General features: G+C 59.3%; 56 protein-coding genes (1 of these 56 cut by a window edge). 12 read left to right on the top strand and 44 right to left on the bottom strand.

Annotation, left to right across the window (positions count from 1 at the left end; genetic code table 11):
• Positions 1–615 precede the first annotated feature (615 nt).
• Both ACYVB2_RS05725 and ACYVB2_RS05720 read left to right on the top strand, forming a co-directional pair.
• Positions 616–3882, top strand: coding sequence for an AAA domain-containing protein (locus ACYVB2_RS05725; protein WP_382430622.1), 3267 nt, complete (start codon positions 616–618; stop codon positions 3880–3882).
• Between the two features lie 17 nt (positions 3883–3899).
• Positions 3900–4277, top strand: coding sequence for a hypothetical protein (locus ACYVB2_RS05720; RefSeq protein ID WP_382430624.1), 378 nt, complete (start codon positions 3900–3902; stop codon positions 4275–4277).
• A 206-nt stretch (positions 4278–4483) separates the two neighbouring features.
• Here ACYVB2_RS05720 and ACYVB2_RS05715 read toward each other — a convergent pair whose 3' ends face one another.
• The 3 genes from ACYVB2_RS05715 to ACYVB2_RS05705 form a co-directional block, all read right to left on the bottom strand.
• On the bottom strand, positions 4484–4687 hold the full coding sequence (locus ACYVB2_RS05715; protein ID WP_382430626.1) for a hypothetical protein: 204 nt from the start codon (positions 4685–4687) through the stop codon (positions 4484–4486).
• A gap of 63 nt (positions 4688–4750) precedes the next feature.
• Positions 4751–6811, bottom strand: coding sequence for a ParB N-terminal domain-containing protein (locus tag ACYVB2_RS05710; RefSeq protein ID WP_382430628.1), 2061 nt, complete (start codon positions 6809–6811; stop codon positions 4751–4753).
• 65 nt (positions 6812–6876) lie between these two features.
• The gene (locus ACYVB2_RS05705; protein ID WP_382430630.1) at positions 6877–7704 is read right to left on the bottom strand and encodes a DUF932 domain-containing protein; all 828 of its coding nucleotides are present in this window, start codon (positions 7702–7704) and stop codon (positions 6877–6879) included.
• A 522-nt stretch (positions 7705–8226) separates the two neighbouring features.
• Between ACYVB2_RS05705 and ACYVB2_RS05700 the strand changes: the two genes are divergently transcribed.
• Entirely contained in the window at positions 8227–8595 is a 369-nt protein-coding gene (locus tag ACYVB2_RS05700; protein WP_382430632.1) for a DUF3892 domain-containing protein, read from the top strand.
• Between the two features lie 60 nt (positions 8596–8655).
• Here the strand turns inward: ACYVB2_RS05700 and ACYVB2_RS05695 are convergent, their stop codons facing one another.
• The 5 genes from ACYVB2_RS05695 to ACYVB2_RS05675 all read right to left on the bottom strand — a co-directional run bounded on the left by ACYVB2_RS05695 (position 8656) and on the right by ACYVB2_RS05675 (position 14722).
• Entirely contained in the window at positions 8656–9006 is a 351-nt protein-coding gene (locus ACYVB2_RS05695; protein ID WP_382430634.1) for a DUF2958 domain-containing protein, read from the bottom strand.
• Between the two features lie 276 nt (positions 9007–9282).
• A complete protein-coding gene (radC, locus tag ACYVB2_RS05690; protein ID WP_382430636.1) occupies positions 9283–9789 on the bottom strand; it encodes a RadC family protein in 507 nt (168 codons plus the stop codon).
• A 371-nt stretch (positions 9790–10160) separates the two neighbouring features.
• On the bottom strand, positions 10161–11231 hold the full coding sequence (locus ACYVB2_RS05685; protein WP_382430638.1) for a ComEC/Rec2 family competence protein: 1071 nt from the start codon (positions 11229–11231) through the stop codon (positions 10161–10163).
• Between the two features lie 45 nt (positions 11232–11276).
• Positions 11277–13532 (bottom strand): ThiF family adenylyltransferase, encoded by a 2256-nt coding sequence (locus tag ACYVB2_RS05680; protein ID WP_382430640.1) that lies wholly within the window; start codon positions 13530–13532, stop codon positions 11277–11279.
• Positions 13529–14722 (bottom strand): ComEC/Rec2 family competence protein, encoded by a 1194-nt coding sequence (locus ACYVB2_RS05675; RefSeq protein WP_382430642.1) that lies wholly within the window; start codon positions 14720–14722, stop codon positions 13529–13531. The genes ACYVB2_RS05680 and ACYVB2_RS05675 overlap by 4 nt, the downstream gene beginning before the upstream one ends.
• Before the next feature lie 89 nt (positions 14723–14811).
• Between ACYVB2_RS05675 and ACYVB2_RS05670 the strand changes: the two genes are divergently transcribed.
• Complete coding sequence (locus ACYVB2_RS05670; RefSeq protein ID WP_382430643.1) at positions 14812–15714, top strand: WYL domain-containing protein; 903 nt, start codon at positions 14812–14814, stop codon at positions 15712–15714.
• A gap of 6 nt (positions 15715–15720) precedes the next feature.
• A complete protein-coding gene (locus ACYVB2_RS05665; protein WP_382430645.1) occupies positions 15721–16509 on the top strand; it encodes a hypothetical protein in 789 nt (262 codons plus the stop codon).
• Between the two features lie 83 nt (positions 16510–16592).
• Here ACYVB2_RS05665 and ACYVB2_RS05660 read toward each other — a convergent pair whose 3' ends face one another.
• The 4 genes from ACYVB2_RS05660 to ACYVB2_RS05645 are packed head-to-tail and all read right to left on the bottom strand — an operon-like array spanning position 16593 to position 20155.
• The gene (locus tag ACYVB2_RS05660) at positions 16593–17876 is read right to left on the bottom strand and encodes a hypothetical protein (RefSeq protein ID WP_382430647.1); all 1284 of its coding nucleotides are present in this window, start codon (positions 17874–17876) and stop codon (positions 16593–16595) included.
• 13 nt (positions 17877–17889) lie between these two features.
• Positions 17890–18705, bottom strand: a complete 816-nt coding sequence (locus tag ACYVB2_RS05655) for a TIGR02391 family protein (RefSeq protein WP_382430649.1) — start codon at positions 18703–18705, stop codon at positions 17890–17892.
• Positions 18706–18724: 19 nt separating this feature from the next.
• Positions 18725–19204 (bottom strand): hypothetical protein, encoded by a 480-nt coding sequence (locus ACYVB2_RS05650; protein ID WP_382430651.1) that lies wholly within the window; start codon positions 19202–19204, stop codon positions 18725–18727.
• 12 nt (positions 19205–19216) lie between these two features.
• On the bottom strand, positions 19217–20155 hold the full coding sequence (locus ACYVB2_RS05645) for a hypothetical protein (RefSeq protein WP_382430653.1): 939 nt from the start codon (positions 20153–20155) through the stop codon (positions 19217–19219).
• 184 nt (positions 20156–20339) lie between these two features.
• On the opposite strand from ACYVB2_RS05645, the gene ACYVB2_RS05640 reads away from it, so the two are divergent.
• Positions 20340–20675, top strand: a complete 336-nt coding sequence (locus tag ACYVB2_RS05640; RefSeq protein ID WP_382431252.1) for a helix-turn-helix transcriptional regulator — start codon at positions 20340–20342, stop codon at positions 20673–20675.
• Between the two features lie 14 nt (positions 20676–20689).
• Here the strand turns inward: ACYVB2_RS05640 and ACYVB2_RS05635 are convergent, their stop codons facing one another.
• The 4 genes from ACYVB2_RS05635 to ACYVB2_RS05620 all read right to left on the bottom strand — a co-directional run bounded on the left by ACYVB2_RS05635 (position 20690) and on the right by ACYVB2_RS05620 (position 26360).
• On the bottom strand, positions 20690–21214 hold the full coding sequence (locus tag ACYVB2_RS05635) for a helix-turn-helix transcriptional regulator (protein ID WP_382430655.1): 525 nt from the start codon (positions 21212–21214) through the stop codon (positions 20690–20692).
• 4 nt (positions 21215–21218) lie between these two features.
• Complete coding sequence (locus tag ACYVB2_RS05630; protein ID WP_083881241.1) at positions 21219–21494, bottom strand: hypothetical protein; 276 nt, start codon at positions 21492–21494, stop codon at positions 21219–21221.
• A 60-nt stretch (positions 21495–21554) separates the two neighbouring features.
• Entirely contained in the window at positions 21555–22811 is a 1257-nt protein-coding gene (locus tag ACYVB2_RS05625) for a tyrosine-type recombinase/integrase (RefSeq protein ID WP_382430657.1), read from the bottom strand.
• A gap of 393 nt (positions 22812–23204) precedes the next feature.
• A complete protein-coding gene (locus tag ACYVB2_RS05620; RefSeq protein ID WP_382430659.1) occupies positions 23205–26360 on the bottom strand; it encodes a hypothetical protein in 3156 nt (1051 codons plus the stop codon).
• A gap of 57 nt (positions 26361–26417) precedes the next feature.
• Between ACYVB2_RS05620 and ACYVB2_RS05615 the strand changes: the two genes are divergently transcribed.
• Positions 26418–26624 carry a hypothetical protein gene (locus tag ACYVB2_RS05615; RefSeq protein ID WP_382430661.1) on the top strand — a complete coding sequence of 69 codons (207 nt, stop codon included), beginning with the start codon at positions 26418–26420 and terminating at the stop codon, positions 26622–26624.
• Positions 26625–26912: 288 nt separating this feature from the next.
• Here the strand turns inward: ACYVB2_RS05615 and ACYVB2_RS05610 are convergent, their stop codons facing one another.
• The 3 genes from ACYVB2_RS05610 to ACYVB2_RS05600 all read right to left on the bottom strand — a co-directional run bounded on the left by ACYVB2_RS05610 (position 26913) and on the right by ACYVB2_RS05600 (position 33216).
• Positions 26913–31883 (bottom strand): glucosaminidase domain-containing protein, encoded by a 4971-nt coding sequence (locus ACYVB2_RS05610; protein ID WP_382430663.1) that lies wholly within the window; start codon positions 31881–31883, stop codon positions 26913–26915.
• A gap of 105 nt (positions 31884–31988) precedes the next feature.
• Complete coding sequence (locus ACYVB2_RS05605; RefSeq protein ID WP_382430665.1) at positions 31989–32966, bottom strand: Rha family transcriptional regulator; 978 nt, start codon at positions 32964–32966, stop codon at positions 31989–31991.
• 76 nt (positions 32967–33042) lie between these two features.
• Positions 33043–33216, bottom strand: a complete 174-nt coding sequence (locus ACYVB2_RS05600; protein ID WP_382430667.1) for an Arc family DNA-binding protein — start codon at positions 33214–33216, stop codon at positions 33043–33045.
• An 84-nt stretch (positions 33217–33300) separates the two neighbouring features.
• On the opposite strand from ACYVB2_RS05600, the gene ACYVB2_RS05595 reads away from it, so the two are divergent.
• From ACYVB2_RS05595 to ACYVB2_RS05585, 3 genes are all read left to right on the top strand, one after another.
• Positions 33301–33969 carry a hypothetical protein gene (locus tag ACYVB2_RS05595; RefSeq protein WP_460535651.1) on the top strand — a complete coding sequence of 223 codons (669 nt, stop codon included), beginning with the start codon at positions 33301–33303 and terminating at the stop codon, positions 33967–33969.
• Between the two features lie 169 nt (positions 33970–34138).
• On the top strand, positions 34139–34789 hold the full coding sequence (locus tag ACYVB2_RS05590; protein WP_382430671.1) for a DUF1902 domain-containing protein: 651 nt from the start codon (positions 34139–34141) through the stop codon (positions 34787–34789).
• Between the two features lie 3 nt (positions 34790–34792).
• Positions 34793–34990 carry a type II toxin-antitoxin system HicA family toxin gene (locus ACYVB2_RS05585; RefSeq protein ID WP_091451312.1) on the top strand — a complete coding sequence of 66 codons (198 nt, stop codon included), beginning with the start codon at positions 34793–34795 and terminating at the stop codon, positions 34988–34990.
• Between the two features lie 10 nt (positions 34991–35000).
• Here the strand turns inward: ACYVB2_RS05585 and ACYVB2_RS05580 are convergent, their stop codons facing one another.
• The 22 genes from ACYVB2_RS05580 to ACYVB2_RS05475 all read right to left on the bottom strand — a co-directional run bounded on the left by ACYVB2_RS05580 (position 35001) and on the right by ACYVB2_RS05475 (position 52685).
• Positions 35001–36545, bottom strand: a complete 1545-nt coding sequence (locus ACYVB2_RS05580) for a hypothetical protein (protein ID WP_382430673.1) — start codon at positions 36543–36545, stop codon at positions 35001–35003.
• 20 nt (positions 36546–36565) lie between these two features.
• Positions 36566–37492 (bottom strand): hypothetical protein, encoded by a 927-nt coding sequence (locus ACYVB2_RS05575; RefSeq protein ID WP_460535645.1) that lies wholly within the window; start codon positions 37490–37492, stop codon positions 36566–36568.
• 17 nt (positions 37493–37509) lie between these two features.
• The gene (locus ACYVB2_RS05570; RefSeq protein ID WP_382430676.1) at positions 37510–38763 is read right to left on the bottom strand and encodes a hypothetical protein; all 1254 of its coding nucleotides are present in this window, start codon (positions 38761–38763) and stop codon (positions 37510–37512) included.
• 4 nt (positions 38764–38767) lie between these two features.
• Positions 38768–39097: a hypothetical protein gene (locus ACYVB2_RS05565; RefSeq protein WP_382430678.1), complete on the bottom strand. Its 330-nt coding sequence runs from the start codon at positions 39095–39097 to the stop codon at positions 38768–38770.
• Positions 39098–39106: 9 nt separating this feature from the next.
• The gene (locus ACYVB2_RS05560; RefSeq protein WP_382430680.1) at positions 39107–41017 is read right to left on the bottom strand and encodes an autotransporter outer membrane beta-barrel domain-containing protein; all 1911 of its coding nucleotides are present in this window, start codon (positions 41015–41017) and stop codon (positions 39107–39109) included.
• The gene (locus ACYVB2_RS05555) at positions 41014–44028 is read right to left on the bottom strand and encodes a hypothetical protein (RefSeq protein WP_382430682.1); all 3015 of its coding nucleotides are present in this window, start codon (positions 44026–44028) and stop codon (positions 41014–41016) included. Before ACYVB2_RS05555 ends, ACYVB2_RS05560 begins: the two co-directional genes overlap by 4 nt.
• A complete protein-coding gene (locus tag ACYVB2_RS05550; protein WP_382430684.1) occupies positions 44028–44513 on the bottom strand; it encodes a DUF2514 family protein in 486 nt (161 codons plus the stop codon). The genes ACYVB2_RS05555 and ACYVB2_RS05550 overlap by 1 nt, the downstream gene beginning before the upstream one ends.
• 55 nt (positions 44514–44568) lie before the next feature.
• Positions 44569–45135, bottom strand: coding sequence for a glycoside hydrolase family protein (locus ACYVB2_RS05545; protein ID WP_382430686.1), 567 nt, complete (start codon positions 45133–45135; stop codon positions 44569–44571).
• A complete protein-coding gene (locus tag ACYVB2_RS05540; RefSeq protein WP_382430688.1) occupies positions 45135–45488 on the bottom strand; it encodes a hypothetical protein in 354 nt (117 codons plus the stop codon). The genes ACYVB2_RS05545 and ACYVB2_RS05540 overlap by 1 nt, the downstream gene beginning before the upstream one ends.
• Before the next feature lie 28 nt (positions 45489–45516).
• Positions 45517–45837, bottom strand: coding sequence for a hypothetical protein (locus ACYVB2_RS05535; RefSeq protein ID WP_382430690.1), 321 nt, complete (start codon positions 45835–45837; stop codon positions 45517–45519).
• 134 nt (positions 45838–45971) lie between these two features.
• Positions 45972–46916 (bottom strand): hypothetical protein, encoded by a 945-nt coding sequence (locus tag ACYVB2_RS05530; RefSeq protein WP_382430692.1) that lies wholly within the window; start codon positions 46914–46916, stop codon positions 45972–45974.
• Between the two features lie 97 nt (positions 46917–47013).
• Entirely contained in the window at positions 47014–47202 is a 189-nt protein-coding gene (locus ACYVB2_RS05525) for a hypothetical protein (RefSeq protein WP_382430694.1), read from the bottom strand.
• Positions 47199–47543: a hypothetical protein gene (locus ACYVB2_RS05520; RefSeq protein WP_460535636.1), complete on the bottom strand. Its 345-nt coding sequence runs from the start codon at positions 47541–47543 to the stop codon at positions 47199–47201. The genes ACYVB2_RS05525 and ACYVB2_RS05520 overlap by 4 nt, the downstream gene beginning before the upstream one ends.
• 1 nt (position 47544) lies before the next feature.
• Positions 47545–47913, bottom strand: coding sequence for a hypothetical protein (locus ACYVB2_RS05515; protein ID WP_460535633.1), 369 nt, complete (start codon positions 47911–47913; stop codon positions 47545–47547).
• 12 nt (positions 47914–47925) lie between these two features.
• Positions 47926–48621, bottom strand: a complete 696-nt coding sequence (locus tag ACYVB2_RS05510) for a phage adaptor protein (RefSeq protein ID WP_382430698.1) — start codon at positions 48619–48621, stop codon at positions 47926–47928.
• A 9-nt stretch (positions 48622–48630) separates the two neighbouring features.
• Positions 48631–49242, bottom strand: coding sequence for a hypothetical protein (locus ACYVB2_RS05505; protein WP_382430700.1), 612 nt, complete (start codon positions 49240–49242; stop codon positions 48631–48633).
• A gap of 12 nt (positions 49243–49254) precedes the next feature.
• Positions 49255–49581 (bottom strand): hypothetical protein, encoded by a 327-nt coding sequence (locus ACYVB2_RS05500; RefSeq protein ID WP_382430702.1) that lies wholly within the window; start codon positions 49579–49581, stop codon positions 49255–49257.
• A 71-nt stretch (positions 49582–49652) separates the two neighbouring features.
• Positions 49653–50099, bottom strand: coding sequence for a hypothetical protein (locus ACYVB2_RS05495; protein ID WP_460535628.1), 447 nt, complete (start codon positions 50097–50099; stop codon positions 49653–49655).
• A gap of 15 nt (positions 50100–50114) precedes the next feature.
• Complete coding sequence (locus ACYVB2_RS05490) at positions 50115–51230, bottom strand: N4-gp56 family major capsid protein (protein ID WP_382430706.1); 1116 nt, start codon at positions 51228–51230, stop codon at positions 50115–50117.
• A gap of 65 nt (positions 51231–51295) precedes the next feature.
• Complete coding sequence (locus ACYVB2_RS05485; protein ID WP_382430708.1) at positions 51296–51508, bottom strand: hypothetical protein; 213 nt, start codon at positions 51506–51508, stop codon at positions 51296–51298.
• Positions 51508–52467 (bottom strand): hypothetical protein, encoded by a 960-nt coding sequence (locus ACYVB2_RS05480; RefSeq protein WP_382430710.1) that lies wholly within the window; start codon positions 52465–52467, stop codon positions 51508–51510. The genes ACYVB2_RS05485 and ACYVB2_RS05480 overlap by 1 nt, the downstream gene beginning before the upstream one ends.
• Positions 52468–52487: 20 nt before the next feature.
• Complete coding sequence (locus ACYVB2_RS05475) at positions 52488–52685, bottom strand: hypothetical protein (RefSeq protein ID WP_382430712.1); 198 nt, start codon at positions 52683–52685, stop codon at positions 52488–52490.
• A 246-nt stretch (positions 52686–52931) separates the two neighbouring features.
• Here ACYVB2_RS05475 and ACYVB2_RS05470 point away from each other — a divergent pair, with 246 nt between their 5' ends.
• A complete protein-coding gene (locus ACYVB2_RS05470; RefSeq protein WP_460535621.1) occupies positions 52932–53243 on the top strand; it encodes a hypothetical protein in 312 nt (103 codons plus the stop codon).
• Positions 53244–53305: 62 nt separating this feature from the next.
• On the opposite strand, the gene ACYVB2_RS05465 is transcribed toward ACYVB2_RS05470, so the two are convergent.
• Positions 53306–54229, bottom strand: a complete 924-nt coding sequence (locus tag ACYVB2_RS05465; RefSeq protein WP_382430716.1) for a KilA-N domain-containing protein — start codon at positions 54227–54229, stop codon at positions 53306–53308.
• Between the two features lie 76 nt (positions 54230–54305).
• Complete coding sequence (locus ACYVB2_RS05460) at positions 54306–54473, bottom strand: hypothetical protein (protein ID WP_382430718.1); 168 nt, start codon at positions 54471–54473, stop codon at positions 54306–54308.
• A gap of 106 nt (positions 54474–54579) precedes the next feature.
• Here ACYVB2_RS05460 and ACYVB2_RS05455 point away from each other — a divergent pair, with 106 nt between their 5' ends.
• Entirely contained in the window at positions 54580–54903 is a 324-nt protein-coding gene (locus ACYVB2_RS05455) for an Arc family DNA-binding protein (RefSeq protein WP_382430720.1), read from the top strand.
• A 26-nt stretch (positions 54904–54929) separates the two neighbouring features.
• On the opposite strand, the gene ACYVB2_RS05450 is transcribed toward ACYVB2_RS05455, so the two are convergent.
• Positions 54930–55752: the end of a portal protein gene (locus ACYVB2_RS05450; protein ID WP_382430722.1), read on the bottom strand. 1481 nt of this gene lie beyond the right edge of the window; the window shows 823 of its 2304 coding nt (coding positions 1482–2304); its start codon lies beyond the right edge, outside the window — the gene reads right to left on this strand; the stop codon is at positions 54930–54932.

Here is a 55752-nt window from a genome sequence, read left to right as displayed (position 1 = left end):
TCTGCGGCGCCAGTCTTGAGGCGTGGTGTGGAATCTCCATGGCGAGGCTGAGCGGTATGTCCGTGAACCGTCCTTCGTGACGTGATGGGCAAGAACCGGCAGCGTTGAGGAAGACACGCATGCGCGCAACCTGTCTCAGCAAGCCACGGCGTATCCACCCCCGCCCCGCCCTGCCCTTCGCCGGCGGGACGCTGGCCTGGCCGATCCGGCGAAAACCGGTTCGGCGGTATTCAGGGGCGCCAAGCCGCGCGCGGCTGGGATGGGCCTTGCGCCGATCCCCTGGAGGTAAGCGAAGCGCGCAGCGCCACCGGGCGCGAAGGCGTGGGGGATTGAAGCCGGATGGCCGTGACAGCGAAGTCGGCACGGGGCGCAGCCCGAAAGCCCGGCGGTGCGGCGCACCGACACGCTACACGGCTCCCGTTTACCACTTTGTCAGCCACCACGACAGCGAAGTACGGCGTCCGTGGGAAAGCCAGGGCATAGCAATATGGAAAATCAAAGCATCACTGAGGTGTCCCGCATGCGAACTGCATCCATGGTAATTCAAGCCAATGGACGGCAAATGCCCGCAGCGTGGACTCTGAAGCAAACCAAGAACATGAAAGGGAAGGCATCTTGAAAGAGTCCGAGAACATCGTTCGGTACTGGCATGCAGTCGAGTTGCTGCAGCCGCAATCGGCCCCCAAGATCAAAAAGCGCAACAGTCCCCATGGGGCATTCATTCACGACACGCCGTGCACACGCCCCATCCCTCCTTGGGCACCCGAGAGCATCGTCAGCAAGCAGGCGCTTCCCGACACGCGCGCATGGAGCCACACGCTCTATGCCCACCTGTACGACAGTCGGCTCGTCGCCGCCGCACTCCAAGAACTGTACGGTGCCGACCAGGGCTACCGCGAACCACAGAACCGAGAGTCAGCCCTGTTCGCCGCGAAGTTCACCATGAGCGGGCAACTGGTGGAGGACAGTTTCGTGCTCTCCAGCGAAGCCTGGCTCCTCGGACGGGCGTTGGCGAAAAAGGACTGGACGCGCGGGTTCGAGGACGATCAACGAGTCGCCGCCGAGCAGGCGCTAACGCAGCTGCCGGGCCAGGTGTCCGGCGACGCGCTGCGGGACTTCACCCGGTGGGTGCTGCAGTTCCTCGGCGTGGCGGACTTCTTTGCGACTGTTGAGCGCCCACCACTGCGATTCCGTTCCCAACCCGTCAAACCCGACAAGCCCACATCGGAGGACGATCCGCTCAACAGCTTCCTGCTCGACGATCTGGCCACCGTTGCTGACAGTCTCAGCAAGGGCGTGGCGAGCGAAGCGTTGAACCAATACCTTCGCCGCCACAATCCGCAACCGCGGCTGCACATCGACAGCGACGACGCATCCCGGTCGCTGATCGAGCGGCTGATGCCGCAGGCCCATGCCGATAGCTGCTGGCCTTCCGAACGGCACCTGGGGCTTGTGCATTCCCAGCAACTGGCCGTAAACACGGTACTGTCCAAGCTCGCTGACGGACAAGGACTTCTGGGAGTCAATGGCCCGCCGGGCACGGGCAAGACGACCCTGCTGCGCGACTTGATCGCCGCCATCATCACCAGCCGGGCCGACGTGCTTGCTACGCTGCGCCGCGCATCCGACGGTTTCGCCAGCAACGCGCGCGAAGCCTGCAACGATGGCGGCAAGGGACAGGTCGCCTTCAAGCTCAATCCTGCGCTGTACGGCTTCGAGATTGTAGTCGCTTCGTCCAACAACGGCGCCGTGGAGAACGTCACCCTTGAACTGCCCCAGCGCGACAAGATCGACGAGAGCTGGCTGCCCGAGGCCGAGCACTTCGCCGACCTGGGCGAACTGATCACCGGCAAGCCGGCCTGGGGATTGATTTCTGGTGCGCTGGGCAGCAAGGCGCGGCGCAAGGCGTTCGTGGACCGCTACTTCTACGGGCAGAGTCCATCGGCCAGCCAAGGCAAGGTGGACAGCAACGAGGATGCCAACGACGAAACCGACGATGAGAATGTCGTCAAGACCTTGTTTGCCAGCCCGGCCACTGCTGCCGGGGCCGATGGCCTTCAAGCTCCTCCAGAACTACAGAAGAAGGCGCCGCAAGGCCTGATGGCATGGCTTGGCGGGCATAGTCAGCTCAACAAGGAGCGCAAGCCGGAAGAACGCCAAGCCCTGTGGCAGCAGGCGGTCGCCGAGTACGAGGCGGCCAAGGCGCAGGTTCGCTCGGCATGCGCCGATGCCTCCCGCATCCGTGCTCTGATCCAGACGCTGGAAACGACCAGGAAGAAGATCACCGAAACGACCGCCACCGTGCAAGCGCTAGAAAATCGCTTGGAGCACACGACGGAACAACAGGCACGTCTGGATGCCGAGGAACGCCGCCCCGCCAATGCGGCGTTCAAGCATGCGCTGGAGGCGCTTGCACAGCACCAAGCTAGCAAACCAGGGTTCTGGGCGAACCTATGCAGTCTGTGGGGAGCGTCACGCACCTGGAACACTGTGCTGAAACTGCTGCAAGACCGGCATGGTCTCGCCAAGGCCGAGTTCGACCGCATCGCACGACTCGCCAAGCAGTTCGAGGACTCCAGGCAGCAACTGGATCTGCAGATCGCCAATGCGCAGCAGGCGTTGAAAAAAATGCGGGCGGAAAATCAATCCCTGACGCAACAGGCCAGCGATCTGGCCAGCGCTTGCCGGGCCGACCATCTGCTGGCATGGCTGCGAGGCGGCGTCATCGGTCGTGGCGACACCATCGAACTGGCCGAACCCTGGAACATCGAGGGCTGGCGACAGGCCCGAGCGCGCGTCTTCGTCCAGGCACTGAAGCTGCATCGGACGTTCTTCGAGCTGGAGGCGGCACGGATGCGCTCCAACCTGTTCCTGATCAACGCGATGTTGACCGGCACCCACCTGCAAGGACTCTCGCACGAGGCAATTCGCTCGGCTTGGGCCTCGTTGTTCATGGTCGTGCCGGTGCTCAGCAGCACCTTTGCCTCGTTCGCGCGCTCTTTCCGCTCGTTGGGGCCGGGGGAGATCGGCTGGCTGCTGGTTGATGAAGCCGGACAGGCAACTCCGCAAGCAGCGGTGGGGGCGCTGTGGCGCTCCCGGCGCGCGCTGCTGGTGGGTGACCCTCTCCAGCTCAAGCCGATCGTCACCGTGTCCGACGCAGTGCTGGAACACATGCGCACGCGCTACCGCGTCGATGCGCATTGGCTCCCCAACAGACAGTCCGCGCAGACCTTGGCAGACCAGGCCACGACATGGGGCCGTCTGGCGGGACCGGCCGACAGCAAGACGTGGGTGGGGTTGCCCTTGGTCGTGCATCGGCGCTGCGACAAGCCGATGCACGGGCTGGCCAACCGCATCGCCTACGACGGTGCGATGGTGTACGGCACCATCGCACCGCGCGCCGACAAGGAGACGCGCGCGCGCCTGCCGACCGGATGGATTCACGCCAGCGGAGCATCTGACGGGAACTGGGTGCCGGCCGAAGGAGAGGCTTTGCGGGCACTGCTCGCCCTGTTGCGCATGGACGGCGTGGATGCGGCCGACATCTCGGTCATCACGCCCTTCAAGGCTGTCCAGGAAAACCTCAAACGCCTGCTCGGCGACACGATGGTTTCCGGAACCATCCACACCATGCAGGGTAAGGAGGCTCCCATCGTCATCATGGTGTTGGGCGGCAATACCGAAGGTTCCGGCGCACGGGAGTGGGCGGTCTCGGAACCCAACCTGTTGAACGTGGCGGCCACACGGGCAAAGCGGCGCTTCTACGTGATCGGCGACCGGAACGACTGGCAGAACCGGTCGTTGTTTTGCGATGTCATGGACCTCTTGCCGCTCCAGCGCCTCCCCGAGCGCGAAGCAGTATTGACGTCCCAACCTCAATAGAAGTGCAGGACTGGAACATGAGCCCATCCATTCGCTTCGTCCCGATCACCGTGCTGTGCCTGCTGCTCGCAGCCTGCTTCGAAACATTTCCGCCGGTCTCATCGGCCGTCGTGACCCATCATCAGGGCGTAAAACCACAAGGCGCAACGCAGCAACTCTCGCCGGAGCAAATCGCTTCGGTGTCTGCATGGCTACAGGATCACCGCTGGGGCTGGTATCCCGTGACCGCCACCTACGGTCCCGGAATTCTGATTTTGGCGACGCATGCCGATGGCACGCTTTTCCGCATCAACCTGATGCAGAAGGTGCTGATCGTGGGACAGCATCAGCGCAGCCTCTCCAAGGAAGAGAGTCGGGAGTTGCATTCAATGATCGGTACGAAAGATGATCGATAGAGCCCTTTAGACAGGCCCAGATGAACCCGATGGCGCGCGGATGCTTCGATTGCCGCCTGTCGCGAGTCTGCGGTATCCGACCACATCGGGCAGCAGGCACGATGCTGCTGTTGGCCTTCCACACCGGGCGCGGCCACTGCCGCGCCCGGATTTTTTGGTATCCACCGGCCCCAGGGCGGGACGACCTGGGGCCGGTGCTGGCTTGCCTATTCCTTCGTCTCGATAAGCCACCACACGGCACGCGGCAAGGTGCGGCCCGTGATGGGGTGAATGTCCGTGAGGTCAGCGCAGGCCGTCCAACCGCGAGGCGGACGGCGCCCGCGCACGTCGCCGTGCCAGCGGCGGACGCGCACCGCGCCTGGTGCGTAGGTCGCCACCATGCGCGGGCGGCTGATAGCGGTGCGGGTCATGGGCGGTTCTCCTTCCAAGCGAAGCGCCCCGATCGAGGCCGGGGCGCTTGCCTTTGGCGCGGGTCAAGCGGCCAGCGCCTCGGCGGGCTCATCCGCCACTGCTTCGGCATCCTCCGGGGCTTCCTGCTGCGGGCCATCTTCCGACGCGGCTTGCTGCGGGCCATCGGCCTTGAAGATCGCCGGCATCCAGCCCGTGCCATCGGCCAGCCGTTCGGCTTCGCTGGCAATGTCGGCCTTCTTGAGCTTCGCCAGCCGCGTGACGTGATCCGGCGCGTACTCGCCCACAGCTTGCAGAATCGCTGCCTTCGGAACGTGCCTGAAGTAGCCTTCGGCGGTCGGCTGCCACCATGCGGCCATGTCTAGGCCCACGGCCTGCGCCAGTTCCTTGCCGGGCTGGCGCGGCGCGGCGCGGGGCGTCACCACGTCTACCGTGGAGGCCACGCACACGGCCAGCAGCTTGACCAGCTCGCCTTGCTCCATCGCCAGCAGCGCACAGAACAGTTCGGCGCTGTCCTCGGGCAGCTTGCCGGCCCATGCCTGTTGCAGTTCGCGCAGCGCCTCGGCGGCGGACGATTCAAGCCAGTCCGGGGCCATGCTTTCCAGCCGGTCTTGCGGCGTGAGGCGCACGCCCAGTGGCAGAGAATCACGGTTGAGGCCGTAGCCGCTTTCCTGCAAAACGGTCTGCACCATGCCATGCACCAGCGCGGCCAGCGCCGCTTGCGGATGCCGGGCGACTTCGATTTGCAGCGCCGCCGTGCGGTGCGCACTCAAGCGTTGCGCCAGCCGGTCGGACATGGCGGCGGTCTTGGGTTGCTCGTCGTCCTCGCCTTCGGCGTCGTTCGCAGCATCGTCGCCGAAAACCTGACGCAGCCGCTCCAGCGTGCGCAGCGCCTTGGCCTCGGCCTCGCGCAGCAGGCCGCGATGAATCACGGCTTCGCCGTTGCGGTCGATGGTGACGATGGCACCGGCGGCGGCCTTCACGGTCGCGCCGTAGTCCTGCAACCCATCTTCCAGCGCCTGCAACTGTTCGCCCATGGCTTCGCCTTCCTTTTGCAGCGCGTCGGCCTTGTCCTCGTCCTCGGCATCCAGTGCGGCGTCGAGCGCTTCGCCCACCTCCTGCATCTTGGTTTGCAGCTTCTCGATGCGCTGCGCCTCACGCTTGCTCGGTTCTCGCCGCTCCCTCTGCGCACGCTGGAAGGCGTGCAGGTCGGCATGGGTGACGCCGGGCGTGGCATCCACCCATGCCCAGCCTTCGGCCTTCACCTCGGCGGCGATGCCTGCCAGCTTGTCTTGCGCCAGCCGTTCCAGCAGCGCGGCATCGGTCAGATACACGCCCGCATCGCCTTCCGCGAACAGGTCGCGGCGCACGCCACCGCCTGCAGACTCGTAGGCATCCAGCCCGACAAAGCGCACCAGCGGATGCCGGTAGGCGTCGATTTCGCGCTCGGTGAGACGTTCGCGCAAGTTGGACGGGTGACGCTGCCACGTCGGAGCATCGTAGAAAGCACTTTCCTGCGCGGTGTGGTCGTCGGTGATGACAAGCGCCATCAACTGATCGAGCGTGACGGCATCGGCGCGGTAGTCGGCCATCAGGCGCGGCGAGACGTTGGCCAGCTTCAAACGGCGCTGCACCACCAGCGGCGTGACGGAAAAGTCCGCCGCAATGTCCTCGATGGGCCGGCCTTCGGCCACCAGCGCCGCGAACGCTTCAAACTGGTCTGCCGGGTGCATCGCTTCACGCTGCACGTTCTCGGTGAGGCTGGCGGTTCGCGCCGTGCCATCGGCCACCAGCAGGCAAGGCACGTCCCATTCCTTCGGGATACGGCGCTTCTTCGCCAGCAGCTTCAATGCGGCCAGCCTGCGGCCACCGGCCACGACTTCGTAGTGCTCGCCATCGGCGGCGGCGATCACGATGAGATTTTGCAGCAGGCCCACGCGCTGGATGGATGCGGCCAGTTCGGGAATGGACATGCGCTGGGTCTTGCGCACGTTGCGGCCCGTGGGGCGCAGCAGCAGCCGCGACAGCGGAACCAGAATCAGGTTCTTGCTAGGGTCGGCGGCTTCCAGCGGGATAGCGGCAGCGACGTTGATGGCGCGGGCTTCGGTTTGGGTAATGGCGTTCATGGTGTATCTCCAATCGAGTGAAACAAGGGAATGGAGGGGAACCGCCCCTCCGGCGGTGGGACAATTCAGGCCTTGAGGACGCGCATGCCATCGGCCAGCAGCCACAGGGCGCGGTTCAGACGGATGTTTTGGTCAATACCCTGCACCGGGCGCGTGCTTTGCCTGCGGCCATTTGCGGCGCGGCCATGCAAGCCACCCTTGGTCAAGTTCTCCTGCGTGCGGTTGAACACGCTCCACAGGTCGGGGCGGCGGTCGTCGAACCGGCGCGGCATCAGGACTTGCGATTCCGTGATGGGTGCGGGCTTGTCCGGGTCGTCGTACTTGAGGGACAGCGCGGCACGGGCGAACACTTCGGCTTCGCCATCGTCCAGCGTTATGCCGCGCATCAGGTCGCGGGATGCCTTCACCAGCTCGAAGCCGCCCAACACTTGATAAGCGCCTTCGATGACGTGCCCGGCCACGTCGCCTTTGTGGGGCACGCGCACGTCCGCCACGGTGTCGCCGCAGACAAGGCCATTGCTGCAAACGAAGCGGAACATCCCGGCCAGCATCTGATAGCTGCTCGTCCCGTCATGGGAATTGAGCAACACGATTTCATTGGCTTCCGCTCCGTTGATCTGGCTGGCATGGCGCAGGCGCAGCATGTGTTTCGTGTGCTCGCGCTTGCCTTCATCGCGCACGCGGGTCTGCGTCACCATGAAGGGCTGAAAACCTTCCTTGCGCAGTTCGGTCAGCACGGCGGCGGTGGGGATGTAGCTGTACCGCTCGGAACGGCTCTCATGCGGGGCGTCCGCGAAGATGGACGGGGCCACGCGGCGGATTTGGTCATCGGACAGCGGGGAATCGCTGCGCAGCGACGGGGAACGGGAAGCGAAACGGGTTGCGAGTTGCATGGTCTTTCTCCTGACAAAAAGGGTTGCTGTTCACACCGCACACCGGATTCCAAGATTCGGAGCCCAGCCTTTCGGCTGTTCGGTGCGGTCGGCACGAAGAACCCGGTTGGCCTCGTTGCCACCGTCTTTCCTGAGTTCATCGCCCGCGACGGTCAGGAGCGCGCGGACGGGGGCCGTCAAGGAAACAAGCGCGGGGTTGGTGCGGCCCGCAGGCGCAGCCGAGGACACGGCCCTGCGCGCCTTGACGGCACACGGCCGCGGGCTACAGTCGCGAGCAAGGTGATGGGGTCAGGAGAGATGGCTGGACAGGCAACGGCCACCTTGATGTGCTGACCGTACGGCAAGCGAAGCGCGCAGGCCCGGATCGGGAAGCCGGGCCGGAGGCGTCAGCCGAGCGGAGCGAGGGAACGATGGAAGCCCGAATGGGGCGAGACGCCGCAGGTGGCTCGATGCGCAGCAGGACAGCGCGACCGGCCATGTCTTCTTGGCCGGGGACGCCCATTTCAGCTTGAGCAGGTATGGATGGCTGCAGCAGTTGAAATCTACGCAAGCACCCCCACTTTCCCTCTCGATGTTCGCCATCTACACAAGGGGAGGGATATGGCAGATTTTTGCATCACGGCCGTGCGGTACAACCAAGACCACAGTCACATCGAGTTCGTTCGTGTAAAAGAAGAAAAACCCGGAGAAATCGGGCCGAATCGAACTGTGCCGCGAGCGTTCGTGGCCGACCTCATTCGCCTTGGCAAGGTGACATTCCAGACCCGGACAGAAACGCCCGAAAAAAAATGGAAGGTTGGTGCGCAGGTGCATGTCATCGACGATGTCTACCTGACGACCAACAAGAACAGCACCAAGCGGGACAATCTGGAGAACCTGCCGGAGTTCTAAGGGGCTCGTGTTGCCTCGCGTCGGGTTTGAAGGGGCGTCCTGCGACGCCCCAGGGCCGGGTCAAACGACGACCCGCCCAGCCAGGCGCGCATCGCGCGCATAGGCGCTCAACCGCTTCTCGGCGCGGAACGACAGGTCACGCTCGATCGGCAGGCCCAGCCCACCGCGCACAGTCGCCAACTCGCCTAGGCTGACCCAGCCGATTTCCGGCATCCCCAAGCCCAGGTCGCACAAGCCGAAGGCGTGATCGTGGTCGTCGGGATCAATCTCGGTCAGCAGCCAGGTCGCGCCAGCGTCCGGCGTGAAGAGCTTGACCACGGGCGCCGGATCGAAGTCCGGGTTGTCCAAAGAGTCGCGGCCGTTGGCCAGCAGCATCGCGCGCTGCGCGTCGGTGATGAGTGCGTTGTTCATGGTGAACTCCTGAAGATTGCCGGGCGGAATTGCCCGTCACCTCCGGGGCACGACGCAGCGCAAGCGGTCAGGGGTCGAAGACGGCCGGAGGCCGCCAGCGTGCTTGCACGCGCAGCCCTTGACGGCGAGAACGCCGTGGCACGATGAAGGGAACAGCAAGACCGCCCCACCCCACCACACACGCAGACCTGCCTTTGGCAAGTGCGCAGCACGCGCAGGCCTGTAGGACGGAGCTACGCCACTGGGCGCAGCAAAAAGGGGCCGAAGCCCCCGTGGTTAGAGCAGGCCACATTCGGCAAATGAAGTGGTGACCGCGCCGCCGACGACGACGTGATCCAGCGTGCGCACGTCCACCAGCGCCAGGGCCTCCTTGAGACGCTGGGTCAGAACCCTGTCGGCCTGGCTCGGCTCGGGACTCCCGCTCGGATGATTGTGCGAAAAGACCACCGCTGCCGCGTTGAGCCGCAGGGCCTCCTTCACCACCTCGCGCGGATACACCGATGCCTGGTCGATGGTGCCGCGGAACAGTTCCACGTACTCGATCAGCCGATGCTGGCTGTCGAGGAACAGAGCCGCGAAGACTTCGTGCCCAAAGCTGGCCCGCTTGGTGCGCAGGTAGTCCATGACCAGCGCCGGCGATGTGAACAGTGTCCCGCGTGGGTTCTTCAGATCGATGACCTGGCGTGCCGCCGCCAGAATCTGGTCCGCCGACACCAACAGGTAACGCCCCTGTGCGTCACGCACCAGCAGCGAAGAATCGAGAGACAGAGAAAGTTGCGACATGATCGTGCTCCGGTTGCTCAGGCGGAATTGCCTGGAACCGGCCCCAGCACGGCGCAGCGCAAGCTGTCACAGGGTCGAAGACGGCCATGGCCGCAAGCGCCAAAGGCGCGCAGCCCTTGACGGCGAGAACGCCGTGATACGGTGAAGGGAACAGCAAGACCGCCCACAGCCCACCACCCGCAGAGATGACGGATGGGCAAGCGCAGCGCGCAGGCCCTCAAGGGCCGGAGGCGTCAGGGATCAAAGCCGGATGGCCGCGACTCGGCACGAGGCGCGGGGCACAGCCCGCGAGCCCGACGGCGGAACGCCGGGATGCACGCAATAGAGTCAGCAGATCAGAAGTCGAAAATCCGTGCCAACTTCAATCAATGTCAGTTTTCTTGATCTTCGGGATATGCCGCTTGGGGAATCGGTACCCAGCCCTCGCGGGTGATGCCTGCCCCGATGCGTATGTTTTGGCTTTCGGTCGCAGCCCAGTGTCCGCCCCGGTGCAATATGGCACGAATCACCGACTTCCGCGGATGATCCTCATCCGCCTTGGCAGAGCTGCAGATTGCATTCCAAGTATGCTTGTCTGGCATGCTGTCCAAGCGTGGGCCAACCAGTTGGTCCAGAATTTCAGTCGAGACATTGTGCCGCCCACCATGGTGAGGCACCTGAAAATACCGAATGCCCGGTAGCGCGAGTCCGGCGAAAGGCGCGTAGCCAATCACTTCTTGCAGCGCCTCACGCCCGGCATCGCCAGTGAGCATGACACGATGACCGTTCAAGACGGCCGACTGCACCACGCTCATTTCATTTTCACGACTGGTCGGCTCGGGCGGGAAATATTCTTCTCCCCACAAGGACTTGATGTAGGCGGTCGCAGCCTTCACAGCCCGGAATATGCTGCTCAGCGCGCTATCTAGAGCACTTTCTTCAACAGCTTCCGGAGTCTTCGCGGAGTCCACGATCAGGTCCAGGTAGCGTTCCAGGCTAGGAGCCATGACCGTGAACGGGCCGATGCTCTGCCCCTGTAGAGGCGCATGGATTGGAATTTTCTTCGCCACCGCAAGATCCTCAAGAATTGCTGTGGCATCGTAGATGGAGCGCAACTTCCGTCGCAGTGCTTCAACCGATTCATAGGTTTCAAAGCGATCGATCAACTGGTCTGCGTATATCCACGGCCGGTTGATCCAAAGATTCTTGACCGTGCATTGCTCCAGGACTTTTCGCAGCCCATTGGCGTGATCGCGATCGGGGTGCGTGAGGATCACATGGTCGATGACTGTGGTTCCATAGAACGTCTTCAGATGCTCGACGATCTGATCCCCTGTATCCAGATACCCACCGTCAACGACGTGTACACCCTCCGTACCATTTACCGAGTAGCGCAGCGTGATCGCATCGCCGCTTTTCGCGGTTTCGACGCCAAGAAAATCGATCTCGAAGTAATCAGCCATACATCCCTCTTGTTCTATGCCAACAAAGTGCCGGTGGCTTCACATCTACCAGCGATCCACAGCACACGTGAGTCCTGTCGGAGTCCACACCAGCGACACGGCGGGAAGCCCGCCAGCATCCTCTGCGATGCCGCGCAATGTATTTCGATCTATGCCCGAATGTGGGCCACCTTTCGGGTGGCTGTGCCAGGTGCCGATGAAGGCGAGATACCCCAAAGAGGCAGCGTTTGCGGCGCGCAAATTTTGAACAAGCCCATTGGTTCCGAGGACGAAACGGGCGGCCTCTCGCACGCTATCAGGCGGCGCCTCAATAAGGCCCGCAATGGTAATGGTTCGATTTTCAAACGAGATGCGGCCGACCAAGGTCCCGCCTGTTTCCAGTGCTCCCCAGCGCAGCGCTTCAGCATGGATCGCTTGCGCGACCGGGTGCAGAACTCGAATGTTCCAGCCACCATCGTCGGCTACGTCGAGCACGGTGGTCGGGCCAAGGCTGGTGCGGCTCCATGCCATGCCGAGTCCTTCGGCATCCGATATCCCGGCGCAAAGCGTCGCCTCCTTCGGAAGCCCGTCAACGAGCCAGCGCTCCAATTGCAAACCGGCCAGTGACGCAGAACGCGAAACAACGGCATCAGACATTGGCATCGTCAGGGAACGGCAGTTGTCACCCACGAAAATGCGTGTCGGCTCAGAGGTGTCACCGGAGATCGAGGCACGCAGCTCCGGCACAAACCGGCAGCACTCGAACAAGAATGCCGTAAGGTCGTCAACCCGACCGGCCCGGCCAGGTCCTTCGAGCAAAACCGCGACGCAGCGCCCGTGTCCATACATCACGATCCTTGCCAGTCGCGCAGGGGATTGGTTCAGCGCCGTTGATTGTGCTTCTGCGGCCAACACCTGAAGTGAAGCCGTCGCATCCACGATGAGGGCAGCATCCTGCGGAACGGTTGCAGCAAACTGTTCAGGATCGACCAAGAGAGTCGCTGCGTCGGTGTCGAACGCTCGCGATTGAAGATGAGACAGGCTTTCAAAGGCCGTCTTCATCAACGCAGACTTCCGCGGTGGGACCAGCACCGATGCCCGCTCAATAAGTGCATGTCGCGCCGCGTTATGAGGCGACATGGATTCGTTATCGACGAAGGTCACTGAGCCGAAACCCGCTCGCCCCAGTTGCAGCGCAATTTTCGATCCCACGCTTCCGCAGCCGAGCACGACCAGCGACTGCGATGTGGCCGCTGATGGAATGCCGGACGTCCTTGCCAGCAATTCGGGAGACAACGAATGCGCGTGAAAGGCTGGGTGAACCGTGGCGTTTCGCTCCAAGAGCGATTGAGCGTTGAGTTCGTAGCGCACCACATAGGGCAATACCTCGACACTTCTCCCCGGGGAGCCCACAAGCGACGCTGGCCTTTGTACAGCCAGAATCACAATCGCGTACACGCCATGCAACCAGCCCCGCGAGTCCTGCTGCCGATCCAGGATCGAGCGCCCGTAGTAACCATCCAAGCCTTGGGCCAAAGCGCCACGATCAATGCCGAGTTCTGCTGCTCGATCAAGCAGCGTCGCAAGATCGACAACCGTCTCCGGTTGGTAGTGTCCGACCACATGCGGGTGGCCTCCGGTCATGGTAGCCCGGGCAATGAAGGCGGCGGTGTGGCCGTTTGCCCATTTGCCCAATTTGTCGTTGTGAGTCTCCTGGTAAAACACAGGATCGACTTGCGGGGTCAATTCGGCATTGATGATGGCGTATAGACCGCCATCAATCGTCACGTAGCCTGCGGGGACTACCAGAATGGTGCCGTCAGCGGGAGCTGCGGCCGCAACCTTCTCGGCACTGAATACCACGGTCGAAGGACAGCTGTCTCGTCGAGTCGGCTCCCACCCCTGTTCAAGGTCCAGCAACGTGCCCGCTGCGGCCTTGTGCAGCCAATCGATCAACTGATCGACAATGGCGTCTAGGCCAAACCGATGCAGCAGTTCGTTGAGCGCCCCCTCGAACAGGCAAGGCGAGACCAACTCGCCCTCGCGATGAGGGTTGATATGCGGCAAGTTGAGCGGGAAGTCCGCACGCAAGAATGGCTTGGGCGCGGACAGGGGCCATTCAGTGCCGAACACCAGAACGCATGTTTCGACCGAGCGTACTCCGGTCTCGGATACCCCTCTGCGCCGAGACCTGCTTGGCAATTCAACGGCAACATCGACTTCAATCTGCGTCAACGCGCCCAATGCCGTTGGCTCGCCAACGCGGACAAGGCCCCGATGCCGCTGAAGTTGATGCAGTGCGTCCGCGATGCGGTCCGTCATGATGCCCCGTGCGGCATGGGCGTGCGCGCGGAGGTGATCACGGCGGCAGCCTTCGATCCGGCTTCCTTCTTCGAAGGAGGCTGCACACCCTGAGCGGTGACGGTGAAAACGAGGGGCTCCACGGATTTTTCGCTCGGATATTCGCCCGTGCAGTAGAACTCGCCTTTTGCGTCGTTCACGATCGCCACGTACTCACGCTTCGCGCGGATGCAGGGCGGATCGCTGTCATCGTCTGCGATCGGCTTGCAGCTGGCGACGATAACGGCACCATCACGGGTCTGCGAAAGTGCCTTGCGGGCATCGGCGTCGAGTTTGGCCTTCTCGCCGAAATCGGACCAACTGTCATAGGACAGCGAATGCCAGGAGCAGTGATGCGGTGCCTGCATGATGTCGTACTCAAGCACATCGGCTTCAGTCTTGTGGCGCTGCCACTGGCGGTTCCAGATGAATACCTCGGCATCGCCACCAGTCAGGAATTTCGCGCCATCCGGCGTCTGCGCATCGGCGGCCAATGTGATGTTCAGGATCACGCTGGACTGGTTCTTGACTAGGCACTCTTCCTCTTCTTCGTCGTCCTGGGCATCCAGGGGAGCCAAAAGAAGCGCGGAGAAGAATGCCGAACTCTTGCCATTGATCGTCGAGAAGCGCGTGTCCACCTTCCGCACGATCGAGGTGAGATCGTCGGTTTTTCCGTCGATGTCCTCGCCCATGATCTGAATGCGGTCACCGTTCCCGACGGCAAAGTTCTTGTCCCGGTTCAGTTGCACGCGCCGGCGTGCCTCGGTGTTGAAGGCCTTGGCGTCGTCGCTCAAGGTATGAGTCTTGCTGGTGCGTCGAAACACGATCGGGGACGACCACATCTCGCGGATCACGATCTTCTTGTCCTTGTCGTCCTTCTTGTCATCCGGGTACTTGGCGAGCGGCCCCAGGTAGAAATGCCGCGTCAGGCCGCGGCAATGATCCTGATCCGGGTGGCTCAACAGGAAGGCATCGACATACGGCCTACCGTTCTCATCCTTCTTCAGCCGTTCGCGCAAGTCCTTGGCAACGTCGCGCACGTCCTTTCCGGGGTCGTCGGCGTCCTGTCGGATGTTGATGTCGATCAGCAGCGTCGTCGCGTCGAGGTCGCCGAACTTGATGAGCGTCATGTCCCCGTTATCAACGGGGAAAAACGTGATGGTGGTGGGCATGAGGGTCTCCGGGTAGACGACCGAAGGATGATCGCGTATAGTTAATATACGACTATTTTTTACGCCCTTCTACTTTTTAGACGCTATTGATGCAAGAGCCCCCTGTTACTGCCGCCGAGCCCGCTGAATCCAAGGGATTAAGTTGGGGGCTGGAGAGCAGACTTCAATTCATCGATTTTCGTTTGCGCTGGGAGCGGCGCATCAATCGAATGGATCTCACTGAGCACTTCGGCATCTCTGTTCCCCAGGCTTCACTGGACATTGCCAAATACACAGAGTTGGCGCCGGGCAATTTGGTCTACGACCGCAGCTCCAGGACCTACACGGCAGCGCCGGGCTTCCAGCCGCTGTATCAACGAAGCTCGGCACAGCGCTATCTGGCAGAGTTGCTTGCAACCAAGATGGGTGTTGTCGAGCCGGCTGCCAGCTTCATCGGTTCTGCGCCAGAGACGGATTGGGCACCTTCCCCTTGGCGCACGATCAATGAGCAGACTGTCGAAGCGGTGGTTCGGGCAATCCGGCAGCGGGAAGCCATTCGGGTGAGCTACCAGTCCATGACGTCCCTGGACGAATCGATTCGCTTGCTGTCACCGCACGCCCTTGGCAACGACGGTTTTCGCTGGCACGTGCGCGCGTTTTGCCACAAGCGCCAGCGCTTCAGCGATTTCGTTCTCGCCCGAATTCTGCGCATCGACGGTTTCGAGCTGAGCCAAGTTGACTTCAGCCAGGATGCGCATTGGCATACTGTGCTGATGCTGGTCCTTGCGCCGCACCCTGATTTGCCCCCGGCCAAGAAGCGAGTCTTGGAGCTGGATTACGGCATGGAATACGGACAGGTCAAACTTCCATGCCGCCAAGCGTTTCTGTACTACACGCTGAGGCGTCTGGGCCTGCATACCAAGGAAGCGCCAGACCCTCTCGCGCAGCAGATCACGCTGAAAAATCGCGATGAAATCCAACCCTATATCGATGCCTTGACGGCACAGGCCTGACTTCATATGACAACCTTTTTTGAGCTGGTCAAGGACCCCTACGAGCGCAAGGCGCGTGTGGTCCCCGGACTTCTTGTGGCCCTGCCGGTGCTGGTGCCGCTTCTGTGTGTCTACGGGCCAAAGCATCCCGTGCTTACAGGTGTGATCGGCCTGCTTGGTGGCTGCGGCGCTATCTATGCGCTGGCGAGTGTCGCCCGCGGGCGCGGGAAACAGCTTGAAGAGATGCTGGTTGCAAAGTGGGGCGGCATGCCCACAACCATCGCACTGCGTCATCGCGACAAGTTTCTCGATGGTGTCAGCAAACAGCGTTATCACACGGCGATCACGGCCAAGCTGGGTATCGACATGCCAACGGCAGAAGAAGAGTCAGCAAGCCCTGACAAGGCGGACGATATCTACGTTGGCGCCACCAAGCGGCTTCGCGAACTCACGCGCTCCAACAAGCAGCTCTTGCTGAAAGAGAACATTGCCTATGGGTTTCACCGCAATATGCTGGCGATGAAGCCGGTCGGTATCGTGTCGTGCATCCTGGGCATCATCTACGGATTGCTGATTGCGAAGGTTCTGCAGGTAGTCCCACCCCATTTTGACCCAATGCACCTTGCCGATCCGGGGCTTGCCGCAGGCCTGACGTTGCTCATTTCGTTGGCCTTGCTTGCTGCTTGGCTGCTGTACTTCGATCAGGGCGCAGTCAGGCGGATGGGGTTCGTTTATGCGGAACGCCTGTTCGAGTGCTTGCCGTCTTTGTCTTCTTCGGCCCCGAGAAAAAAGCCTGCAAAACCGACTGCGGACTAAGATTCAACGCACTCTGCGGATAGGCATAGGCGCGTAACTCCGCTGGAATGTTGGCCTATCGGCTGACTTTCGGCAGAGGATGGTCAAGTCTCGTGGCTGGCGGCCACGTGATTGCGATGCAGGTCCGAAACCACGGCGATCAGCCTGTTGATCGGTTCGGCCAGCCGCTTCGGCAATACGCGATGCTGGGTATGGGTTTTCAGATCGGCGATCCAGCGATGCGCCACCCATACGTCCTCTTCGGGGTGGTTGTTGTCCACGCCGTTGCAATACTTGTAGCCAACGAGCGCATCGGTGTGCGACAGCAGGATGCGCGCCATCGTCATGTGGAAGCGATGGGCCTGGAGGTCCGCCGGGCCTCTGGGACGCGGTAGGGTCAGCCGTAGGCATCGCTGGGCGTTGAACTCACTCCAGTCGGGGCCAACGACTTGCCCCGCGCGTTCCAGCATCTTGCAGGACTGCTCGTTCTTGCCGTTGACCAGGGCAACGGCGACCGTACCCTTCGGGTACTCCAGCTTTTCGGCGAGTAGGTTCATCCAGCGCACCAACTTGTTCAAGGTCTCATCGTCGGCAAACACAAGGAACTGATGGCGTTGCTCGTCATCCAGAAACGCCGGCAATTGCGCGTAGAGGGGGTACAGCAGGTCGTGGAGATAGATGTAGGTCTGCCGGCGTCCTTGCTCGTGGCTCCGCGTGGTTGCGGTCAGTACCCGCTGTGCCCACTCGGGCGTGAGTTCGTCCAGCGCCATCTCGGTGATGTCGATGGAGATCAGCGGGAATCCTAGCGACTTTCCGATCAGCGCCTTCCGCCCGTCAAAGGCGTGGCCGAGTTCAATTTCAACGCCGCCCAGCACCATCGGCTCGGTCTGGACCGGCGGCCCGAGCACAGCCACGTCAAGCCGGAATTTGCTGCCGAATGGTGTCTCCAGGGGATGCTCGGTTGCCACCTGGTCGGCGCCGAGCAACAAGTTGCCTTCCAGCGGATAGTCCGACGCATCCGCATCCTTGAACGCCCACGGCATCGCAAGCCCGGCATGCAGGCGTCGTGAGAGTTCAGCCGCAACAAGTTCTTTCGCCCGCCGGTGTTCAGGGCTTTCCTGCACGGCGCGCCACCGGCTGGCCTCTTCATCGTCGAAGTGCGCTTTGGGGTTGAAGGTGTGCTGGGCAGGAAGCACCCGGAAATGGGAGCGCCGACGCAACTTCCCACTCTCGAAGGAAGGGCTGACCCATGTCACCAGCTGCTGTGATGCGCCGGGAGATACCAAGGGCCACAGTTTGCGCGCATGCTCCCGGCTGCGAACGTCGCGCGCGGCGATCGTGGTCTGAAAGATCCCTTTCCGAGAGAAGACAACGATCGCCTCGTCCATTCTTGTCTTTCCCTTATGGCGATACGGCCGCTAATTTCGTGGTGCTATCCAGCTTGCGGTGAATCAGCGATACCAGCGTCAGGATGTCCAGTGCGTCCTGTTCGGACATCGGCCAGTTCGTCTTGGGTGCATGGGCCAGCGGATTGCGCACGGCGCCAAACAGGCCGATCAACAGATTGGCAAAGCCTTTCTGCTCGCTCTTCTCGGACTCTGTGGTGAGCGGCCCCAAGGCCAGAACGGGCTGCTGGCCTGCGAATGCCTTGTTCACCAGCTCAGCGCCATCGCCATTCAGGCCCGACAGCAGGCGAATCCGCTCCGCAACGCCTTTCGTTGCCTCGAAGACCGCATGGAAATAATTTTCGTCCAGTAACTCGGCGCGGCAGTAGTTCAGCACTTCCGTATGCACGATGCGACTTTCCAATGCAGCCTTGAGCCGTCCCGCGCGGGCTCGCGCGGCATCGAGCGTCGTGGCCTTGTCGGCGTACCCGACCTTGCCGTCGTCACGCACGTAGAAACCGGAGAAGGCAAGGACGACATTGAGTTCGTCGCACCGCCAGGCGAACGTCGCAGGGTCGCGGGCGTAGTTCACCGGGTTCATCGCGCGATTGATGAACATGATGAGATGGTTGCCGATTTGGTGGTGGTTCTGTGCGCCGGCCAGCGCATTGAACAACCGCTTCCACTTGGTCATGCCGGGCGACGTGTCGGCAATCTCGATTTCTTGCCGCAGGCGTTCGATCTGCGTGCCGCTCAGGCCACGCTCGGTATCGGCGAGCACGCGGCACGCAGCTTCAAGGTGCTGTGAGCTGAACGGTGGAATGCGTGTCATGAGTCTTCCCTGTTGCCTCTCAAGCCCATTCAAGCATGGTGATGACCACCCGCCCCTCGGTTCCAACCTCCACAAACAGGGCATGCTCGTAGCCAAGCTGCTGCTTGTAGCCCCGAAGTTTCCGTAGGTCGATCTGTCGGTCAACGCGGCTCGTTGACTTCTTGAACTCCAAGACCAGATAGTTATTTCTCGTGCCTCGTCGATGAACGATCACATCTGGAAATACTGTCTTCGCCTCATCATCCTCGCTGTCCGGATACAGCTCCAGATGCCCGAGCCTCTTCGGCTCAGCGCCATCGCGGTTGTATTCGCAATCCACGGTCCAATCAGGAAAATGCCGTTGGAGATACATCGCGAAGCGAAAGGTGATGGATCGTTCGTTGGCGTCGATACCGAGCAAGTCATGGTCGTTTTCCAGCAGTTCGGACAACGCGCGGGCCACGGCCTCGCCTGGCGGATGGTGATTGAGGTACCGAATTTGTTCTTCGGACAATGCCATATCCATGCTCGCCTACTGAAGACTCACGTCAAAGGGCGCATACACCGATCGAAACATCGTCAGAATTTTCCGTCTGGCTTCGTCCAGTTCGTCGGCAACGCGATGCGTGAGCATGTACGTGGGGCAATTCGGCTGACCGCACCCACAGTGTCTGATCTCCCCTTCATTGAGACGGGTCACAAAGATGCGGCGAAGCCCATCGACCTGGCGAACCACCTTTGCAAGCACTGCGCGGATGCGTTGATCTCGAAGATGATGGATCGAGGGGATACGCCTGATCTCGTCTCCTTCGCGCGTCCGCCAAACGCCTGTGTTGAGTGCGCCAATGGTGTCTTCGATCGCCTGCTGAAAAGCAGGCAGAGAGCTTTCCTGCTGAAACGGTGTCCGAAAGGCCGGGCGATCGAACACGGCCGCCATCAATTGCAGTGCATCGGCGTCCGAGAGATCGGGGAAATCGTCCACGAACTTTCGGATCTCCATCTCAGCGTCGGGAAACTCGATGCCATGGACGAAACGGTGCAGCAGGTACTCGGCGCGAAGCCGCAGGTTCTCCTCGAATTCCACGCCCGACCATATCGTCACATGCGCAACCCCGAGGGATGCCGCGGCTTGCTCGATTCGAGTTCGGCTGGCGTCCGAAACAGGGCCACGAGAGACGAACTTGAAAGCATTCGGCGTCCCGCCAGCGGCTTTGACCGCCTTGGACATGTCGCCCTTGGCCTTCGCTAGGGTCAGCGTGTCCCGGTTCGCGCATTGGATGATGGTCTTGCGTGCCGGCTGGTCGTCGAATGGCTCGATACCCGCGATGTCCCGCCCTTTGTCGCCTCCCGATTGGCCATGCCAGATCAGGTCACGCCAGCCAGCGCGCACGTGGTATGCAAAGACAAGGCGCTCAAACTGGATGCCGCTGTAGTCCTCGAAATGAATCGGAGAAACCGTTATCGTCGCCATACTCTCCCCCTTTTCCTTGGCTATTTGTCTTCAGTACGCCTCTCTACGCTCCAGTGAGTTCCCGCGATAGCAATTGAAAGCCACCATGTCGTCATGCGGTGGCAACTCATATCGCCGGACAACCACGGAGTTCGACATGGAGAATAACCCGACAGGAAACATAGGCCGAGTCAACGGTACCGAGATGCGCTCGCCGTCCGCCCTCCCCCTGCCCGGCTCGATCGCCTACGGCGATCTCCCCCAGTTCCCGAAGTACGGCCTGCTGCCATTTCGGCGCACCATCCGCCGTCATGAGTTGCGTCAGATCGTCCCCTTGGCCGAAACGACGATCTACGAAATGGAGCGTCGCGGCGAGTTCCCACGGCGTTTCAATCTGACGCCGCGCTGCGTGGTGTGGGACCTGGCCGAGGTCGAGGCCTGGATCGAGGAGCGCAAGCAAGCCCCTCCCATCAGCGCCGCCAAGCCGGATGTACACCTGCGAAAAACCCGCCCTGTTCGGGCGGGTTCCGGTCAGGAATGAGGCTGGCGACGGCCTCATCCAACGAGAGATTCCAGCTCCTTGGAAGCTGAGCGCGATAACCGCCGCCCCTCCTTGGCCACGTTGACCTGCAAGGCAACGCACGCCACCTCCAGAACGTCCATGGCCAGCGAGTAGCTACCCTTTGCCTGCAGCCAGGTCAGCACATCCGCCAAGTGCCAGATCGATGCGCTGCCTTCATGCACCGGCGCTGGGAAGGTGCCCGGATGGGCCAGCATCAGCTTGCGCATGTTCTGCCGCGACACGCCCACGATGTCGGCCACGTCGGTCAGCCCAACTAGATCAGGCGCGACCTCGATCAGCCTGGCCGATGGCACGACGCTCCGCACGTCGGCCAACGCGCTGCGTACAGCCGCGTCCGCACTGTCCGCCTCTCGGGTGAACTCCAGCGCGAGCCGCCCCGGCTGCCCGATGCCGACCAGGGCATCGTCGCACCCGGCCTCGCCCAGACGCTCGACCAGTGCATCCGGGTCACGGTCATCGTCGGCGAGTTGGTATTTCAGGGTGAAGGTGTATTCCATCGTGCTACTCCTCGGCATCGTCGGCTGCCTCCTGCTGCTTGCGGTGCGTCGTGCAGTTATCCACGACTCGCCGCAAGGCACGCGCATGGTTGCCAGGGTTCTTCGGCGTACTCCACACGCTGGTGATACAGAACTCGCCGCAGCGACACTCCGCATCGTTGTACGGACAATAAATCCGCCCCCAGGCGTGGCTGCCACCGACTTCCACACGCCAGCCCTGCCCTTCGGCGTGCCTGAGTGCTTCCTCGACTTCTTTCTTCGGATGAGAGGACCGGGCCATCAACAGTCTCCAGTATGGGAATGATTGCCAAGGTTGTCAAGTGACAACCTTGGCCCTGCTTCAGGCCATCGCACTCAACACCGGCACGACCACGTTCTCCGGCATCAGCTTCGGCACGTAGGTCTGCCCGTCGATCCAGGCATCGACCATGTTGGCCCACTCCTGAAGCATGTGGCGCCGCTGCTCGGCGTACTCGGCCTTGTTGTAGATCGAGCGCGAGGAACGCCCTTCTTCGTGCGCAAGGCACTTCTCGATCCAGTCGCGGTTGAACCCGATCTCGTTGAGCAGCGTCGAACCCGTGCGGCGCAGATCGTGGACGGTGAACGGTTCCAGGGGCAGGCCTGCGGCCTTGGCCCGCTGCGCCACGATCTGTGTGACCCGGTTTAGGGTCGCGTGCGACATACAACGGTCAGAGTCGTAGCGCGACGGCAGCACGAACTTCGAGCCGGCCGCGCAGGTGTGCAGCGCCACCAGGATGTCAAGCGCCTGGCGCGACAGGTAGACCACATGCGGGTTGCGCCCCTTCATCCGCTGCTTCGGAATGGTCCAGGTCGCGCTCTCGAAATCAACCTCGTCCCAGATAGCCTCGATCAGTTCGCTCTTGCGCACCAGCGTCAGCAGGACCATGCGCAACGCCAGCCGAATGGTCGGATAGGTGGCCACCGACTCCATCTGCCGCGACATCAGGCGGATCTCCAGCGGCGACAAGGCGCGGTCCTTGGGCACGAAGGTCGCAATCGAGGCTGCGCCCACGTCGGCCGCCGGGTTGTCCACCTTCTCCCCATGCAGGATGGCGAAGGCATAGACCTGCTTCACGATGTCGCGAATGTGCACCGCGGTGGCCGGGGCGCCCCGCCCTTTCACCTTGCCGCACAAGGCACGCAAGTCGTCGGCGGTGATTTCGTTGAGCAGGCGGTTCTGGAAGGCCGGCAGGATGTCCCGATCGACGATGCTCTTGCGCATCGCTCGCGTGCTGTCGGCCATCCGGGCACCGGCCATCCACTGGGCGGTCATGTCGCCGAAGTTCTTGGCGGCGGTCAGGCGGCGCTTCTCGCGCTGCTTCTCATGCGCCGGGGACTTGCCCTGAGCGACGGCCTTCTTGGCGTCCAGCAGCTTTTCGCGGGCCATCGCGAGCGAAATGCCGGACGGCCCATACCTTCCAATGGTCAGCGTCTCGCGCCGGCCGTTGAGACGGTAATCGTAGCGGAAGGTGACGGTACCGGTGGTTGATACCGTTACGTACATGCCGTCGCGGTCGGAAGCCTTGTAAATCTTGGACTTAGGCTTGAGATTGCGTAGTGCGGTGTCGGTAAGCATCGAGGTTTTTCCTCCTGTTCATGACGGCTTTTACCGTCAGGGGTCAGGAGACCTGCTGATGCTCGGAAAGCCGCATGAAACAAGCTTTCCTGAGGAGTGATTTACCGTCAAAGACCGGTTTGGTCTGGATAGTAAACGGGAGGGTCTTAATCCGGCCTCCGGTTTCTACCGTCGCCTCTACCGCCAATCCGTTTTGCTGATCGGCGATAGCCACCGATAGCTGCCGTGACGCATTTCTTTATAAATCAACACGTTAGGACAGTTTTTCGATAGGTCACGATAGTCCCCGAAGGACCTGATTTCACTCCCACTCAATAGTTGTTTGCGACCACAAACCTAGAATTTATGCGGGTTTGGAGACATACTGATCCAACAGTACCATCATCAATACCATCACTGCAATCGTTCACTCAGATTTTGCATAACGCCTCGTTTTTTCTCCATCTCCCGCTGCACCTGTGTCTTGAATTCGTCTCGACCCAATCGATGGGTCTGGTACTGACGCCGCAGCTGGGAGATATTCAGGTCAATCTCGCGCGCCTTGGCATTGGCCTGTGCAACAAGGTTGCGTCGCATCACATCAGCCGGATAGCTACCCAATTTCACCCCAACCGATGATGCGATGGCCTGCGCTACCGACATTTCACGACCGAAGGCATCAGTGCGGCCATGTGCAGCATCGCTGACCGAAGACCATGCGTATGTCTGTCCGGCATTCTTAACCCCCGACGCCTCCTCTAGTGCCCAGCCAACTGGATTGGGTAAGAGCAAATTGGGTGCAAACGCCTTATAAAAGTAGTCTGCCAGCTTGGCTGTCTTCTGGGCAACGGTATCGGTCTCTTGTGTGATTGGCTTACCGGTGAAGCTCGTCTTGTTCAGTACCACTTCAAACAACATGGCCAATGGCCCCGTAGGCATCAACCCCGGCAACATAGGGATGGCAGCATGCCCTTGGCCCACATCAAACACATCGCCCACCGGTATCCAGCGCCGAATGTCTAAATAAACGGGCGAGTCATGGGCATCATTCCACGGCATACGAATCAGCTTGGGCACCATGCCCCAAATAGCACCGGCCTTCTCTTCTGGTAGCAGCTTGCGCTCCTTGTCATCATCGCCACCAGCCAGCATGCTCCCTAACGCGTTAAGCCCACCGGCCAGCGCCATGAGCTTGAGCAGCTTGTGCGGCTTTTTGGCGGCAATCTCTGCCAGCATCGGCACTGCCCGATAAGTGAACGCCAAAAATGGCCACCCAGACTTGCGCATGGCGTTGATCCAGGGAGCATTGATGCTGTAATCCAAAAATGACTTGCGCGCCACCTTGCCAGCGGCCATGTCATCCAAGCCATCCTCCTTAGCCTTGAGCCATGCTGCCAGCCGAAACACATCATCCTCAGCTTGGTAGATGTCGATCATCGCCTTAGCCGCTTTACCCATCCCCTTGCCCGGTTTGCTGGCGACAGCAGCTGCCCAGCTATCGGAAAATCTGCCGTGGCTGGCGTGTTGTAGGGCCGCCATTACGCCTATTTGCGCCTGCATACTGCCGCCATCGTCTTGCCCAAGCTCTTCCTCCAGCGCCGCCAGCAGCGGCTCCAACTGCTCGTTGGCAATCTCTTGGGTGGCCCACGATCCGGTATCGCCACCACTGTCCTGATACCTATTTAGCACCTCCTGTGCCGCCTCGCGGTCAGTAATGCCGCCCAGTTTTTGGCTAGCAGAAAGCAAAATGCGCAAGGCTTTGGTCACATGGCCGGCCCCCACATCATGCCAATCAGCCATCACAAAGTTGGACATGACATTGTTCATGTGCACGCTGGGCGACAGTGCCGTCTTGCTGGTTTTCCACAGCGATAACAACTTGTCATATTTCTCACCAAACGGCTTGAAGTGCCCACCAGCAACCACTTGACGCACATCATTCCAAATCGGGCCAGGAAGATAATGATTGGCCAACTTCCCATACTTGAGCACCTCTGTGCCGGGTATCTTCACATCCGGAACCCTCACCCATTCATTGGTGGCAAAAGTGTCACGCATCCGCTCAGAGGCATCCACTACAGTGCCATCTACCTGATCAGCGTCTTTCTTGCCATAGTTTTGGGCCATCCACTCCAAATAACGTCCCACCTCCACATCGTGGATCATCATCTGGAGCGTCTTGGCAATGGCAAACCGGGCCTCGTCAATTTCACCCATCTGGGTGCGCTCATTCTTGGTAAAGTCGCGCCACAGCACCACCTTCCCTGCTTGGGTGTCGCGCACTTCCCATGTTCCTGCCGGCGACCAGTCACTGAGCTTGTCGCTGTACTTGCTGGGGATGGGTTCGCCAACAGGCCAGTACGCCACCTCCTGCAACTTGCCCGGTTGCTTACCCTCCATGCCTGGCAAAGGCTCTACCCCTTCACCAGACGGCGCGCGCCGCTCTAGGCGGATGAACTTCTGCCCCTTCAGAGATGTATCGACCTTGTAGGGCACCACCTTGCGCCCCCACCATTCAGGAGCGGCATTGCGCATCTCAGCCATAGAGGCAAATTCGCTCAGGCCACGGCCTTGGTATTGCTCCCCTAAAACGGCAATAGCCCGTGAGCGCACGGCTTTCTCTTCGGCGCTCAGGCCCAAGGTGTACTTCTCATAGGATCGATGCAGGTAGGCGAACTTATGCCGCTCGTACGCATCTGGGGACAACTGCCCAAGGCGCACCGCCTCACGGCTCAGCTTGTCGATCATTTGCTGCACTTCTTTGAGCACCTTGACCGACTCTTGGGGTAGCCCCTGCATCACGGAATCATAAGCAGCCGCGTCAGCCCCCTCCTTCATATTCATCCACTCATAGGCCACCCGGCTCTCAGCCCGCGTCAGGGTGGCCAGTTTCTCCACGAGGGCGCCCGTCTTGCGCAGCTGTACCCGCTGGCGGCCTTGGAGTAAAGAGCGTTGGTCAATCACCGCTTCAGGTACCCCGTAATCTGAAACGACACCCGCCTTAACCCGTTCAGGAATCAGGCGCTCCAACAGAACAGCCGCCTTGTCGTAAACATTGCGAGTCACCCACTCAACACCGGTGACGCGGGTAATGGCATGGGCTACAGCATCCAACGGTGCTGTACGCCCTACAGACTTAGAAATCAGCTGGTTGGCCCGTTCGGCAGCCGAAGGATTCGGGGCTTGACTGAATGCGTCATCTGCGGTGAATGCCCAATCGCTCTGGGTAGCGGGGGCATCGTCTTGAAGACGGGTGAACACGCTGCGCACGTAGGCTTTCGCTTCTATGTTGGTCATGCCACGCAAAAAGGCAGCAACTTGCCCAGCATTGAATTTATCCGCCATCTTTGCCAGCCATTGCACAACCCGACGGTAGGTATTTGCCTTCACATTGTTGGATTCTTTGCCTCCCTCAGTGTCTTCAGCCAGCCGTGCCAAGGCTTCGTCCACCCCGCGTGCCCGGGCGTACTCAACCCCACCAAATCGAATAGCTGCAGCCCCTTCGCTCGTCCGAACCCACTGATTGGCGAATCCCCGTACCCACATGTCACCGGTATACAACGCTGTCATCTCAGCGATAAACTGGTCTTTTGTCAAAAACCGGCGCAATCCGTAATGGAGCAATTCATGCCAAAGAGTCTTGATCACCTCAGTCCTGTTCGGGATCTGGCTAAGGAAGAGATGCACCCGACCACGATGCACAGCACCCGCGATAGCGTCGTTATTGCTTGCTCCCGGCAAGACCCCTACGGCGCTATCAGCAATGACAACAGGAGCCTGATGAGCAAACTGGGCCAAAAATTCATCAACTACCTGCGTCGCCTCGCTGATTGAGATGCCTGCCCCCTTACCCGGTGCGTAGACAATAGGGGACACCTGCACAGCATCGCCCCACTGTTGTGCATTTAACGAGCCATTGAGCGGGGCAGCCCTTGCGGCTGTAGGATTCTTTGTGGGATCGCCGAGACTCAGGCGGGAGTCGGGGCTTGGTGAATCCGCGCGTTGGGGAATATTTTTTGCAGCGAGGCGATCGATTCGCGCTTGTTTTGCTGTAACGACTCGAGTTCGGAGCTCGTCAGCCGATCGGAAGCCAATGAGGTATTGAGCTTCTGCTGCGGTAAGCTACTGGGAGCCGAAGCCGAAGAGTTCGCGGACAACTTCTCCATGACGGGCCTCCAGTTGGTTGACGGTTTTGCGATCAGCTTGAATTTTACCTCCGCGCATGGCATTGACCAACACCACGGAGCCAGCCACGTCACCGCCACTGCTTTGAATATAGGCGGCCAAGTCGGCCAAAGTGCTACCCATAGTGGTCACGTCATCCACCAGCACATAGCGTCGGCCAGGCTCAACATAACCTGAAAACTCAGCACGGGCCAGTAAACGCTCCATCGCACCCGCCCCAGTGTGAAATGCACGATTGGCCTGTGCAATGCTGGTATCGACCTCTGCACCCGAATTGGCCGCATACATCATGGCCAGAGCATTAGGGATCTGATTTCGCCCTGCCGCCTCTTCAGCATGGACAGGAACAAACACCACATCAGATCCAAACTTTTCATGGGCCGATTGCAAATCTTCTGGCTTCACAAGATCCTGCACCAGCGCGGCGGCAGCCATGAGGTCACCTCCCTTCGCTGCCTTGTAATCTGGGTGCGCCTTCATAGGAATATCATTTTTGAAGGTGCCAATCACCGTGGCGCTGCCTTCATTAAATCCCCTGCCCCCATGCGCCCGAGATGGTGCAGCGGGTGCAGACACGCTCGCAGCAGAATCTTTCAGCCGAGACAAGCGCGTGGCCCCCACGTACCCTGATGGCTGCCCGTCGCGCTGGCCGGCCACATAATCGCGTGCAGCGCGCACCAGATCGGCCACAAACCAGTCAGCCTGTTGCTGCTCATCCAAAGAGCCATTGAGCCAAGTGGTGAGGCGGTCAGCCAGCTTCTCATAGCCACGGCGATCAAGAAAATCCCGCACCTTTAGCACTACCTTGCGCCAACCCTTGAGCTGGGCCAGTTCCTTGGTCGGAATGTCAACAATCACCTCTTCCGTGGCTTCAGCATCTGACAGACGGCCCCGCTCTTGTAGTTTGGAGGCCTGTTTTCGCACACTAGCGTTGTGGACCCAAACCATTTGCATGGCGGACTTCAAGCCCTCCACACCCAGAACGGCCCGTAGCCCAAAGTGAGCCGCCTCATGCTCTGCCAGCACATGCTCAGCCTGCTCAAGACTTTGCAAGCCAGACCCGAACAGGTAGAACTCTCCTTCGTGCATCGCACCCTGAACGTCATACCAGGCATCTTGCCGGTTGATGTATTCCATCAGGCTGTAAGGTGCACTGGATGGGTCAGCCAACACATTCACCTTGGGCATATTCGGCATTCTGGCCTTTAGCCGGTCAGCCAAGGCTTGCAGATCCTGCAATGGGACGCCAGGCACACCATCGACAGAACCGGCGACGCCTATAGCCAACCGTGTGTCAGCGCCTAGGGGTGTCTTTTCTGCCTCTACTGGTTCTCTGCGGCTATCGACTGTGGCTTGGCCTTCTGCTGCTCCCGGCTGTCCTGCTGCGGCATGGGGTCGGGGGGCTGCATCGCTTTCAGGGCTGCGGTGATCGCCCTGCGTATCTGGGGATTGCTCTCGACTTTGCCCATCAGGGAGCGAACTTTCTCGATCGACTCCCCGCTGGGAGTCTTGGTTAGAGTTGTCATTTGGCGTCACCTCTCTGGCTTGTGTCAGTAAATCGGATCGTGATGGTGCAGGCCCCACATCACCAAGGATTGACGATTGCCGTGGGTCTCCAACCTGCTCCAGTGCCTCGTAATAACGCTGGAAGAACTCTGCAATCCGCCGTGGGCTGCGCATGTTGTCTGCCAAGAACTGCATCAGTGCGGCTGTTTCTGGGGAATATTTGGGGCCAGTCAGATCCGTCTGTGCCAACTCTTGCGCCACCGTCCAGCCCTTATCGCGCAAGGCAGACAAGCCTTCTACCGCCTGTACCAAGTCGGGTGCAATGTCTGCCTGATGCAAGGCCCCAGCCTCCATGCGCTCGCGCGCCGATGCAATGGTAGGTGCCACTCGCAGCAGAGCCTTACTGATATTGAGCAAGTTGTTGTCCATGCTCTCGGTCATCCGGCGCAAGGTGGGTGAATCCCCATACGCCTTGGCCAGTACCGCATTCTGGATGCGCCGGTACCCAGCAGCCGACAAACGCCCGTCGGCCTCCATCATCTCGCTTTGTTCAGTAATGGGCAGCGTGCTCCTGAACTGGCGAATAAAGTCACGGCTGTTAGAAAAATCGCCATCCTCCGTGGGGTTGAGGCCCTCTAGGCTATTGAGCCGAGCTGCATCCGCCTTGGCCTGCTCACTGGGGCTCATGCGCTGCACCGTGCTGGCATTGGCTTGGCGTGCAAACTCAGCCCGGTTGACGGGCGTGGAGCGCACCCGTACCAATACCGGTTTGGGCGTCACATCCACTTGGGCTGGATCAATACCAAACTGGGCGGCGTTGTCCCGCAGGAAGGCTTTATAGTTTTCGGCCTTCTGGCCTTTGGCCTGGTACACGCGCTTGAGGGCAATCGTTCGGGCATTGCCAGACTCCACCAAGCCGTCCATCCCCACAATCGGCGCACCGGTGGCGGCGTCCGCCGAAGCACCCAACCGTTCTGGATCCAGCTTTTGCACAATGCCTGATACCTGTAACTCACTGGCACTTCGGCTGCGGTCGCGTGGCTGCAACTCTTGTGGATACAGCGGATTGGGTTGCAAGCCCTCAGTATGGGATGTGACCAGATCATCTGCACTCATCAGCGCATAAGTGCCAGCGAGCTTCACGCCAGAGTCGGTACCAAAGGAAGTAGGTGCCCCTTTAGCCGCCTGTGGCCATGTCGCTGCAATTTGGTTGCGCTCTTGCTCCAGCATGGCCGCCTTGACTGCCAACTCTTGGCGTGACTGGTCAAAAGCGGGGCCGTAGCCGTTTTCTGGGGTCTCATCCTGCAACCGCTCCCGAACGTGCGCCAGTTCAGCATCCAGCTCCACCGCCCGATCCAGTGCCGTCAGGGCCACCGGCTGCTTGAGCGCCTGTTCGGCAGCACTAATGGGGGCATCGTCGGTAATGGAGGAATTTTCTTGACTGGAAGTAGCTTGCTCAGGTGGGGCAGGTGAAGTATCAGGGGTGGGCGCTGATGTTTGTTCCCCTGAACTTGGGGCGTGCCCATTGCCCAGCGCCTGCTTGCCATAAGCAAAGCCGTGCATCCCCCCGCCCATTGCCAAACCAGCCGCAGCATTTTGGGCAATCGCCCCGCCGACATCCAGCTTGGCCGATTGATCCGCCTGCACCACGGCACCATGTTGCACCGTATCCTCCGACACGCCTTGAACCACCTCCTCCACCGTGTCTTGGCCAACCCGCTTGGCCAGCTCTTTGCCCGTCATGCGGTCAACACCGGACACCGTCTTAGCTGTCGCATCACCACCGAATATCTTGTTCGTGATGCCTGTCCCTAGGCCTGTGACCACCGCCGAGGGCAGTGCTGCCTGGTCGGCCAACTCATTGGCCAGCCGTTCACGGGCCTTATACGGATTCTTGACCTCCGCCATCAGCTCCTTGTACCGATCTGAGGATGCGGCGAGCTTATCCAGCGGCATCCCCATCACCTGCTGATAAATCCCCTCCGAGGCATTCATGCCCGATGAGGCTGCCTCTGACAAAAGGCCAGCACTAGAAGCCCTAGCCACGGCCTGCTGTTGCAGCGGCGCCATTGCTGCGGCCGCCGCTTCCGCCTGTGCTGCTGCCGTTCCACCCGCTTTGGCTACGCCCACCGCAGCCGCATCGCCAACATTGGTCGCTGCCGCCAGCTTGCCACCGGCGGCCAAACGCGCCATACCCACGCCCATCAGCATATCGGGCACCGAGCGGGCCATCGTGTGGGTGAAGGCCATCGGGTTGTCCGCAATGGCTTTGAGGTTGCCTACAAACCCTTCGGCTTGTGCCGTTGCCTGCTGTTGTCGCAACAGTTCGGGGTTAGTAGCCGCATCCGCTGCCATGATGGCTTGGGTGCGACTGCGGGCATCCTCTTGCAGGCCTAAGCCCATCCGGGCCATCATGGTCATGGGGTTGGCCCAGCCCCCATCTTCGCCCACCTTGGCGTTTTCCAGACGCTGCTCAGCGGCAAACTGCGATGCCATCTGTGCAGTCTGCTGGATATCTGGGTTCGCCTTGGCATCCATGCCTTCCAGCTTATTCGCCAGCCATGTCACGCCGCGATCAGCCAGCGCGACACCACCAGCCACCGCCGCCAATGAATTAGCCGCCGGTGCCTGCAAGAACTTGCCAATACCGCCTTGGATACCCAAAACGCCGGTACCAATGCCACTCGACACTGCACCGGCATAGTCCCCAGCTTTCTGTAGCGCAGTCCCTGGCATGGGTGCCTTCGGGTCAATGCCTGCCTCCACAAACAGGTCTCGCCCACCACCATCCAGCGGCGCTTTGGGATCAATGCCCGCCTCTGCAAACAGATCACGCCCACCAGCTGGGCGATTGCGATCAATCCCCAACTGGGCAAACACGTCGCGCCCCGCAGTGCCCGGTGCTTGCTGCGAGGCACCAGCCGACAAATTAGAACCACCCTGCGCCGAGCCAATCACGCGTGTTAGCTTGTTCACATAGGCCGGGTCAGTGGCATAGCCGCCTGATTTCAATGCTTGGGCAAACTCTTGCGATGTCTCTGCTACCCGTGCATCCGGGTATTTGCGATCCAGCAGCCGCACGACATCCCGCACCGACTCTTCGTAATCAGCGTATTGGCGGTAACGATGGTTCGATCCCTCCGCCTTGTCAGTGGCTCGGATGCCTGTTCCATCCTTGGAAAAATCCTTGATGTTGAACAGATTGTGGGTATCTACCCCGTCACCCTTGATCGTTGCGGCCCCGCCACGGGTTTCCAACTTGGACAGCCCCAGCAAAAAATCATAGTTGTAGCCCGTCTCCTGCGCCACCTTCTTGATGGCATCTTCCGGGGAGAGCTTGGTATCACCCCCCTCAGACCCCCTGACCTCAATTCCCAACTCAGCGAACAAGTCCCGTGCCATAACAAACCTTTGGTTGAACCTCCAAAGGCTGCCATGCTTGGTGGCTGTCCTTGCACCTCCTTGGACAAGAAAAAGCCCGCACGGGGCGGGCTGGTGAGAAGACGATCAAGCCGTCATTGAGCCAATTGAGCCGGTGCCGCCACCCAACCGCCGCGCCAGCCGATTGGTACAGGCTTGGGCCAGCCCAGCCAATTCGATATTGCTCAACAGGAAGCCGGGGTCGTTGATGCAATCAATCAACTGGCGAGTAGAGGTGACAAACTCATCATGGCCCACCCGCTGGATAACGGCAGGTGCGGCCAACTTGCTATCGGTGATGAACGAGAGCAGCCAGCGGCCAAATTTCCATTCATCATTGCCCGCCAACACCGATTCAAAAACGGCTTGTTGCACTTGGGCACCGGCTTGGGTGGCAGTTTGCATGGCGGCGTGGATGCGTTGCAAGTCCGGCACCGGGGGCATAGGAGCATCACCATCGAACACGACACTGTCGGCATAACCATCGGGCAACTTTCCCCGCAGATAAACACAAGCCTCGTCGTATCGGCTGGCAGGCAGTTCCAAGTAGCTGTTGACCCGGAACTTTTTGTGCAGGCGGTTCCACGTTTCCCCGAAGCCTTGCACGCCAGCATCGACCACCTGATGCACCAGTTCCTTGATGTCTTGGGCTTGGGCCGGATTGATGCGCTCGTAGTCGATGGCCGGGTTGTACGGGCGTTGGGTGGAGGGCTGTTGCTTGAGTAGCTCCTGCTCCATGCGCTCAAACTCATCGGCAAATGCAATCTGATGCTGCACAGCCTTGGCCCCTGTGAACTTACCGACGACAAAATGGAAGCCCTTCTTGGTCATGCGTATGACCTGATAGGTTTGTCCGTTCTGCGGATCGGTGTAGGGGGTCTCCTTGAAATTAAGGACACCCCACTCGCCTGCATCTGCAATGCGCGCACGAACGATGGCAAGCACGTTGTCATGACGCTTGCCGTAAACCTTGGCAATGTTGTGTGTGGTGGTGGTGGGCTTACCATCGACGATGGCGATGTGGTGGGCTATGGATGTGCTTGGCGTTTGGATAGAATCGGGCACGTTGAATCCCTTTGTAAGAGTTGGGGTTGCTTCATTCAAGGCCTCTACCGTTGGCGCGGTAGAGGCCTTATCTTTTTCAGGCCTGCTTTCCATGCTGGGCCTCCTCTGCTTCACGACTTGCTTGAAGTCGATAAGTGATTTCATTTGCCAAGGATCGCCGGTTGTCGATGGCTTTGTGCTTCAGGTAGTCCTTCAACTCTGGCGGCAGCTTCACGGGCGTAGCTGTGATCTTTTGCTTCATATCTTTCATGTTTCATCCTTATTACGCGAAACGTTATCGAATCAGCGTAGCCTCAAAGATACCATGTGTTCATTTTGAACACAACACATCTATGTGATTTTTTCGGATATTTTTCACACATCTCATACAATGCACAAAAAGGATGGTCATATGGTTGAACAAGATAAGCGCCGCGCGAAGGCTTCATCGGAGACGACGAAGACAGTGACTGTCTCCGTTCGCCTTGATCCAAAACTGAAATACTTGGCTGAGTTAGCGGCTCGCAAACACCGTCGAACCTTAAGTAGCTATATTGACTGGGCTGTTGAAAGTAGCTTAGAGCGTGTGTTCCTCCACGAAGGCGACCGCTACGACGACAAAACTAGCGTTGCGGATGAGGCGCGCCGACTTTGGGATGTCGATGAAGCAGAGCGCTTCGTCAAGCTTGCCATCACTTACCCGGAACTAATGAATCTTGAGGAGCAGGAGCGCTGGAAGATGCTTGCAGACACAGATCTGCTTGGCCCTGCGAAACACAGAGATCTAAATGGTGTAGTTGTATGGAATCAGCCTGTGCTTGAGGATGTGGTTTACCCAACCGTTCGTCAGCACTGGCGAAGCTTGGTGGCAGCGCATGAAGAGGGGGTTGACGCACAACGTGCATGGGTTCAAGAGACCCTCCAAAAAGTTAAGGCGGGGAAAATCTATTCTGATTACCCAAGGAAGGCACTCACAAAGACACATGCTTGTGGTCAAGTGAATGACGACGATATCCCGTTCTAACCTCGCACGGGCGACATCGAAGCAGATGGAATTTTGCTGAACCTGATTGGTAGCAGCTCCTGAGCTTGTAGCGCAACAGGGAGCTGCACCGCCTCGCAACGACCCCAAGGCGGAAGGTATGACGATCTCCGTCATACCCTCGGATTTGAGACAGGTAGATAATGGCCCGATGAGCTTTTTTGTTGCCAGTTTTGGTGAGTTGCCTGTGCGCTTTGTGCTGCGCAGTGGTGATTTGTTTGTCTCCAAAGATGACCTGTTCGCAGCCATCACTTCTTGCTTTACGCCGCGCATTCAGGCGCTGGGGGTGCAGTTCATTGAGCACGGGCTCTCCTTGTTAAGCGACAGCCACGACAAGCGCGCCGCAGTGATGGGCGACAGTGAGATTGGCCCGGCGGTTCATTTCCATGCAGCGGGCAGTCTGCTGCACTCTCTGAGCGACTTGACGGACGTAGACAGCGATGATTTGCGCGAATCCAGCTTTCGCGTAAGCACTTTGCTGCGCTGGTATTCCGCTGCCACCGCCCGTGCCGATGAACACTTTGGAAGAACCGTGGTCGATCTGTTGGGCTCTGTAAAAAAACGCCTTGATCGACTGAACCCTCCGCTTACGGTGGAGGTCACTTTCAGCGATGGTTTCTACACGGCAGAATGCGACGCACTGAACCTGGTCACGGAGGCCAAGACCCTAGACGAGTTGACGGAACGCACTTGGCTGTTGGTGCCTGACTTGATCGAGTTGAACGATCTGCCGATGGATGCCGATTCTGTCCGGCTTCGGTTTGACTTGGTGCAATCCGCCCAGCAGCGCGTTGCACTCTGAGCGATGGGTTCCGGCTTTTACCCGCAACTGCGGGCGCTGCTATTGCAACATGGCTGCGTGATGATCCGACAAGGCAAGGGCAGCCATGAATTTTGGGAAAGCCCCATTAACGGCGCACGCTTTCCTGTAGCAGTGACGGTAAACACCCGCAATACAGCCAATGCCATTTTGAAACAAGCAGGGATCAAGGCAAAGCTCTGATAGTGCAGGCTCACATCCCCAACCGCCGCTTCACCACCTCTTCAGACACGCCATGCCGTTTGGCGGTATTTGCAATGTCTTGCGGCGTTACATCTTTGAGCGGTTGACCAATGGTATTGGGGATCGGTTTGCCGGTGCTTGGCTTACCCCCGCTGGCAGGAGTAGGTGCAGCCCCCGGTGCTGATGCCGCTCCACCCCTGACCTTATCCATCCAGTTATCACCGACGAGCAAACGCATATTCTTGTCCACCTCCTCATCGCTTGGGCTTAGACCATCTGGCCTTTTCATCCCTTTCACCTGAAGAAAAACGTCCTGCGCTGACTTCGATTTCCTTGTCGTCGCCATTTCAAGGCCAGACTTCAAATCAGGCACAACACCCGCACGCACCAACTCCTGTGCGTGCTTCAGTTCGGGTGATGAGTTTTTCGCATCTCTCAGAGCATTCCGCCGAGTTTGGAGCGCCTTGTACTCTGGGCTGTCTGGGTCATGCTTGGCCATCTCGATACTGATACTGGCATCCAGCGCCGCAACATCATAGACTGGCTTCTTGGCATCAAACTCCTGCCGTCTCAGGCTCTGATCCGTTGCTGCACGACCATCCGAAACACGGGCATGGCGAATAGCCTCATTCTTAGCCGCCGCATCGTTATTGTTGGCCACCACGCTCTTTTGCAGCTCATTGCCCCGTTGGATGCGTTCAGCAACCTCTTTGTCGATCAAGGTCAGGTTCTTATAGCCCCGCTCGTAATTGCCATTCTCCATGTCTTGCAGAGCGGCCACCATCACCCCCAACTGGTGCGGGGCCAAGCGCACCTCCCGCCCGGTGTCTTTGATCTTGAGGGTGGTCATCCCGTATTTGGGATCAAAGTCTGCGACCAACTCCCCATAGCTGTTGTTCTCTGTCAGTCGCTTGGCCAGCGCCGTGCCCATCTGGGGGTTGTTCTGCAACTCGTGCATCGTGACGCCCACCATCTTGGCCGTAGCAAAGTCTGAATTCAGCGCATCCAACTGGGCACCCAATCCACTTGCGGCCACGATATCCCGTTTGGCTGTGGCTGCATCCATCAGGGCCTGCAACCGCTTGCTTTCACGTTGAAATCGCTTTTCGATGGGGGCGATGGCCGGATGAGAAGCTGCTCCCCCAACATTACCCTGTGTCTGTTGGCCAAGTGGCTTGGTCGGGATATTGTTGGTCGCAGGATTGGCTTGAGGTTCTGATATCAGATTGGTTTCCACAGCAGATTCAGCCGAGGCATTGCCCTGCCCCGTCAAAGCAGCCATGCCGCCCATATCTGCTGGAGGTGCAGGAGGCTTGCTCTCCTGACTACTGAGGCGCTGGAGATAAGAGGTCATTCCACCCACATCGGCCCCAGCACTGAGATCGGCACGGGGCATCTGTCCCAAGGCAGTATCCAGCGCCCGATTGCGCTGCTGCTCATCATTGAATCGGGTTTGCTCCCGCGCGTCGATTTCCTCCTGACGGTTACGAGCGATTGCATGCTCATACATGGAAGTGCCACGATTGATAGCGGTAGGGTCTACATAAAAGGCCATAACAGTTATTCCTCAGACATTCAGAATGCGCTTAGCAAATCACTAGAAGTCAGATCCAGACCCGCATTACTAGAGAGAAAGTCCCCAAAATCCCCACCCAAGCCCAGCAAGTTGGAAACACCGTTCCACCCGTTCTTGGCAAAGTAGGAGGTGGCCGCACTGCCCAAGATGCCCAGTCCAGTCGATACCACCTGACTAGGTAGGCTGCTTTGCCCCTTCAACACATCGAGCTGGCTTTGCTTGAATGCATTGCCGGTGTTGATCTCGTGCATCCGTGTGGCCAGCGACCCCAAGCCCAACTGGTAGTCGTTGGCCGTCTTGGTTGCATTGGTTTGGGCATTGAGCGCACTGGCCGAAGCATTGGAGCCCGCAGCGGCTGCACTGGCCATCGAGGCATCAGCCTGCATCTTTCTTGCTGCAGCACCGGCCCCCATATCCGCACCGGCCAGCCCCACCTTGCCCAGCTCGCTGCCCATCTGCAAATACTTGGTGCCCAGCTCACCAGTCTTGAGGCCCATCGTATTGATCGCCCCAATGCCCTGCACCCATTCGCCCCGTGCCTTTTGATCACTGTCCATGGCAGCCGCAGACTTGCCCAAGGCGGTTTGAGCCGCCGTTTGGCTTTGCATCTTGGCCATCAGGGATGGATTGGCCATGCCCATCGACGCCATGCGCCTCTCCATCTGGCCCAGCTGCTGATCTGATGCCTGCTGCACCCCGGCAACGGCGCGGCCACGCTGCTGCGCCTTATAGGCATCAGACCCCAGCATATCCACATGTTGCATGAACTTCTTATCGTACGGCTGGTAATCTGCTGCATACGATTGACCCAACTGCATGCCCAAACCATTCGCAGCCTCTGCCCCTTGACTGGCCATACCAGCCATATTGCGACCGTACCTGTCCGCAAACACCTCTGGTGCCGCATCAGCAAAACCGATTCCCATAGATACCCCCCCCGTTTTCAAATAGAGCCGAGGGTCTTGCCCTTGGCAATCAAACTGTTCATAAACCCAGTGCTTGAGCCACCCTGACCACGAAATAGGCCATCTAAGAAACCTTGCTCAGAAGAAGATGGGGTAGATGTGGGCGCTGTGGTTTGCAAGGCCGGTTGGGCCAGTGCTGTAGCTGTTGAGTCCGCAGGGCCTGCACCGCTAGGCGTGCGATCCATGATGCCGTCCACCACCATCTTGGTACCCATCCTTGCAAAGGGTGTTGCCCCCGCAAAGCTCGACCCCGCCACGCTAGAACCCACCCCTCCTACCAAGCCGCCAGTCAGCATCCCCTTGCCCACGTCGCCGCCCGTCAGCGCACTCATAGTTCCACCTGTTAAAGCACCAGCGGCTGCAGCAGAACCAAAGGCACCCAAAGCAGGCACCGCGGACTGAATACCGGCGGCCAAGGCAGAACTGGCTCCGGCTGTAAAGGGTGCTAAAAGAATGGGCAGGGCTGGAAGAACGGCATCCTTAAAGAAGCCCTGGCTATTCTCTGGTGCGTCATACACCTGTGCGTCACCTTGGGGCACCAACTTATCCCCATTGCGCACATACAGCGAGCGCACTGCTTTTTGCCCAGTGTTGCCCGTCTGGCCCGGCAAGCCCTGCGCCATGCCCCCGACCAAATACACGTCCTTGTAGCGTTCATCAATGGCGTCATACAGCCGATTGGCATCCAATATCTGTTGGTCTGGGGTCACCACCGCTTTGCTGCCTTGGCCTGTCGTGCTGCCTGCCACCGTGTTGTAGTACGAGGAAACATCCATGCCCAACTGCTGTGCCACCCCCGTCAACTGCTTTTGGTAGTCCTTATAGTCCGATGCCCATCGGTCTGGGTTAGGGCCACCCGACCACTCCCCATTGCCATACACCGGTGCTTCGGAGGACATCCGGTCAAGCCCTGTAGCCGCAGCCCCCCGCTTGATGAATGAACCAACCGTGTTGCCCCCTAAATCCCATTTCCATGTGGAGCGATCCATGCCATCGGTATTGACCTCGGATGTGCTCCAGCCTGTGCCGGGCGGCCCCTTCTGGCTTGGGCGCTCACTTTGTTGCTTAAACAGATCATCCGCCCAACGGGCATCCAACTCTGGCACCAAACTGTGCTGTGCAGCTAAACCGGCAGCCCCTGCCCCACTGGCACCAGGACTGGTGCCAACGATGCTGGATGCCAACGGGGAGCCATTGAATAGGCTGCCCAGAAAATCAAGTTCTGCGGTCATCTAGTCATGCTGCCATGCTTGTTGGAGCCGCTGCATCCCGCTCCAACGCAGCCTGCATATACAAGCTGTAGAGCAACTGGTACACCTGTGCATGGGTACTGGTCTGGCCCGTCAACTCCCCCGTCTCGGGGTTTCGCAGGGCAATCGTGCTGTCTGGGCGGAACTCCACACCCAGCATGCCAGCAAACTGCTCACTGGTGACGCCATTGATACTGGCGCATTGGGTTTCCTGAAACGTAGCCACAGCGGCTCCATTGAGGGGGTTCTCGACTGTCATGGCCCGGCATCGCACCCATGTGCGGCCTGTGGCCTGCTGTTCCTTATAGTCTGGCATCGTCACTCCTTAAACATAGATGGGTATCCAGTAATAGTTCCCACCGACCAAAATTTGGGCGTATCCGGCAAGAGCCTTACTGCCAGCGGTGGCGCCGGTGAAGCGCAAATAGTTGCTGGCGGTCACACCCCCCAGAGACCCTGCATCCACGGCGTATGGAGTGGAAGTGTGGGTATGCGTTTTCGCAGAGAAGTTGGCCAGCACATAGTTGGCGTTGTTGGCATTGATCTGGCTAGACACGCTGTCCTGAGTCGGAGGGGTGTAGCCCAATGCTGTGGTCACATCCGAGCTGCTCAACGTCACTGGCCCGGCGCGGCCATTGAACGTGGTCACGCCACCAGATGCAGAGGGCGTCACCCACTGGCCCAACCCATTCAAAAACGAACTGGATGAACCATTGGGTTTGGCAACGGCCGTATTGCCCCACAGAATCGTTCCTGACCCAATCAGCGCCAAGTCCGCCGACTGTCCAGAGAACACGCCGCCATAAGCACTGACGCCCCCAGTGGCAACGCCAATCACCCCCGCACTGACATTGCTGCCTTGTCCACGGGCCTCGCCCAGCAGTCCAATCGAAAGTGCCGATGTCCCCGTAGCGATGCCATAGTGCCCTGCATATAAGCGTGCCGTGCTATTGCCCGTGGCGGTGACTTTGGACGGGCTCATGCCAGAATAAGAACTCAACCAGCCAGACGAGTTGGTCATGTAGAAGGTGAACGCCGCCTCGCTGGCCCACTCCGCGCTGCCATAGGTTGCCGTCACATCCAGGCCCCCCCGAATTCGCACCCCCGCATTCATGTAGATGCGGCTGCCACCCGAAGGCAGGTTTTCCACGGAAAACGGGATGCTGCCTGCCGGGGGCGCTGTCGTCATGCCACCGCTGTAGCCCGGGGCCACAATGGCAAACTTATCGGCAGACATGATGATCGCGCTGGTGGCGTTACCTGCACCGTTGTCCGTCGCAGCCAGTCCAATCCCCGCCCATGCCCCACCAGCTGTGACCTTGACTGTGTAGCGGGCCTCGTACCCCGCTACCTTGCTGGCCGTGGCCGAACTCTGGGTTTTTACTGCCGCAAAGTCTCCCGTATCCAATCGGGCCTGCACCTGATTGATAGATTCAGCATTGGCCGAATCGCCGTTGGCCCGCGCTGTCTGCTCATTCGAGATAGCCGATTCCGCCGTGCCCACCCGTGTTTGCAGAGTCGTCACGCTGCTGGCAATGGCCGTGGTCTTGGTCACTTCGGTACTGAGGGACTGCTCCAGCGTGGCAATGTTCTGCCCCAGACTGGCCCCCAGCTGCGTCACCTGCCCGGCAATGGCCCGGTCGGCATCAGCATAGGCAAACGACAGTTGCCGCACCCCTGCTGCCGCCTCCCCCATCGCGGCGGTGATTTCTTCCAGCTGGCGCGCAAACCGCGCTGCTCCATCTTTGACGATGGTTTCCACCCGAGAAATATCCGTACCGCGCCGGGCCGCCTCTTCGGCAATGCTGGTCATCAACTCCCGGCGCAACTGCTGTGGCACCCAATCAAACCGCGAGGGATCGCGCACATCCTGCCACTGCAAAGGCTCCATCAGTTTTTTGAACAGAGCAGTTTCTGTGATCGCCTTGGCAAAGGCATCCATATCGGCCCGCTCGATGGCCTTTTGGGCTGCGGCATCCACCAGCGGGGCCGCTGCCGCCACAGCCCCTCCGGGGCGCACGGTGATACTGCTGCCCCGGCTATTGGCCATCAGTACATCCACATTGAACCCAATGGCTTGCAGGTCACGCAGCGTCAAAGCCCGGTTGAGCGGATCACCACGGGCACCATGCAGCACCTCCAACTGCTCCTGCACCCCATCGGCCCAGCGGTTGATCTGGGCATCCTGCGTGCGCAAAGAAGGCAGGCCTGTTTTGCGGGGGGGATTGCTGCTCATGGCACAGCCTGCAATTCGGCGGTGGACGATGCCAGCGTCACCCCCGTGATGCGCGCACGGGATTGCACCTCCACCTCATACTCCAGATAGCGGCCCGCAGGCATGCGCACCGGCAAGGTGTTGGTCACCGTGTAGTGCCCCACCGCTGGGGTCAGTAGCACCTCCACCTCAGAACCATCGGGCCGGATGGCATAACCAAACACCCGTACCGTGGCTGGTTCGGTGGCGCTTTGCTCGCCCAACACCCGCAGCCAGCCAAACCCTGTATAGGTCTCCAACGTCAGGCGCTTGCTGTGAAAGCTGGCCAGTCGGCGGCGGGTAGTGTCGGTGAACAGCTTGACCGCCTGGCGCGTGCTGGCCAACACCCCATAGAGGGTGTCGGTGCTGCGGTCAGCGTAGATGGCCGATAACTCGCGCACTGGCGGATCGGCATCCCCCAGATGCACATTGACCAGTTTGCCTGTTTGCAGATGCAGGGCCGACAACCACATGGCGCCATTGGGATCGGGATGGCCGTAGAGGAAATACAGCACCCCGTCATGCTCGGCACACTGTAAATGGCGCACATGGATCAAGTCCATATCGGCCCAAGCCACCTTGCCCGTGGGGGCGGGCAGAAACACCTGAATCCCCGTAGGCGAAGCCAAGCACAGGCCATCCGGGGAAGCAAAGATCACCCCGCCCTCCACTGGGCAGACAGACCGTGCCGACACGCAGGCCTGATTGCTGCGCGTATCGTCCTTGCTCATGCTGGAGGGATCACTGCCAGAGAGATACCAAGGCCCCGTCTCTGTCAGCACCACCAAGGTCTGGCCGAACACCCCCAGCCCCACAATCGGATATTGGAAAGTGTGGGTGTACTCCGATGGCCAAGCGTAGGGCCGAAACACCTCAGAAAAATACACCGTCTTGTCGATGAACCCGGCCATGAACCCGTTGGGCAGGGCACAAATGCCTTGCAGGTACTTGCCATTGACCACCGGGGGCGGCTCCCAAGTCATGCTGGCCAAGGACTCGAGCAGGGCCGCGTTGCTTTTCTTGTCCGTTACCAGGTTGTCTGTCAGTGCCTTCTCAAACACCAGCTGGAAGGCGCTGGCTTGGCTGCCGGAGTTGCTGCGGTACAGCCGCCACTTGGCATAGCCATAGCTAGCCATGTCCATAGGTGATGGCATGGCGGCCTCCACCAGCACCTCATCATTGCCATCTAACTCCAACAGCTCGAACTCGGCATCGGTATTGCCATTGCCCGGTAGGTAGGGCATGGACTCCTCGCCCCAGTCGTTCACCAGCGTCCAAGTGTAGGCACGGGTTTCCTTCAGCTCTACACCGCTCAGGTCGCCATGGCGCCCGACCACCTGAATGCTGACCAAATAATCCAGCGCCGATTGGCGTACACCATCAATGGCCTCGGCATAAACCGCCATCACATCCGCATGGGCCGTCTCCAACAAATCGCGGGCACCAACAACGGCAGTAGCTGTCAGCCGTCCCACCGTATCCGTCACCATGCCTGAGCCGTCATCGATTAAGTCGCTAAATGCCTCGGGCGTGGTAGCGTTGTACAGCGTGCGCAATGCAGGAGTGAAGTCCAAACCCAGTGATGCCTGGTACACCGCCCCTTGTTTGCCCGCCTCGGAGGCACTGGCCGCCTTGTATAGCACCCGCTTTTGGGCATCCAGCAAGGTCTTGGCTCGCGCAATCGTCTGGGTCGTAATCTGGCCCACCCCGCCGGTCAGTTCCTGCTTCACGGCAGCCATGATGGCCGCTACCGCCGTAGCACGGTTGCTGGAATACAGGGTCAGCGCATCACCCGATTCCACCAGAACTTTGGCAGAGTCGGCCACGACCCCCACGGCAGATTGCATCAGGTCGTACACCGTCTGGGCAAAGGCGGTGTAGGCATCATTGATCCGGGTTGTTGCAGTGCTACCGTTGAGGATTGCTGCCACATTGCTGATCGCTGTCTCACCCACCTTGCCATCGAGCATATTGGTCAGTACGGCATAGCGAAAGTCCAGCCGTGCAATCGCTTGTGCCAAGTCGGCATTCTTCGTTGTGTCAAACTTCTCGGCCGCCTTGTCTAACAAGGCATGGAGCTCACTGCTGGAGAGCAGCGGCTCATCGGGCAAGCCCGGCTTGGCAATCCCCAGCAAAGCCTCCCATGCTGCGCCAGTGCGGGCAAAGCTATAGGTGGGGTAAAACGCCTTGAAGACGATAGCGGCGCATTTCGTGTTGGCCAAGGTGTGGCCCCACATAGTGGTCGATGGCAGCGTGCTGCTGATCCAAGGCACATTGACCAGGTCAGCCAACAACACACGAGCCTGTGACAACTCCATGGATAAGAAGGGGTCTAGCCCACCATCTGGAGCTGCACCGATCACACGGGCCTGGTAGGCCTTGTCACCCTCGCCAGTCATGCCCAAGCTGTAGCCCGCGGTGCCCGATGTGTGACAGTCCATGTAGCCAGGTCGGGTGGCACTGGCATGCTGGCCCTGCCACTGCGCCACCAACAGCTTCTCGATGCCCACCCACATCTCATAGGCAATCGCATCAAAAGCAGGGCCAATCGTCTGTGCCGTCAGTGGATCTTTCTTCACCACGGTCAGTTTGAGCTTGGCCGTGGGTGGGGGTACGCCCAGCTTGCGCCCACTGGCATAGTCGTTGTCTTGCCAGAACACACCCGGTGCGGTACTGCCATCGCCCGTGACGTAGATGCGCTGGCGGGGAATGCTGGAGCCATCGGCATCGGGCACCAGGGCACGGGCCACATTCATCGGGAAGGTGGTGCCAAACAGGGTTTTGGAGCCGGTCTTGTAGTACATCAAGGACTTGACCGGGCCGGTACCGCCAAAAATCTCAATGGCCTCGGGCGCGCCATCCTCTTGTAGCGGCGTGAAGGTCTGCACCAAGGGAGACAGGTTATCCACCTGCTGGCCTGCCTCCATCGGCAAATCGCGCTTGGCCACGCCCAGCTTCATGCCACCAAACTGGTTGATATGAATGAGCCCCATCACTGCTCCTGGCTGATCGCTACGGCTGCGTCATACGTGTCCGCGCATCCATTGCCGCGGGCGAGGGACTCGTCAAATGCTGCCGCCAGTTCTCCCGCTCGTGCATCAGCGCGGCTGAACAGGTCGGCAAGCACCAGGGCGGCGCTGTCGTCTGGCGCGCACTGTCCGGCAGCGGTGGCTGCTTGGGCACGATGGCGATGGGCTTCAATGAATCCGGCGAGATCGTGCTGCAACCCGACAGAAACAGCGCGGGCGCGATCAGCATCAGCATGGGCCACAGCAATGGCAGCTTGGGTTTCTTTGTCTTTTTGCTCAGTGTCATGGCGGTGTTGGGTTTCGAGGTTCTTTTTCTGTGCCCACGCCAGATCTTGCTGGTGTTCCAGCTCGGCGGCATGGGTTTGGGCTTGGTGCAGTTGTTGGCCTTGGACATACAGGCCAAGGGCCAAAATGAGAGCCACGATGGGCCAGAAGACGGATGTAGTCATTGCCATACCATCCACCAAAACCACGGCGTCACCGCCATGTAGAACACGATGGGGTTCACGTCTGGGCCTCCATGCAGGCTTGGTAGCGATTGAGCTGCCGCGTCCATACGCCACGGCAGACCTTGTTGCCGGGGGTAGAGCAGTCGTAGCGCCAACGTTTGGGTGCGTACTGTTCCCACCCTGCAATTGGCTTGCTGCTGGTCACAAAGCGATAGGCCAACAATGCTTTGCACGCCTGCGGGTGCTGTCCTGCCAGCAGGTGGGTTCGCATAGGCGATTTGAGCCATGCGCCTACGCCGAATTGATATGCCCAGTCCCAATACTGGTCGTATTCTTCCTGGTACAGCTCGACACCCGGTAGTGATTCTCGGAATTTGACCTCTTCTTTGTCGATGTGGGCTTTGACTTTGATCAGGGCACGCACGGGTGTAGTGGTGTCACCCATTTTTACGGGTGTGCCGTCCTCGTGAAAGGTGCTGCCAAAGCCCAGGGTAGGCCGGTCGCCTTCGGTCGGGATGACAGCTTTATCGCTGTAGCCTTCGCGCTCCACCATACCCAGAAAGCCGGCGATTGACAGCACCAATGCGGCCACGGCTGTGCGTTGTTTATTGCGGGTCTCCATCACAACAACCCAATCTGCTTGGCTGCGAACATTACCGCCAGCCCAGCGGCTCCATATACGGCAGCAATCACCCATTGGCTTACTTGGTGCTGCATCGGTTGCTCGCGCTCAAGTGCATCGACACGTGACTCCACAGTGTCAGTCTTAGTGCAGCACTTGTCGATTTCCTTGAATGCGCGCTCCAGTGCTTGCGATGCCTGCGCCTGACGCTCCTCAATCAGGGCTAGCTTGGTCACAGCGGCAGTCAACTCTTTGACTACCCCCTTGATGTCGCTCACATCGCCGTGCAAGGTCTCAATGCGGGCCGCTACTTTGTGCAGCAGTCCAACTTCATGGGTGGTATCTGGTGGCATATCGCCTCCTCTTGTGGGTGGAGTGGGGTCAAACCCCTTTAGATCTATTGCAGTGGTTGTGGTCGATGGCGTCCAGCAGGCGGCACAAGATGCAGCCCCAGCGCCTGTTGCTATCGCGTGCCCGTGCAGCACGGCTAGAAATGGTTTCGTCTTCGCTGCCATTGAAGGCAGCATTTGCGTTTTGATCTTTTGATAAGGCCAACTTCCATGCCCGGCGCGTCGAGAACGCCACCGACCACAGGTAGCGAGCCCACCACACCACTTCAGCTACCAATAGAAGCAGCACCAAGGCCAACAGAATCAGCCGGGTTTTGAGGCCAGCGTCCAACCTCTTCAGCGAGGCATTCATGGTATTAACCCTATGCCGAATTAACCTTAGTTGTGCGTGACGGTAACGCCGCGCGCCACCAAAATGGCCTTGCTTGCGAGACCGGCTGCGCTGGGGGCGGCCAAGACCGCCCCTCTTTTCACCACGACAGATGGTTACAGTGTGTAGGGGTACTGCACTACCACCTGCTTGCCATCGAACTGACCTGCGCTATCAGGAATCAGGGTGTAGATTTTCCCGGTGGGGTCGTCCCAATTCGGCATCACGGAAATGTCAAACGCAGCCCCAGTATCTGTATCGGTGTGGCGCACAGTGCCGAAGTTAAAGATCGTGCCGTTCTTGGGCTTGTGGGTCAGCGTAATCTTGTCAGCAGTCACCGTGCGGGTTTCCGTGTGGAACATCGCACCGCCAGCATTGCTGGCCGCCTGTACAAACGCCTTGACAGCAGCCGCACTGGCGATCTGGGTGTCGGTGACACCAGCCAGTGTCGTATCAGTAACCAACTCATCGGACTGGATCACCTTGTCCAGATCGATAGATTCGGTGACACTGATGAAACCTACCTTGGCCTGTTCAGCATCGGTGAATGCGTTGGTGTCGGCATTGGACTCGTAGGCCGTCTTGATGCTGGACGCGGTGTTGGCGTTGAGGAACGTGTCCTCATCCATCAACACATCCCACGAGGTGGCCACACCTTGCGCGTCAACAGCGCCAGGCTGATAGACAACCCACTTGGTGTCGCCATCATCCAGCACGCGAACGGTGTCGTTCAGGGTCAAGCCGGTCAGAGCATCACGCTCGGTGCGGTCGGCCACGCGGTAACTGGTGCCCAGTGCCAACTTAGCGGCCTCGATGGACGCTTCACGGGCGGCTTCTTCGGCGGTGATGGCGGCAGCACGGGCGGCAGCTTCGGCAGCAATGGCCGTATTCAGGGCAGCTTCAGCAGCTTCAGCGCGGGCCTTTTCATCCAGCACCTGTTGAGCCAGAGCGGCTTCGGCAGCTTGGGCGCGGGCCAGCTCAGTGGAGTCGGCAAGAACTAATGCGGCCAGATCGGCATTCAGGCCATAGATTTGAGATTTGGAACGTTGCAAAACGGCCATGATGGAAATCCTAAAGAGTTAGACACCTTGGGGGTGCGGTCTAACCAGATTTCCGTCTTGGGGGGACGCTTGCACATTGCGTGCAAGTTTGCAAATCTCAAGAGAGTCGCTTGATTCGTTGAAGAATCGGTCGGTATTCTAGTCGATAGCGATTGAGCAAAATGGAGAACTGATCGTCTGGAATGCAAATTCTGAAAGACCCGTCCTGATTACGCTCATAAGGGTAGCCATGATGCTGCATTACCGCCACCAGCGCCGTGTCTTTGATGTTGTTCTTGTCAATCATGGTGCTGCCGCAGTGAGATAGCTAACCACCGCATATAGACCATCTGCGGGGGCTGGGCGGGTAAAAAGAACGCTTGCACCAGCCGTTTGCACTAGGTGATCTTCGACAAGGTAATCGCGGTTCGTCAGTAACACACCCGCTGCATCAAAATCAGCTGGCGTTAAGTCAAGATAGACCAGCGCCATATTCCAAACCACTGCACCTAGAGGGGCAGATGGAAGCGTAATTTGACTGGATTGAATGAGCAGTGGCTTAGTAGTGACAAGCCTAGCTGCTGGCCCAGGCGGCCCTGCTTGCCCAAACTCAAAAAGCTCAATGATTTGAACTTTCTCTATGAGCATTTCAGTCGCCACGAGTCACCTCCCGACTCACAACAACCATGCCCCTCATTTTGCGCATCACGGTTCCATCTGGAAATCTAATCTCAAGATCGTAGATGCCGCCATCCCAATCAATTACGGCAGTGTCATCAGCCTCAATTCGGAGTCGAATGGTTCCTGCTACCCCTCCAAGAACAATGCGTCCGTTTTCGGTAGTCAGTCTCATAAGCACAGTTGATGAATCGAGACCTGGGCGAATGTGGGCACGAGCCGTACAGCCTGTCAGATCTACCGGTATGGCAGTTTGCGGCGAGTCCCCCATCTTCCAAACCACAATGTCATCAAACGTGGCTCCTTGATCTATGGTTAGTTTTCGCTTGAACGATGCCATGCCCGTCCCCTATCAAGCCTGGGGCACCGTGCGGGCTGCTGCCCCTGTGGTGCGAGGGGCTACGGCCACCGTGGCTTTGATCTCGATACCCAGCGCATTGGCAAACGCCGCATAGTGGGCTTGGGCACGCTGGGCATTGCCTGCGTACTCGCTGTCCTTCATGTAGGCCCGGTACAGGATGTAGTCCTGCAACACGTTGCCGTAGATGTCGGGCAGGGAGATTTCTCCAGTCACCGCCTCGAATGTGGAGCCATCAGCAGGCTCTGGCACATCTGTTGGATAAGCTGAATACACCAAATCGACCTGCGCGGCCGCACTGGCTGGCGGGTACACAAAGAAGGCCGTGGGGTCGCGGGGGTCGTAGGTGTAGTGCAGGATCTCGGTGGTACCGGGGAAGTTGTGCCAGCCCGGCAGCTGGGCATCCAGCACTTCCCGATTCGTGACCCGGATGGCCGCCCGGCTGCTCGATGGGGCCGCATTGCGGATTACCTCAATCAACTTGGATCCATTGGCGGGGATAGCCTGACGGGCACCGGCCACGCATTGCAGCGTGGTGTGCGTCACCATAGCGTCAGGCCGATACACCACCACTTCACGCTGGCCATCGTTGAGATAGCGCACCAGCTCAGGCACTGGCCAGCGGATGGAAGTGTTGTCTTGCAGCGTGTCGATGACACGGCGAATAACGGATTGGGCTGTGATGCTCATGGTCAGTCCTCAGCAAAAACGGGCGCGAACCCTAGGAACGGAACCCGTGGCACCACGCCATGCCACGACCGTTTTGGCTGCAATCGCAGCTTCAAAGACCGCTTTCGCGGACATGCTCAGATCACCATTCAGGAATGCAGGTATCAGGAAAAGACGGTGTTTTGCACCGGCCACAATGTCTTCGGCATGCTGGGCAAACAAATCGTTGGGGATGCCCTTGCTCGAATGGCTGGGCATCAAGGAGACCTCGGTGGCCACGAGTGACCCCGCAGGCAGTGGCCGGGTCAGGTGAAAGGTCTCACGGTCACGGCTGACAATGCCCGCCACTGGAGCCGCCGCCTCTTGATAGTTGAATGGCAACCCGTTATGGGAGAGCACTGGCATGGGCTGACCATTGACAGTACATTGCTCAATCCGCACCACCGTGGCGCCAGTAGGCACTTCCAAGTCGTACTCACGCACGTTGTTGACAACGCGCACGGCGTCCAGCCATTCACGCCACAGCCTGGTGCGAGACAAAAACTCCTGTGCCGCACGGCGCAAAGCAAAATCAGCCGTTGGTAAAGGACAAGCGGGTAAGTGCACCAGCAAGTCTGGATAGAAATCCGACCAGGTAGACATAGCGCGATCAGATCAAGCCGTCTTGGCCTTACGGCCCCCACGCGCGGGTACAGGTGGGGTGTTGGCCTCAATCGGCAAGCCACCCCCCATGTCCTCAAAATCGTCCGCCTCGCTGAGTTCGCTGTGAGGGACAGCAATGGCCAAGGCGCTTTCAAAATCGGCTTCTTCGCAAGGAAAGAACAGCCCACCTTCAATCAGGTGTTTGACGGTGGGGGCATGATCCACCTCACAAGTCAATTCCCCATCTATGTCCATCTTGAAAACATAGGGGGTGCCATGAAGGCCATTGACGATGACCGTGCCGTCATTGCGCGGCTTGATAGAAGTTTGCAGTTTCATGGTGCCAATCGGTTGGAGAAACTGGAGGCACAGCCCCCCAACTTCAGAGAGAAGGAACGCAATGCCGCCGCTCAGGCCGAGCGATAGATCAGCGTCAGGCCCACTTCACCGGCCTGCGCAGATGCCGCTCCAGTCGTGAACTTGATGCCGATCTTTCGGTCGCTGGTCAAAGACTGAGCTTCACGCACCATGGCAGTCGAGGTGCCACTGAAGGCAGCGCCAGATTGGCAGGCCGTGATCCCAGCAACCCAGACAGTGGCCAGATCAGTGCCCGCGTCATTGAGCAGGCCCACCGAAGCCACCACGGTGGGGGCAGCATTGGTATCGAGGTCGTCACTGTCAAAAATCAAACTCACCGGCACGGTACCGGGCGGCAAGATGCCGATAGCCCCCACCCCATTGGTCACCAGATCCGTGGTTTTGAGATTCAACGCAAAGCGCACCGACACCAGCTCACCGCCAGAGGGGGTTTTGACCTGCTTGCGACCGGCCAAGAAATCATTGGTATTGGCAAACATCTTCATCACCCCCGATCAGCGGCTCGCACAAGCGGTATCCAGAGAGAACAGCCCAAAGTCCTGCGGGCCTGCATCGGTCTCAAAACGAACCTTCTTGGTACCGAAAATGCTCGATGTGGTGATCACCACCTTGTCCCCGTTGTCGCGGGTTTCTTCGTGCCAGTCGAAGCGCAAATTGGTGCCCGGAGAGCCGTAGGCCACCACACCAGCTTGGGAGCCCATGAACAACGCCCGGGCAGACTCGACATTGGAGGCCGCGCCCGCATCGTTAGAACGGATGACGTTGCGATGGCTGTGCAAAATACAGCCGCGATACATACCCAGACTGCTCTTGAACAGCGGGCTATTGCGCCCTTCAGCAGCAGCGGCAGCACGCTGAATGTCCAGCCACTGGCCCGCAGCCGTGTCACTGCGCAGGTCATCCTCTTGGAACGTGTGCATCACACAGACAAAGGTTTCTGCACCATCGATCTTGCAGGGCTGGAGCGTGGGGATATTGGTGGCCCCGCCCCCTTGGCTATCGGCGCGGGTCTTGGCGCGATCAATCAGGCGCAGATTGAACTTGTCGCTGGCGTCGATGTTGTTGTACGCCGTAGCGTCACCGCCATACAGGGTGTGGTCGGCATCGGGGTCGGTCAGCAGGTTATTGGCCCGGCCCGTATAGCCCATGGGCAGTAGGAAACTGGGGTTAATGCCGCGCTTGCCAGACAGATAGATGAACATCAGCTCATCCTGCAAACGTGCCCACCAGCCCGATTGCTGCTGCTTGGCCCGCGCACGCAAGTCATGCAGCGTGCGCTTACGGGTCATGCGACCGCCGGTATTCACACCGCAGCGTGCTTGGTCGATGTACACCGTATCGGTGTAAAAGCGTTGGCGTTCTTCGTTGCCTTCGAGGTTGTCTTCACCCTCGACCGGGGCCATGGTCAGTTCGGCCAACAGGTCATATTGGATCTGCTCCCCCGCATCAGACTCCAAATCCGTCAGGATCTGGATGGGCACTTCGGCATCAGCGCCGCGTGCCATGAAACGGGTGTTGAAATACGACTTCTGCGACGAGTCAACGGCCAACAGGCCAGCCCAACGCTTAACGGCTTTGGGGTCATTGACCCCCACAATGGTACGAGCCATAGAAAACTCCTTGAGGTTTACAAGCCTGAAGGAGCACTCCTGCGCTCACAGCGGACAGCGTTTACTTACTGCGGTTGCAATGAAACCATGCTTGGTGGATGTTCCAACACATCCTCACTGGCATCGGGCAGGCATTTCTTAATACCCACCTCACGGGGGGCCAGCACCCGCACCCTGGAACGCTGACCACTCTTGTGCACAAACTCCACCCGCACACCCAAGAATTCAAGCGCCTCCCCGGGGCGCAAATCCATCGTGGCGGTGCTCAAGTCACTCATCAGCGGCCGCCACGCAAATACTGCTCACGCTGGGCCTTGGGCATACGAGCAAGAGCATCTTCCAGCTCTAGGCCATCTAGGCTGTCGAGCTGGGTGAACTCACCGCCATTCAGATCAGTGTTCGCGTCATCAGCACCAGGCACCTGTGCCAAGGTCTTCGGGGCCGTTTCCAGTGGTGTTTTGCGTGGCGTTGGTGCAGCAGCAGGCGGGGCAGCAGGGGCTGGGGCTGGCGTAGCAGCAGCCTTGCCTAGGCGTTGCAGCACGTTCTTGTGGGCCTCAGCGTGGATTTGCGCCACCGATTTGCCAGCAAAGTCCGGATCGCCCGCCAGAAAATTGGCATACCGATCAAACATCGCCGCTTGCTTGGGGTCGTTGTAGTCGATCCCATCGGCCTTGGCTTGGGCCATCACAGCAGTCAAAGAGGTGTTGATTTCTTGGTGCCGTGCCTGCTGCTGCATCTCGCGAGCAATCTCGGCCTTGGTTTGGAGCGAGGTCAACTCGTTGAGCTGGGCGCTCAGGGCGTCACGCTCGACTTCGTACTGATCCACCTCGATCTCGCCGGTACGAAACTTTTGACGCAAATCGGCCAGCTTGCCATTCACATCTTGCTGGCGTTGCTCGAAATCGTCGGGCAACACCACTTGGTACACCGGCGCGGGGGCTTTGGCAACTTCCACTACTTCTGCCGCTGGGGCCGATGCGGGCATGGCAGTGGCTGGAGGTTCTGCAGTGGTGTCAGGAGCGGGTGCTGGGTCTGTGGTGCCCAGATCTTCGTCACCCGATGGCGCGGGTGGCGTATCGTCGCCATCTTCGGCGGGGGCCATCGCCGCCAGCTTGGCCATGGCCGCTTTTTCATCTTCGCTGACATCGCCATCATGGATGGCTGCCAGTTCTTCGGGTGTCAACAGGGCCTTGTCTTGCTCAGACAGGGCGAATGCGTCAGGTGGGGTCGTGCTCATGGTGTGCTTCCTTGTAGAGATCAGGATTCGTCAGTACCCTCTTGCGCCACGGATGCCATCGATAGCATCTTGGCCTTGGCCAGCTTCGACACGGCCGCCATGCGCTTGGGGTCTTTTTCAATCTTTTTTGCTTCCAGCAGCGTGTTCAGATCAGACTCGACATGCCAGTCGGTTTCATTTGCGACATCCGCGCTGAGGGACTTGTGTTTAGTGGCCATGCTTGCTCCAGTGGGTTTTGCTGGGCGAGACGATGCCATGCTTGGTGGTGGGCGTCCTTGATTCACCCTGAAACGGCATGAGAGTGCCGTTTGTGCCAAATCAAAGTGCGGTTGGGATTTGTTCTTACGCTGTCTTCGGGGAGATTCAGTTCATTGATAGAGTAGGATGGTGCCGTTTTATGTTAGGGTCAATCAGCATGGCGTTGTCTTCTACCCCTAGCTTCCCTTCCAGAAAGGAATATTTATATGTTTAGAGTAACTGGTTCGGCGACTGTTGAGTTCGTGACTGAAGAAGGAAAAACTGAGCAAGAAATTTACGGTTCTGAATTCAGTTTAGAGGAAGGTGGTTGGCGTAACTTGGGAGACAATGACCATCAGTACGAAGCACTATTCATTTACTTCGGAGAAGAATTCGAAATTCGTTTCCAGGCAACCTACTTGAACGGGAGTATTAGTGTCTACGACCTCTCCACGCGCGGTCGGGTCATGATCCTTGATGACAATATTAATGTTGAATGGGGTGGCAGTAGCAATCCCGAGGATGACTACGACGAATAACAACAGTGGGTTAACAACTTTTCTCAGCCGACCCGCATACTGCGGGCGGCTTGCTTGCTTCGTCACGCCGCCATAGACCCCGCCCCACCACCCAACCGCCGCGCCAGCCGGTTGGTGCAGGCTTGGGCCAGTCCTGCCAGCTCGGTGTTGCTCAACAAAAAGCCGGGGTCGTTGATGCAATCAATCAACTGGCGAGTAGAGGTGACAAACTCATCATGGCCCACCCGCTGGATGACGGCAGGGGCGGCCAACTTGCTATCGGTGACGAACGAGAGTAGCCAGCGGCCAAACTTCCATTCATCATTGCCCGCCAACACCGATTCAAAAACGGCTTGCTGCACTTGGGCACCGGCTTGGGTGGCGGTTTGCATGGCGGCGTGGATGCGTTGCAAGTCCAGCACCGGGGGCATGGGGGCACCGGTATCGAACACCACACTGTTGGCATAACCATCGGGCAACTTACCCCGCAGGTAAGCGCAAACCTCATCGTACTTGGTGGCAGGCAGTTCCAGATAGCTGTTGACCCGGAATTTATGGTGTAGCCGGTTCCACGTTTCACCGAAGGTTTGCACACCGGAATCGACTACCTGATGCACCAGTTCCTTGATGTCTTGGGCTTGGGCAGGGCTGATGCGGGTGTAGTCGATGGCAGGATCGTAAGGGCGTTGTGCCGGGGTAGGAGCCGTGGCATCCAGAAACACCCGAATGACCTTGAGGTGGAAGGCGGCGCTGATCCATGCGGCGTAGGCGATGACCAGTTCGCGGGAGGCGTAGGTTCCGACCTTTGGTTTTGACGTAATAGCGGGAATTCCCGCTTTTTGAATTTCCTCCAGTAGGTCTTGCGCTTGCTGGTTGCGCAGCCATTCACTGGGTTTGTGTTTCGCTTCACCGCCTGCGGCTTTGTGCAGGTCGTTGAGGCTGAACAGATCACCGACCCGACGGACGGTTGCCCCACCAATGGTCAGTGCAGGGGTAGAATTTGACATGGAGGTTCCTTTCTTGTTTGTTTGGGACACTTCAATTGACGCCTCGGAAGGTGAGATTTCCGGGGCGTTTCCTTTTTCAGGGTTGCTTTGCATTGCAGCCCTCCTGATCCTTCTTGGCTTGCTCAATGAGCTTGTTCACTATCCATGTGATGGATCGCTCTTGTTTCTTAGCAGTCCACTTGAGCCACGCATGGGCTTCCTTGCCAACGCGAATCTTCAATTGCACATCTTCAGAATGATTCATTTGCTGCCCTTAAAAATGGATCACCGTGATCCATTTGTCGCATCATAAACCACCGTGATCCAATTCAAGAAAGACCATATGAACCACTGTGGTTTATGATCCGCACATGAGCCGTGAAGACCCACAACTAAAGATCAGGTTGCCTGCCGATATGAAAGACCGCATTGAGGAGGCGGCAAAGCAAGCGGGGCGCTCCATGAACGCCGAGATCGTGGCGAGGTTGGAGCAGACATTCCAAACTGGAACTCCAGGCGCTATAGATGTTGGCTGGCTTGCAACAGAACTGGCACAGCGGTTGTCTGGCAACGGGCTACAACTTGCTGTCATTGACGCTGCTTCATCCTCACCCCTAAGCTCTGACGTGCGCACCACAGCGGTGCCGTTGTCAAAAGCAGAGCAGTCGCCGATAGAAGAACCCCACAAGACATAAACCCGCTGCGGGCACAGAGGCTGCCTTTACGCATCCTTGCCCCGCTCTGATGCGTCCACACTATCCAGCTTGGCCTGCATCTGCGCGATGCGCTCATCACTGGCGGCCTGGATTTCTGCCACCCGCGCACGACTTTCTGCGTCGATGCGGGCCACCTCTACGCGGGTATCGGCATCGGTGCGAACCTTCATCGCCTGCGATTGCAGCTCGGCCTGAGCGCGGCGCAGCTCATCGGTCAGCCGCTCAATCTCTTGGGCCGCTTGGGCCTGCACTTGGCTGGCCATGCCAGAGGCCGCGCCACCATTGCTCCCGGCTTCTGCCTCCAGCTTCATCGCCCGCGCATTGATTTCCCGAATCTTGGCCCGCTGCTCTTCCAAAGCAGCCATCGCCATCTCCTGCTGCATCTGCATTTGCTGGGCCTGCTGCGCTTGCATCTGCTGCAACTGGGCTTGCTCCTCGGGCGTCATGGGCTTGGTTTCATCGCGCTCGCCGGTCAGTTTGCGAATCTGATCGGCTACCTCGTCTTTATTGGGCAAGTCGGAGTACTCAAACGCCATCGTCAGCAGGCGCAGGGCCACTTCCGGCGGCAGCCGCTGGGCGACATTGCTCAGGCTCTCAAACATCGCCGCCCGTAGGGTGCCCGAGTAGTCCTGCTCAGACACCACAAAATCCGAGGCGCTGGCCGTAATGTCGTTCAGATAGCGCACCGAGCCGTCGGGCTGGCGCTCTGGCTGGTTCACGCGCAACCACTCAATCGCCCCTTTCTGGCCCGTCAGGCGAATCACCTTCTCTTCGCTGTAAAACTGCTCGACCAGACTGTTTTGCTTCTCACCTTGCACCTGCACCGCC

The organism is Giesbergeria giesbergeri (assembly GCF_054779375.1).
The sequence above is the reverse complement of the archived record's forward strand: the minus strand, read 5'-3'. Positions and strand labels throughout refer to the sequence as shown.

Bases quoted from the DNA above. Each gene is read 5' to 3' on its own strand.
- ACYVB2_RS05660 (WP_382430647.1), bottom strand. From the start codon at position 17,876: ATGGACGAGGCGATCGTTGTCTTCTCTCGGAAAGGGATCTTTCAGACC.
- ACYVB2_RS05590 (WP_382430671.1), top strand. From the start codon at position 34,139: ATGAGCTTTTTTGTTGCCAGTTTTGGTGAGTTGCCTGTGCGCTTTGTG.
- ACYVB2_RS05530 (WP_382430692.1), bottom strand. From the start codon at position 46,916: ATGGCCGTTTTGCAACGTTCCAAATCTCAAATCTATGGCCTGAATGCC.
- ACYVB2_RS05540 (WP_382430688.1), bottom strand. From the start codon at position 45,488: ATGCCACCAGATACCACCCATGAAGTTGGACTGCTGCACAAAGTAGCG.
- ACYVB2_RS05630 (WP_083881241.1), bottom strand. From the start codon at position 21,494: ATGGCCCGGTCCTCTCATCCGAAGAAAGAAGTCGAGGAAGCACTCAGG.
- ACYVB2_RS05465 (WP_382430716.1), bottom strand. From the start codon at position 54,229: ATGTCAAATTCTACCCCTGCACTGACCATTGGTGGGGCAACCGTCCGT.
- ACYVB2_RS05640 (WP_382431252.1), top strand. From the start codon at position 20,340: ATGCGCTCGCCGTCCGCCCTCCCCCTGCCCGGCTCGATCGCCTACGGC.
- ACYVB2_RS05655 (WP_382430649.1), bottom strand. From the start codon at position 18,705: ATGACACGCATTCCACCGTTCAGCTCACAGCACCTTGAAGCTGCGTGC.
- radC (WP_382430636.1), bottom strand. From the start codon at position 9,789: ATGTCGCAACTTTCTCTGTCTCTCGATTCTTCGCTGCTGGTGCGTGAC.
- ACYVB2_RS05470 (WP_460535621.1), top strand. From the start codon at position 52,932: ATGTTTAGAGTAACTGGTTCGGCGACTGTTGAGTTCGTGACTGAAGAA.
- ACYVB2_RS05515 (WP_460535633.1), bottom strand. From the start codon at position 47,913: ATGGCATCGTTCAAGCGAAAACTAACCATAGATCAAGGAGCCACGTTT.
- ACYVB2_RS05715 (WP_382430626.1), bottom strand. From the start codon at position 4,687: ATGACCCGCACCGCTATCAGCCGCCCGCGCATGGTGGCGACCTACGCA.
- ACYVB2_RS05665 (WP_382430645.1), top strand. From the start codon at position 15,721: ATGACAACCTTTTTTGAGCTGGTCAAGGACCCCTACGAGCGCAAGGCG.
- ACYVB2_RS05495 (WP_460535628.1), bottom strand. From the start codon at position 50,099: ATGTTTGCCAATACCAATGATTTCTTGGCCGGTCGCAAGCAGGTCAAA.
- ACYVB2_RS05645 (WP_382430653.1), bottom strand. From the start codon at position 20,155: ATGGCGACGATAACGGTTTCTCCGATTCATTTCGAGGACTACAGCGGC.
- ACYVB2_RS05550 (WP_382430684.1), bottom strand. From the start codon at position 44,513: ATGACTACATCCGTCTTCTGGCCCATCGTGGCTCTCATTTTGGCCCTT.
- ACYVB2_RS05625 (WP_382430657.1), bottom strand. From the start codon at position 22,811: ATGCTTACCGACACCGCACTACGCAATCTCAAGCCTAAGTCCAAGATT.
- ACYVB2_RS05600 (WP_382430667.1), bottom strand. From the start codon at position 33,216: ATGAAAGATATGAAGCAAAAGATCACAGCTACGCCCGTGAAGCTGCCG.
- ACYVB2_RS05555 (WP_382430682.1), bottom strand. From the start codon at position 44,028: ATGGGGCTCATTCATATCAACCAGTTTGGTGGCATGAAGCTGGGCGTG.
- ACYVB2_RS05455 (WP_382430720.1), top strand. From the start codon at position 54,580: ATGAGCCGTGAAGACCCACAACTAAAGATCAGGTTGCCTGCCGATATG.
- ACYVB2_RS05545 (WP_382430686.1), bottom strand. From the start codon at position 45,135: ATGGAGACCCGCAATAAACAACGCACAGCCGTGGCCGCATTGGTGCTG.
- ACYVB2_RS05695 (WP_382430634.1), bottom strand. From the start codon at position 9,006: ATGAACAACGCACTCATCACCGACGCGCAGCGCGCGATGCTGCTGGCC.
- ACYVB2_RS05670 (WP_382430643.1), top strand. From the start codon at position 14,812: ATGCAAGAGCCCCCTGTTACTGCCGCCGAGCCCGCTGAATCCAAGGGA.
- ACYVB2_RS05480 (WP_382430710.1), bottom strand. From the start codon at position 52,467: ATGAGCACGACCCCACCTGACGCATTCGCCCTGTCTGAGCAAGACAAG.
- ACYVB2_RS05580 (WP_382430673.1), bottom strand. From the start codon at position 36,545: ATGGCCTTTTATGTAGACCCTACCGCTATCAATCGTGGCACTTCCATG.
- ACYVB2_RS05485 (WP_382430708.1), bottom strand. From the start codon at position 51,508: ATGAGTGACTTGAGCACCGCCACGATGGATTTGCGCCCCGGGGAGGCG.
- ACYVB2_RS05510 (WP_382430698.1), bottom strand. From the start codon at position 48,621: ATGAGCATCACAGCCCAATCCGTTATTCGCCGTGTCATCGACACGCTG.
- ACYVB2_RS05500 (WP_382430702.1), bottom strand. From the start codon at position 49,581: ATGAAACTGCAAACTTCTATCAAGCCGCGCAATGACGGCACGGTCATC.
- ACYVB2_RS05560 (WP_382430680.1), bottom strand. From the start codon at position 41,017: ATGAGCAGCAATCCCCCCCGCAAAACAGGCCTGCCTTCTTTGCGCACG.
- ACYVB2_RS05685 (WP_382430638.1), bottom strand. From the start codon at position 11,231: ATGGCTGATTACTTCGAGATCGATTTTCTTGGCGTCGAAACCGCGAAA.
- ACYVB2_RS05635 (WP_382430655.1), bottom strand. From the start codon at position 21,214: ATGGAATACACCTTCACCCTGAAATACCAACTCGCCGACGATGACCGT.
- ACYVB2_RS05615 (WP_382430661.1), top strand. From the start codon at position 26,418: ATGCCAAAGAGTCTTGATCACCTCAGTCCTGTTCGGGATCTGGCTAAG.
- ACYVB2_RS05585 (WP_091451312.1), top strand. From the start codon at position 34,793: ATGGGTTCCGGCTTTTACCCGCAACTGCGGGCGCTGCTATTGCAACAT.
- ACYVB2_RS05475 (WP_382430712.1), bottom strand. From the start codon at position 52,685: ATGGCCACTAAACACAAGTCCCTCAGCGCGGATGTCGCAAATGAAACC.
- ACYVB2_RS05535 (WP_382430690.1), bottom strand. From the start codon at position 45,837: ATGAATGCCTCGCTGAAGAGGTTGGACGCTGGCCTCAAAACCCGGCTG.
- ACYVB2_RS05610 (WP_382430663.1), bottom strand. From the start codon at position 31,883: ATGGCACGGGACTTGTTCGCTGAGTTGGGAATTGAGGTCAGGGGGTCT.
- ACYVB2_RS05505 (WP_382430700.1), bottom strand. From the start codon at position 49,242: ATGTCTACCTGGTCGGATTTCTATCCAGACTTGCTGGTGCACTTACCC.
- ACYVB2_RS05575 (WP_460535645.1), bottom strand. From the start codon at position 37,492: ATGGGAATCGGTTTTGCTGATGCGGCACCAGAGGTGTTTGCGGACAGG.
- ACYVB2_RS05565 (WP_382430678.1), bottom strand. From the start codon at position 39,097: ATGCCAGACTATAAGGAACAGCAGGCCACAGGCCGCACATGGGTGCGA.
- ACYVB2_RS05675 (WP_382430642.1), bottom strand. From the start codon at position 14,722: ATGCCCACCACCATCACGTTTTTCCCCGTTGATAACGGGGACATGACG.
- ACYVB2_RS05650 (WP_382430651.1), bottom strand. From the start codon at position 19,204: ATGGCATTGTCCGAAGAACAAATTCGGTACCTCAATCACCATCCGCCA.
- ACYVB2_RS05710 (WP_382430628.1), bottom strand. From the start codon at position 6,811: ATGAACGCCATTACCCAAACCGAAGCCCGCGCCATCAACGTCGCTGCC.
- ACYVB2_RS05680 (WP_382430640.1), bottom strand. From the start codon at position 13,532: ATGACGGACCGCATCGCGGACGCACTGCATCAACTTCAGCGGCATCGG.
- ACYVB2_RS05705 (WP_382430630.1), bottom strand. From the start codon at position 7,704: ATGCAACTCGCAACCCGTTTCGCTTCCCGTTCCCCGTCGCTGCGCAGC.
- ACYVB2_RS05620 (WP_382430659.1), bottom strand. From the start codon at position 26,360: ATGACAGCGTTGTATACCGGTGACATGTGGGTACGGGGATTCGCCAAT.
- ACYVB2_RS05700 (WP_382430632.1), top strand. From the start codon at position 8,227: ATGGCTGCAGCAGTTGAAATCTACGCAAGCACCCCCACTTTCCCTCTC.
- ACYVB2_RS05460 (WP_382430718.1), bottom strand. From the start codon at position 54,473: ATGAATCATTCTGAAGATGTGCAATTGAAGATTCGCGTTGGCAAGGAA.
- ACYVB2_RS05525 (WP_382430694.1), bottom strand. From the start codon at position 47,202: ATGATTGACAAGAACAACATCAAAGACACGGCGCTGGTGGCGGTAATG.
- ACYVB2_RS05570 (WP_382430676.1), bottom strand. From the start codon at position 38,763: ATGACCGCAGAACTTGATTTTCTGGGCAGCCTATTCAATGGCTCCCCG.
- ACYVB2_RS05520 (WP_460535636.1), bottom strand. From the start codon at position 47,543: ATGCTCATAGAGAAAGTTCAAATCATTGAGCTTTTTGAGTTTGGGCAA.
- ACYVB2_RS05490 (WP_382430706.1), bottom strand. From the start codon at position 51,230: ATGGCTCGTACCATTGTGGGGGTCAATGACCCCAAAGCCGTTAAGCGT.
- ACYVB2_RS05720 (WP_382430624.1), top strand. From the start codon at position 3,900: ATGAGCCCATCCATTCGCTTCGTCCCGATCACCGTGCTGTGCCTGCTG.